We start from the raw sequence: 57,671 nt of genomic DNA on the forward strand, positions 1-57,671 counted from the left end.
ATCAAACCGATACGCCTGGGTCGTAACGACAATCGCCGAAATGAAAGCCCAGATCATCATGAAGGCAAGGACGATATTCCCGGAATAATTTTTCATATCATAACTGAAATTTTCAGTACTACCACCGCCGCCTCCTTCTCCGGCAAGCGAAAACAGAATTCCGATGATTTGCAGGATCATCAGTGAAGTGAACATCCCCCGGTAGGATTTCAGTTTGAATCGGAATTGCTTTTTTACAATATCCCAGAGGTTAATCTTTGTTAAAGACATCATCAATCCCGCCTTTCTCCTGGCTCGTCAAGTATAGACAGAGATCTTCGTTTGAAATCGTCGAGAACTCCAGGTCGTTTTTCATTGCTGCTGTAACCTGGTCATCAGACAAGTCGTTGCGGATGACCGCATAGCTCCTGCCAAAACCAGCACTGCTACGATGGAATATCTCATGTCCGCTAAGCCAGTCGTTCAGCATTTCTTCTTTCCCGCTGACAACGACCGCATACTCCCGCAGGTCCTCAACCGTCATATGCAAAAATTGCTTTCCATCCTTTAGGAGCAGGATGTCTTCAAGGATGTCCTCGACCTCATTGAGATGATGGCTTGAAATGATGATTGTCCGTGGGTTGGCAATATAGTCTTTTAGCAGCGCCCGGTAAAAGTCTTTTCTGACGCCAGCATCCATCCCGTTTGTCGGCTCATCAAAGATTGTCAGCGGACAGCGGGAAGCCAGCCCCAAAATCGCATTGAAGGTATTCTTCATTCCCTTCGACAGCCCGGTATGGTGCTGTTTCAGGTCAAGATGGAAATATTCAACTAGGTTCCTGGCAAATTTCATGTCCCAGTTATCATAAAAACTCGCTGCCGTTTCCAAAAGTTCATCAAGATTCAGCGCGGCTGGCAGATTCATATCGTTATCGACCATGATCATGTTCGCTGACACAGACAGGTTATTGAACGGGTTTTCCCCAAATACCCTTACTACACCTGAACTCTCACGCATGAAACCAGCGGCGATTTTCAGCATCGTCGTCTTGCCGGCTCCGTTCCTGCCAATCAGGCCTGTGATTTTATTCTCCCCGATTGAAAACGTCAGCTCATCCAGTGCTTTTTTCCTTCCATAGGTCTTTGTTACATTTTCGAATTCCAGCACACTCATCATGTATCCCCCTTCAAGTCCCGCTTGGCTTCCTGGATCATCGCGATCAATTCCTCCTCAGTCACCTGGAGATGCTCCGCCTCCCGCACCAACTCTAGCACCAATGACTTCAATGTCTGGTTCCTCCGTTTCGCTGTGATAATCTTTTTCGCATCCTCCGATACAAACATGCCGAGACCGCGTTTTTTATAAAGAATGTTTTCATCCGCTAAAATATTCAACCCTTTTGCCGCTGTCGCCGGATTGATATTCAGCATTTCCGCAAGCTGATATTGTGAATGAACCTTCTCATCCTTCTTGATGCTTTCGCTGAGAATTTCCGTTTCCAGCCACTCAGCAATCTGGACATAAATCGGTTTCATGCTATCTGAATTAAGTATCAACCCCGCACCTCCTCTAACAGGTCATATAGTGCATTACTGTTGTAATGTACTATATTATATATTATGCAATTACTCAAGGGATATTTAACCAATTTTATAAAAATGTTTAAATTAAGGGGATTTCTCTCCATAAAAAAACCCCCTCGCATTACACGAGAGGGCAGCTGCTATAATACATGCGTCTTATCCAGCGGGCTTTCCAGCTTTGATAGGTCCAGCTTCATTTTTTCTGTTTCCAGCAGGTAGTTTTCATGCTTGAGCCGTTCAAGTTCAATTTCGTCTTTAATCATGTTGTGTTTGATTTTGGCAACTCTTTGATAATGGCTTGTTAAGATTGCGACGAGCGGAATCGAAAACACCATTATAATCGTTATGGTTCCGGTCATGGAACGTCACTCCAAACTATCATGATTTTATTTTCATCATAGCAAAATAGGTAAAATAAACCAACCCTAAATAGAAGTTTCGAATTGGACCTTGTGAAGCTTGGCAAAAATGCCGCCTTGCTCGATCAGTTCATCATGAGTACCCTGTTCGGCGATTCCATCCTCGGTGACAACGACGATTCGATCGGCACTTCTGATCGTTGCCAGTCTGTGCGCAATGACCAGCGTTGTCCGGTTCTTTGATAGTTCTGCGAGTGCTTTTTGAATGATCCTTTCCGTCTCGGTATCAAGCGCTGATGTCGCTTCATCGAGAATCAGGATTGGCGGATTTTTCAAGAACATCCTAGCGATGGCAATTCTTTGCTTTTGCCCGCCTGACAATTTTAAGCCCCGTTCCCCAATTTGTGTTTCATAGCCATCTGGCAATGCAGCGATAAAGTCCTCAAGATGTGCCTGTTTTGCGGATCTGACAATATCCTCATGTGTGGCCCCCAATGAACCATATGCAATATTCTCTCGCAGCGTCCCGGTAAAAAGGAACACATCCTGCTGGACGATCCCGATTTGCGAGCGCAATGATTTTTTTGTCATGTCGCGAAGGTCGATGCCATCGATTGTGATGGTGCCACTGTTCACATCGTAAAAACGGGGGATCAACGAGCAAATCGTCGTCTTCCCTGCCCCCGACGGACCAACGAACGCAACTGTCTCGCCATGGTTGATTTCCAAATCAATTCCTTCCAAAACGGGTTTGTTCTGCTCATAGCTGAAGGTGACATTCCTGAATTCGATATCCCCTTTCAAATGCGGGACCACAATCGCGTCCTCACAATCGACGACGTCCGGATTCTGGTCCATCAGCTCGGTAAACCGCTTAAAGCCTGCCATTCCTTTCGGATACAATTCAAGAATCGCACTGATTTTATCAATTGGTTTAAACAGGACATTCACATACAGGACAAACCCGACAAGTTCTCCATAGCTCAGGCTGCCTTGAAAACTCAGCCATGCACCATAAACCAGGACAACAAGGACAATCAGCCTTGTCAGCATATAAATACCGGACGAACTGAACGACATCACCTTATAGGCCGTCAACTTGGCACGGCGGAACTTTCGGTTGTTCTTTGTGAATCTCTCAATCTCATAATCTTCATTTGTAAAAGACTGAACCACCCGAATTCCTGAAACGCTATCTTCGACCCTGGCATTGACGTCGGCAATATCTGTGTACATGTTTTTCCAGGCAGCGTTCATTTTCAAATTTGAATACGTAATCAGCCAAATCAGGAATGGTACGATGATCATCGTGATCAGCGCCAGCTTCACATTGATCGTCAGCATGATCCAAAACGCGCCAACAAATGTCATCACGGCAATGAATAAATCCTCAGGGCCGTGGTGTGCGAGTTCCCCCAGATCAAACAGGTCATTGGTGATCCGGCTCATGATGTGCCCGGTTTTCGTATTATCGAAAAAGCGGAAGGACTGCTTTTGTACGTGCTGGAACAGCTGCTGCCTCATGTCCGTCTCAATATTAATGCCAAGCTTGTGGCCCCAATAATTGACGATGAACTGGAGCAAGGTGCTGATGATGTATAACAGCAGCAATCCGATGCTCACACTGACGATCATGTTCCAGTTGCCGCCTGGGAGCAAGGTATCAATGAACCACTGGACCGCGAGAGGGAATGCCAGCTCCAGCAGGGCAACGATGACGGCACTACTGAAATCAATAACGAAAAGCCTGCGATGCGGCCGGTAATAGGTAAAAAATCTTCGTATCATAACTTGTTCTCCTTTAATATCTTCAAGTGATTATATGTCAAGCAGTGCCACTTTTTCAATAATAATGAAAAATAAACCGAATGAATTTCTTATTTTTATACCTGATTAAAGTTTCTAATTTATGGCTAGTTTATAGAAGGATTAAATGGATTTGAGGTGAAGACATCTGAAGATTACGAAGAGGCATTTCGTTTTTAATCTTGTATTGATTATTGTTCCATGGTTGTCGTTACTGTTCATCGGCAAAAGAAGCTTCAAACGCTACTCTTTTGCAGGCATTTTTATCATTGTTTTTGAAATTTTTAACCATATGTATGGCCACAAGCGGAACTGGTGGAAGTTTTACAATAAACGAAAGTCATTTATGCGGGATGAACTCCCTTTCAGCATTGGACCTTATATGCCGCTGTCGATGTGGCTTCTGAAGATTTCAGAGGGGAACTTCAAAAAATTCATCACACTCAATGCGATTGCCGACGGCGCATTTGCGTTCTTCTTGATTGATGTGCTAAAGAGGCTTAAAATCATCAGGCTGAACAAATTGAGCCATATACAGTTCTTTTTCTATTTGCATTACAAAGCATACTTACTGTATGGGTTCCAGTATCTTTTTGAAAAGTGGCGCGGTTATCGCGTGTATATGTAGAAAGAAAGCTCCCGGAGTAAACTTCCGGGAGCTTTCTCTATATTAAGATGGAACGAGGACGCCTTCGAGTTCTTTATTGATTTCTTTCGACCGGTTTGCCGCATGGCTGACTGCCTGGGAAATTGCCGTACCGCCGTTATATTTTCTCAAGGCGTTCAGTCCGGAGGCTGTCGTTCCATTCGGAGAGGTTACATTTTTCCTTAGTACCTCTGGTGTTTCATCCTTTTCGAAAATCATTTTCGCCGCACCGAGGATGGTCTGGGCAATGATTTCACGGGCCATTTTTTCGTCCAGGCCGTTTTCTTTGCCGACTCGCTCCATGTGCTCCATCAAATAATAAAAATAAGCAGGGCCGCTGCCGGCCAATCCAGTGAAGATATCCATCTGTTCCTCTTCAATCAGGAACACCTTGCCCATGCTGCTTAACAGTTCTTTTGCATCCTCTATATTTTCGTTCGTTGTATGTCTGCCTGGAGACATCGCAGTGGCAGATTCCTGGATCATGCTTGATGTGTTCGGCATGACGCGGATCACCTGCTGGCCACGGTTTAGATTTTCTTCCATAAACCCAGTTGATATACCCGCCAGAACCGAAACAACCACCTGGCCAGGCACTACTTTGCCTTTCAAATCCGCAAGCGCATCCGCTGCTCCTTTTGGCTTCATCGCTAAAATAAATAGATCTATTTCTTCATATGGCAATTCAGCCTGAGGCATCGCAATGATTCCATATCTGGATTCCAGTCGTTCCAGTCTGGCTGCATTGCTTTTGTTCGTAACATAAACTTGTTCTGCACGCATTTTCCCTGACTTGACCACACCAGAAATCATCGCTTCCGCCATTGATCCTGCACCTAAAAACGCTACTTTTTTATGTTTTAACAACCGCATTCACCTCATCACTTTTATTTCCGTTCGCTTTTTATCAAGGCTCTTTTCTCAAACTTTGTTGCTTTTGGCTACAAAATTGGATTGAATGACCTATGTTTCTTCACAAGATTTATGCTAATTATGAGAAAAGAGCCTGCTCACTTCATTCCGAACTTCAAAATGGCTTCTTATCACGTTAAAATCGGCTTTAGGATTTTAACAACAATCTTTACGAAAACAGCCTTTATCAACGTTACTTATGGTAACATCCTGAGTATAAGTTTCAAGGGATACGAGGTGATTCGCGAGCATATGGCCGAGATAGTGAATGAAAGCGGGAACATTCTAAAGAATTACACCTTTATTTGCTTATAAAGAGTCTTAATCACCTATTATGCTAAAATATGAAGATATATAAGGATTCAAAAAATTAGAGATAATTGAGGGGGCGGACATGAATTTAAAAGAAAAGGTCAAAAACCTTCCTTTGACTCCTGGGGTTTACCTTATGAAAGATCAAAAGGGCACAGTGATTTATGTCGGGAAAGCGAAAAGCCTCAAGAAACGGGTCCAAACTTATTTTCAAAACTCTGCAGCCCATCCGCAAAAAATTAAAAAGATGGTTGCTAACATAAATGATTTTCATGTTCTGCATACTGATACGGAATTCGAGGCATTCTTGCTTGAGTGCAAGCTCATCAAAGAATTACAGCCTCTTTTTAACAAGAAAATGAAGAGCCACCTTCCTTACTCTTATATTGCAATTAAGATGGACGGGCCTTACCGGAAAATTTCAATTGCTTCTGAAAAATCCGAAGGTAGCGGCACAATTTATTTTGGACCCTATACCAGCATGATTTATGTGAAAAAAGCAATTGAGAACTTGAAGGAGTATTTTAAAATAAATTGTCTTCAGCCACTCAAGGGTTCCCCTTGCCTGAACTATACCCTGGGGAAGTGTAATGGTCTGTGTTTAGGAGGAACAGAGGTTGAGCAATACAATAGGATCGTGGAAAGGTTCATTACTTTCCTTCAGGGATCTAATGAAGAGATCTTGGACGAATTAGAGCAGAAAATGAATCAGGCCTCCGAAGAAAACCAATTTGAAGAAGCAGCAAAATTCAGGAATTACATGAAATCACTCTCCATCCTTTTGTATAAAGAAAATATGATCCAATTCACTGGAGGAAATAAAAACATTGTTGTGGTTGAAAGGATCAATGACCGCACACTGAAGGTTTTCCTGATCAAAGGGCATAAAGTCATTTTTAGCAAGGAATACCATTCAGAGAAGTTCAGGCAGCTAGCAGTGGAGATCAGGGACAACATCTTTTACTTCTTCCAGCAGAGTAAGAAAAGGAAATCTGTCATCATCGGCAAGGAGGAACTTGATGAAGCTCAAATCATCTATAGTTATTTAAATGGGGGCAACGCCAGATTCATTACCATTCCAGAAGAATGGCTGGATGGCAGTGAATCTGAAAAACTGGATGTATCTATTAATCAATTACTAAACGCTTAAGTGGGCTGCAAAGATAGATGCAGACCTTTTCTTATGTTTCTTTTGGCCACAGTAATGAAAAGGTCGTGCCGCTTGAATTGCTCTCCTTTAAAATCAAGTCTGCCCCGAGCGACCGGGCAAGCATTTTACTGAAAGGAAGCCCCAGTCCAAGTCCCCTGACCTTTAGTTTTTTCGTCTCACCACGGAAGAACCGTTCAAATACTAGCGTCTGCTCTTCCTCTGGTATGCCTGAACCCGTATCTTTTACATCTATTCTTTCTTCAGACAGGATGATGGAGATTGAGCCTGAATCGCCTATAGCCTGATGGGAGTTATTCAACAGGTTGATGAGGATTTGCTGCAGCCGGAGCGGATCAGTCATTCTGTATACCGATGATTCCGGTGTGATCACCCTGAGGTCAACTGGTTCAGTTTGTGTCAGCTGCCATTGTCGGCCAATGTCCTCAACCAGCTTGTTCAGATCGCAATTTTCCGGCCGAATGGTAATGGCGCCGGCAGCCAGGGAATTGAAGTCGAGCAAATCGGAAATCATGCTCTGCAATCTTTGGATTTCTTTCAGCGTGATATCCAGGAATTCCTGGCGCTCCTCCCCTGTGACGATTCCATCCCGAACTGCCTGGACAAGGCCGCTGATCGAAGTAACAGGCGTTTTCAGATCATGCGTCACACCAGCCAGCAGCTCGGCACGCATTTGCTCCAGCTGTGTAAGACGATTGGTCATTTCTTTAAAGGAAGTTACAAGTTGATGTATCTCAAGTTCTTTTGGATTAGAATCCAGTTTGATGTCATAATCTCCTTCCCGTACCTGTGCCGCAGCCTGTGCGACATCCTGGATGGGCTTGAGGATTTTTTTTGTAAGAAGATAAATGACGACCCAGCCAAGCAAACCCAATCCAAGCAATAAAACGATCAACAAACGGTATTCCTGATTGACATCGGCCAATTCGTCCGCACTCTGCATCACAACTACCCAGCCGGTTTGAAGTTCATTCATTAAGATAGGAGATTTAACGGCATAGATTTGCTGACCATTTATACTCTGCTTGTTAATTGTATCTTCATTTTTAAACACGGAGGCAGGAACTTCTCCCGATGTGTGATGAGGACCTCCTCCGCCCTTCATCGGCCCCGAATTAAGGATATTGCCTTCCAAATCAGTAATGAAAAGCTGAGGCTGATTTTCCATTTGAAGGATTCTGGCTCTGTCCTGCAGCCTGCGGTCAAGGCGTCCATAATCATTATTTGCCGTGGATTGCCCGAATCGATCCGCTGTTTCGACCGCCAGATACTCCATTAAATTCAACCGGTTCTCCAGCGTGGTTTGCCTGATCCACCACATTGACCCGGCCCCTAGCAACAGCAGTCCGACAACAAGGGTAAAAAGATACCTGGTTGTCCAATATCTCAGAAGAGTTGTTGGTTTGTTATTTGTCGTAAACACTGAACTGATACCCCAATCCTCTTAATGTCCTGATTTCACCCTGTTCTGCAGGCCAAGCCGCCAATGATTGGCGTATGCGTTTGACGGACAGGTCCACAGCCCGGTCGCTCCCGTCATAATCCATTCCCCAGACACTTTCAATTAAATCTTCCCTCGTAAAGGTCCGGTTTGGCCTCTCAGCCAGGAATAACAGCAAACTGAGGTCCTTTGGCGTCAGCACCACTTTTTCACCATTGACTGTGACAACATGTGAATCCATATTGATTTTCAGGCTGCCAAATTGTTTCTCATTTTCGGTATCGAGGACATTGGAGGAACGGCGCAGCACCGCATTGACTCTGGCAACCACTTCTTCGCCGACGAATGGCTTGGAGATATAGTCGTCCGCCCCCTGATTCAAACCTTTTAGACGATAGTCAATATCTCCGAGGGCTGTCAGCATGATGACCGGACAGGCACTGGTTTTACGGATTTCCTTTAAAATAGACCAGCCGTCCATTCCCGGCAGCATGACATCCAGCAGCACAAGATCAGGCTTACGCTGAGCAAACAATCCCAGCCCTTCGCCGCCATCATAGGCTTGTAGCACCTCATATCCTTCATGCTTCAAGTAAACCGCCAGCACTCTCGAAATCGTTTCTTCGTCTTCTACTATTAAGATCGTCTTCATTGCCGCTCCCCCTGTTATCCTTAAAAGCCTCATTGCCTAAACGTCCCGGCAATCGCTGAAGCTGGAACTACTCGAACTGAATATCTATATTATCATCTTACAAGAAAATCCCCCGTTTTTACCGGGGGACTTTGACAATATTTTTTAAAAAGGGGCTTTTAAAGGCAGCAGGTTATTAAAAGCCCTGACCGGCACCATTATTATGCATGCCGCCACGGCCGCCTTTACCGCCGAACCCGCCATTTTGACCCATTTCACCATGGCCGCTGAATCCGCCTTTTTGTCCCATTCCACCATGGCCGCCGCCGAATCCCTCGCCGTGTCCAAAGCCGCCGCCAATGCCTTTCATACCAAAGCGGCCCATTCCATCTTCAAACAGCTCATCAAGCTTGTCAGCATCCTTGTCCCTAATCTCCTGGATCAGTTCCTGTGAATCCTTATCAGTAGTGGAAATACCAAGTTCCTTCGCCAGATTCACGACTTTCTTTTCCTGGACTTCCTGGGCGATTTCCCCGATCGTCTTGCCATCGATGGTGATGTTCAGTTCCTTTGCATCTGCTTTTACTTTTGCAGTCTGGACTTCTTGCATGATTTCGCGGATATCCTTGCCTTCTACTGTAACTCCATACTTTTTCGCCTGTTGATTGATATAGGCAGTATGGACTTCCTGCTGAAGCGTCTGCAGGTCTTTTCCTTCCGTAGAAACGCCCAGCTCTTTCGCTTTTTTATTCAAGTTCGCTGTACGGATATCTTCCATTAAAGTTTGAACATCCTTGTTATCGGTAGACACCCCAAGTTCCTTCGCTTTACCCTTAAGGTTTGCTAACCGGATGGCATCGCGAAGCTCATCTGCATCCTTCCCATCTGCAGAAATGCCGAGATCCTTCGCTTTTGCCTTCAGATTGGCCAACTGTACTTCCTCGGCAAGTGCTGTGATATCCTTGCCGTCTGTCTTGATTCCCAGATCTTTGGCTTCATTTTTGATTGTTGCTTCCCGGATCTCACTCATCAATGTTTCTGCTGTTTTACCTGAAGTGCTGATTCCAAGTTCTTTAGCCTTTTCAATCAAGGCTTCGGAGTTGCCTCCCATATATCCTTTATGGCCAAACCCTTTTCCAAAGAAGCTTTTAACTGTGCTTGCGGCTGTGCTGGTGGAGCTATCAAAATTCGCTAATGATGTGGTAGCATAGCCTCCCAGCAATAATGCACCCGCGATGGTGAATCCTATGACTGATTTCTTTTTCATTTCTGACATCCTCCTATAAACAATCTTTTTTTCAGATCCGTGATGGACATGGACCTTATACTTATAATTTACAGAGTGAATATGTCAGGAAAATGTCAGGCGAAAAAAAGAAGTAAAAATTTCAGGCAAGTTGACAGTGATCTGGAATAGCGAGTTTCAGCCTGCCTGTTTTGCTATTTAGAGTTTTTTCATGTCCGGAAGATGTCAGAGACAAAATACCCGGCACACCCCGGGTTTTGACTCTATTTCAGCTGCACTTTCTCGCCGCCTACCTCGATGAACCATTTACCTGCAGCAAAGCTTTCCTTTGATACTTCAAATACTTTCGTATCAGTCACAGTGATGCCAGGGTTCAGGTCGCTCGCAATCTTGGCGTTATCAACATTGGTTTCAATCGCGTAATTGGAAGATGCATCAATGTCCGCGTCATACTCTGTTCCTTCTTCATCGACAAGGCTGACAGCAGGGTAGTCGAACATTCCAACCGGTTTTTTTGAAGTGTTCTTGATCTTATATTGGATCGCTACGAAGGTGCCCCCTTCGGATACTGCCTTGTTGACGAACTCATTGCCTACCTGGTCTTTTTCTTCAAATTTAGTGACGGTGATTTCCACTTTATCTGTCTGAACAGCTTCTCCCAACTTATATACTTTTTCTTCTTTTGCCGGGGCTGCCGCGGTTGTTGCTGTAGCACCGTCTGCCTTACCCTCTTCCTCTTCCCCTCCACTAAGTGCTGAACCGACGATTCCAAACAAAATCAATATGCCTATGAAACTCAAAATTTTATGCCTTCCAAAAAAGCTGCGCTGGTCTTTGCCGCAATGAGAACATTTTTTCACACCTTTGGCGATTTCCTTTCCGCAAGTCTTGCAGTTCCCCAATTTATTGTTCATCATGATCCTGCCTCCTGATTTTATTTCATTCTTTTTTCAATGATTGATTCTGAAACCATCTCATACATCATTTCGATGCCTTTTTCAGAGGCTTCAAAGTTAAAAGAGTTATCAAGGTTGATTCCGAGATTTTCAGCTTCATAGGCAACATCGATATTGGCGCCCATGAAGATGAACTCCCAGCTGTACTTTTCCTGTTGGTGCTGGATCAGTTCCTTCACTTTTCCATATGTGAACTCCCGGCTCGCATTCTCCATTCCATCCGTGGTGATGACGAAGATGATTTTGCCAGGCTTGCGGTCTTCCGAGGTCTTTGCCAGCCGGCAGCCGACATCCAGGATGGTTTTCCCGACGGCATCCAGCAGTGCAGTGGTACCGCGGACAAAATACTCGTCTTCTGTCAGCTTTGCATGCCTGGCATCGATTCCATTCCAAAGGACCTCATATTCATCATCAAAGAGTACGGTTGTCAGGACCGTTTCGCCTGCAAGCTCCGACTGTTTTTTCACAAAAGCATTGAAGCCGCCTACCGTGTCGCTCTCAAGCCCTGCCATCGAACCGCTGCGATCGAGCAAAAAAATGATTTCTGTTAAATTCTTGTTCATGTCTATCATCCTCCTAAGCTGAATCTGATATAATCATATCTAGATTCATCCATATATTGGTCGCCTGTTAAGCGACATTTTAAGGAGGCTGGCCACATGCTGGATCACAGGATAATGGAAGAACTGCAGCAGTATATTGAGCGCAATATGATTTATGTTGTATGTGAAAAGTCAATGGCCCCAATCGAGGATTATGTGCTCGAAAGCATTTCCCCGATGGAAATTGAAAGTTTCATCGAGCAAAAACGGAAGCCGACATTGCACAAGGTACTGTTTGGCTTGATTGATAAAAAAGGGGTCACCGACGCTGAGGTTTATAAAAAGGCGGGCATTGACAGAAGACTTTTTTCAAAAATCCGTTCGAACCGTGACTACAGACCGGGCAAGAATACAGTGATCGCCCTTGCGCTGGGACTGGAATTGGACAAAAAAGAAACCGACAAGCTGTTAAGCTCTGCCGGCTACTCTTTATCGGACAGCGAAACCTCCGACCTTGTCATTCAATTTTGCATTGAAAGAAATATTTATGACATCCACCAGGTCAATTACGCATTGGATTATTTCAGCCAGAAGCCTTTGGGCGGAGTCTTATAAGAAGAGTGTGTCATTATCGGCAAACACATAAAAAGAGCCTGGAGAATCTCCAGGCTCTGGCTGTTAATGAATGGCTGTGCCGCGCTCAAAATGATTCATGCAGGTCAATTCTATAATGTAATCATAGTTGGCAATCGCTCTCTGAAGTTCGTTTTTTTCTTCAATAGACAGGTCTGGATGCTGCATCTTATTCGCCAGCTGCATTTGCAATGCTTCTAATTGAGATTTGACTTCTTGATAGTTCATGTCCAACACCCTTCCTTGAAATGAAATCGCTTTCTTTCTTATCATTATTATATATCGATAACCCCTTTGGGTATCAATGGATTTATTGATAATTTGTGAAACTTTTATTAGGACCCAGCCTTTTACACGCAGCCTCAAATTTATTTTCTTCAGCATATTTCATCAGCAGCCTGAGAACGCGGTTTGTTCCCAGGCTTTCCTTTATTAAATAAAAGTCGATTAGTCAGGCGTTTGAAGTATAATGAATACTATTCAGTTTATGCATATGACGATTCGTTGCGAGAATCCTATATATAAATAAGTGGGATAATAAAATAAAAAGAGGTTTTTATATGAGTAGAAGAAGTTTTGACGATTACAACTTAAGCGACGAAATTAAACGCGCCCTGACAGTGTTGAAATATGAATCGCCAACAGAGGTTCAGGAAGAAGTCATTCCGTTAGCATTGGAAAAGCAAGATCTTGTTGTTAAATCCCCGACAGGAAGCGGAAAGACGGCTTCATTCGGAATTCCCATTTGCGATATGGTTGAGTGGGAGGAAAAAAATCCACAAGCGTTGATTCTCACTCCAACCAGGGAGCTGGCTGTTCAGGTTCGTGAAGATATCACGAATATCGGGCGGTTCAAAAGGATCAAGGCTATGGCCGTTTATGGCAAGGAGCCTTTCTCGAAACAGAAAGAGGAATTGAAGCAAAAAACTCATGTCGTCGTCGGAACCCCTGGCCGTGTGATCGACCATATTGAAAGAGAAACACTCGTTTTAGACAAAGTAAAATATCTGATCATCGATGAAGCAGATGAAATGCTGAACATGGGGTTCATTGAAGCTGTTGAATGGATCATCGAAGAACTTCCACAAGACAGGGTAACGATGGTTTTTTCTGCGACTTTACCTAAGGATGTTGAAAATCTCTGCCATAAGTATATGAAGGAACCTGTTAATATTGAAATTGCTTCTACCGGTGTGACAACGAGTACCATTAAACATTCATTGATTGAGGTAAAGGAAGAAGAGAAAATTTCGCTTCTGAAGGACATTACCGTTGTTGAAAACCCTGACAGCTGCATCATTTTTTGCAGGACGAAGGAAAATGTCGATACCGTGTTTGCCGAGCTTGAGGGTGCCAATTATTCCTGTGAAAGACTTCATGGCGGATTAGAGCAGGAAGATCGCTTCGCCGTAATGGATGGCTTCAAAATGGGAAATTTCCGTTATCTAGTGGCTACCGATGTTGCTTCGCGCGGCATTGACGTCGATAATGTTTCGCTTGTCATAAACTATGACGTTCCTATGGAAAAAGAGAGCTATGTGCACCGGACAGGCCGAACGGGGCGCGCAGGAAACAAAGGAAAAGCGATTACGCTTGCTACACCTTATGAAGGAAAATTCATCAGGGCAATCGAACGATACATTGGCTTTGAGATTCCTGTCACAGAAGCTCCGGGCAAGCAGGACGTTGCAAGAAACCAGGCTGATTTCGATGAAAAAATAAGCGGGCGCCGCGTCGTGAAAAACAACAAAACAGCCCGCATCAACCAGGATATCATGAAGCTCCATTTTAGCGGCGGCAAAAAGAAGAAGCTCCGCGCCGTCGACTTCGTGGGTACAATCGCAAAAATCCCTGGAGTAACTGCAGACGATATCGGCATCATCACCATCCACGATACCATGTCCTATGTAGATATCCTGAATGGAAAAGGCTCACTTGTCATTCAGGCGATGGAGAATGGAACAATCAAAGGAAAGAAGCTTAGAGTTAGTAAGGCGATTAAATAGAACAAAAAGCGGAAGCGCCTCGTTCAGCCCCGACAAGCGCTGGAGGGCCTGACAGTGAAGTCGTTCTTTGACTTCATTGGCAGGACCGAAACCGAAAAGTATAGCCGACTGTCCAGAAACGCAGAAACTGGAGACTCCGACAAAGAAGCGCTTTTTGCTTCTGCCGGCGGAGTTGAAGTTTCGGAGTTTCTAGGAGGCGACACTAGACAAGCGTCTCGAGGGGCTAAGCGCTGGAGCTGGATTCCTAAACAAGAAGAAAGGACGATTATGACAAGCATAATCGTCCTTAATTTTTATTATTTTTTACATACAATAATCTCGCGTTCGAAGGTCCCTTTTCTCACGACACAGCGATCAGCAATTTCAAAGCTAGCATCTAGTATGATAGAGTCGATTGGTTCAATCGTGACGATGACTACTTTATCAGCGAATCCGTATGTGCTTTGGAGCATCTCGAGCTGCTCTTCGGGTGTGATGACCGAGCACAGATTGTACGGCATATCAATAATCGCCACATCATAGCTCCCATTGACCCTGCGGATGTCCTTAAAAGTCACTTCCGTTGCATAGCCAAAATGCGCGATATTCTCCCTTGTTCCAGGCAGGATGAGCGGGTTGATATCACTGGCAACGATGTCGATCCCCATCGACAATGCTTCCACCACTACCGTTCCTATTCCGCAGCATGGATCGATCGCTTTAACACCAGCTGGATCAGGAACGGCAATATTGGCGACGGCTCTTGCGATACGGGTGCTTAATGAAGTTGAGTAGCTATGCGGTTTTTGCTGATGGTTCAACCAGACCGCTTCACTGCTGTGGTATTCACCAAAAACCCAACGCTCGTTTACATTCATGATACCAAACAGCACATCTGGATTCACGAGCTCCGGCTCACCGGGAATTTGCAGTCCCACTTTGCGTTCGATTCGGCGCCTCTCTTCAAAATCCACCTTTTCAGGTCCAGACACTTTTACATACATCACTTTAAAAGTAGAGGCATTCAATTCTATCTTCTTCACTTGCTCAATAAGGTCCTCCAATTTCTCACCTTCAAGAATGACATCCATACGTCCCCTCATGAACGGACTTCGGCTTGGATCAATTTTCAAAGTGCTCTCCATGATGCTGGATTCAGTATCCTCTCCAAAAAATGATCGCATTTCCAGTGCGCACAACTCTTTTTCTTCACCAGGATAAGCATAATTATATATAAAAAACTTAGGTTCAAAGTTAGTGAATTCCAATCAATTTCAAATCCTTTCGCTGCACAAAACAGCTTTTATCATTCCACATCATATAACCCGCCTTCTGGAAATCGAAATAAAAATGACTTACCCCTTGGGCAAGTCAAGTGCTTGGTATGCGTGCTGATACTTTCCGCCTTCAGCTACTTCAGAATGATACAAAGCCTTAAGGGCAAAGCTTTTCTCTAAATCATGTTCTTTTATCAAACTGGATAAGCGCGTTTGAAGTTCTGGGTTATCCTTAATCAATTGTTTCATTTGAGATTTTACAAACTTCATCAATTTTTACCTTTACCTTTCGAAATCTAATAGTTCCGCTAAGTATAGCATGAACAAGTCTATAGTCGTTCATAACTTTATTCTTGATCAATCCGGCTCCACATGAACATGGACGTCATAAATGTCGAAGTCTTCCATCAGCTTTTGTTCGACCCTTGTGGAAATATCATGTGCAGTGCTGATATCAATTGACGGATTCACTGTAATCACACAGTCGACGACGATATTATTGCCGTAGTTTCGTGCCTTTAGATCATTAATTCCTTTTACGCCAGGAATATTGCAGATGGTTTGTTTATATTCTTTAATTAGGTCTACATCAAAGCCGTCTGTCAGCTGGTGTGATGCTTCGCGGAAAATGTCCCAGCCTGTTTTCAGGATCAACCCGCCAACGATGACGGCGGTGACAGGGTCAAGCCAGGGCAAGCCGAACTGGGACCCGATGATGCCGACTGCTGTTCCGATACTTACCCACGAATCGGACAGGTTATCTTTAGCAGCAGCCATGACCGAGTGGCTTTTTATTTTGCGCGCGAGGTTTCGATTATAGCGATAGACGGTATACATCACTAATGCAGAGAACAAACCTGTCCAGGCGGCAATCAGATCGGGCGCTTCCCTGGTTCCTTCAAAAACCGAGGTGAATGCACTGATTAAAACCTCGACGCCGACAAGGATCATGATAAAGGACGCAACCATCGAAGCGACCATTTCTGACTTCCAGTGGCCGTACAGATGATCCTCATCTGCCGGCTTTTGCGACAGCCTGAGTCCGATCAGGACAGATACCGAGGCCAAAATATCAGTCGTATTATTCAATCCATCCGCCTTCAATGCCTCTGAACCGCTGATATAGCCAACAAATAATTTTAAAGCGGACAGCAATATGTATGCAGCGATACTTATGATCGCACCACGTTCGCCTTGTTTTAAATTTGAATACCGTTGTTCATTCAATGGACCAGCCTCCAATCAACTGCTAGAACATTTTAACAATCAGAAAGCGAGTGAGTCTATAGAAACCTTTTTACCTTTATGCACGTATATAATATGCGGGCAAAAAAGTTTACTTAATCAAACTAACACATTTTGCCAGGAACGGCAGCGCCAACTCCGCAGTACAATAACTATCGGAAAAGAATGCGACTTTGGTACAGCTACAAATCTACTTATGTTTATGGTAAAATGTAAGCTTCAATAGATTCCTAGGAGGGATTGCATGGGGACAAATAAGAACAAATTGTCCATAAGTTTTGTCTTGATTGCCATTGTTTTATTATGGCTTAAAACCTACGCTGTTTATAAATTTAATTTTGATATAGATATTGAAAATAAAATGCAGGAATTCATTCTGTTCATTAATCCATTAAGCTTCCTGATGTTCGTACTGGGGCTTGGGATATTCATGGCAGGAACGAAACAGAAGATCTTTGTCATTGCGACAAGCTTTATCACTTCCTTCGTTTTGTATGCCAATGTGGTTTATTATCGCGAATTCAGCGATTTCATCACGATACCGCTCCTGACTCAGACAAGCAATATGGGTGATTTGAAGAGCAGTGTCGGAGAGTTGATTGGATGGGGCGACATCGTTTATTTTGCGGATGCGCTGCTGATTCTGGCACTGGCCTTTGTAAAAACGCCAAAGATTACGTATAAAAAATATAAAAACATCTACGCTGCTGCTTTTTACTTCAGTGCGATCGGCCTGGCATTTTTCAATCTTGGCCTTTCTGAATCAGAGCGTCCTGAATTATTGACTCGTACTTTTGACAGGGAAATCCTTGTGAAAAATATCGGGACTTACAATCACCATATTTATGATGCCTATTTACAAACAAAGACGACAGCACAAAGAGCTCTGGCAGATGGCAACCAGCTCACCGAAATCGAGAACTATACTAGAGCTCAATACTCAGAACCATCCAAGGAATTATTTGGAGCCGCTAAAGGCAAGAATATTATTGTGATCTCAATGGAATCTACCCAGAACTTTGTCATCGGCCAGAAGGTGAATGGCCAGGAAATCACGCCATTCCTGAATGATTTCATCAAGGACAGCTATTACTTTGATAACTTTTACCATCAGACAGCTCAGGGTAAAACATCCGATTCAGAGTTCTTGTTGGAAAACTCGTTATATCCGCTCGGCCGTGGTGCAGTATTTTTCACCCACTCCGGGAACGAATATAACTCACTCGCTGAAAAGCTGAAAGAGAATTCGTATTACACAGCGAAGCTTCACGCGAACAACAAGAGCTTCTGGAACCGCGATGTCATGTACAACAACTTCGGCTATGACCGTTTTTACTCATTGCCAGATTATGAAGTGAATGACGAAAATTCAGTAGGCTGGGGCATGAAGGACATGGATTTCTTTGACCAGTCGGTTGAACACTTGAAAGAAATGCCGAAACCGTTCTTCGCAAAGTTCATCACGCTGACAAACCACTTCCCATTCGAATTGGATGAAGAAGATAAGTTCATCGATGAATATGATTCAAACAGCGGTACCTTGAACCGTTACTTCCCGACCGTCCGCTACACGGATGAAGCATTGAAACAATTCATCGAGAAATTGAAGGCAGAAGGACTTTACGAAGATTCAATCATCGTGATTTACGGTGACCACTATGGTATTTCCGAAAACCACAACAAGGCAATGTCACAATATCTTGGAAAAGAAATCACGCCATTTGTTTCAACACAATTGCAGCGTGTTCCGTTGATCATCCACATTCCGGGACAGGAAGGCAAGACAATCTCTACTGTTAGTGGCCAGATTGACCTTCGCCCAACATTGTTGAGCCTTGCCGGTATTGATACGAAGCAGGATATCGAGTTCGGCGGAGACTTGTTCTCCAAAAAGCAGGATAACTTCGTAGTCCTGAGAGACGGAAGCTTCATCACTGAAGACCTCGTTTACACAAAAGGTACTTGCTACGATAAAGCGACAGAAGAGCCTACAGACATGGCAAGCTGTGAACCATATATCGAGACCGCCAAAGATGAATTGAGCTACTCAGACCAGATCATTTACGGCGATTTGCTTCGCTTTTATGGCAAGCAGGAAGAAGAATAACTAAAACTGGCAGCCCCACTGATTTTTCTGGTGGGGCTTTTTTGTGGTTATTGATTAGCATGGTGAGAGGCTTCAGACAATTATTCGCGTGTGTGGCTGCGTTTTGTCCGAACCTGGAGCGACTTCGGACAATTCTGCGAGTTCGTCACCCCATTTTTGTCCGAACTTGGGGTCACTTCGGACATTTTCTCGAGTTAGTGCACTCGTTTTGTCCGAACCTGGAGCGACTTCGGACAATTCTGCTAGTTCGTCACCCCATTTTGTCCGAACTGGGGGTGACTTCGGACAATTCCTCGAGTTCGTCGCCGCGTTTTGTCTGAACTTGGGGTCACTTCGGCCAATTTCTCGAGTTCGTCGCCGCGTTTTGTCTGAACCTGGGGTAACTTCGGACATTTTCTCGAGTTAGTGCACTCGTTTTGTCCGAACCTGGAGCGACTTCGGACAATTCTGCGAGTTCGTCGCCGCATTTTGTCCGACTGGGGGTCACTTCGGACAATTCCTCGAGTTCGCGGCCCCGTTTTGTCCGAACATGGGGTCACTTCGGACAATTTCTCGAGTTCGTCGCCGCGTTTTGTCTGAACTTGGGGTCACTTCGGACATTTTCTCGAGTTAGTGCACTCGTTTTGTCCGAACCTGGAGCGACTTCGGACAATTCTACGAGTTCGTCTCCGTGTTTTGTCCGAACCTGGGGTCACTTCGGACAATTTCTCGTGCTTCTGGCTGCGTTTTGTCCAAACTTGGGATCACTTCGGACAATTTCTCGTGGATATTGACGTGCTATGTCCGAACATGGGATCACTTCAAACAATATCACGAATCCCTGACCTCATTTTGTCCTAACAAACAAAAAAAACGACCCATAAAGGATCGTTTTTCGAATTATACTTCCATGATTATCGGCAAGATCATTGGCCTTCTGCCAGTTTTGCTGTACAGGAATGGGTTTACGACGTCGATGACGGCCTTTTTGATGCTGGACCAGTCTCTTGTGCCGCCTGCCAGTTCTGTTACGATTTTATCGGTAATCAGTTCTTCGACATTTTTCATTAGGTCGCCTGATTCTCTGACGTAGACGAATCCTCTTGTGACAACGGTCGGTTTGTTGACAAGCTGCTTTTTCTCACGGTCGATCATCATCGTGACAATGACCAGTCCGTCCTGAGACAGCACCCTTCTGTCTTTTAACACGATGTGTCCGATATCGCCAATCCCGCTGCCATCAACATATACAGGCTGTGCCGGTACTTTTCCTGCAACCTGTCCGCCGTCAGCAGATAGCTCAAGAACATCGCCATTATCTAAAATAAAGCTGTTTTCCCTTGGGATGCCGCACTGCTCTGCCAATCTCACGTGCTGATCCAGCATGCGGTATTCACCGTGAATCGGAATGAAGAACTTTGGATTCAGCAGCTTGATCATCAGCTTCTGTTCTTCCTGCTTTCCATGTCCAGAAGTATGGACCTCACTGATTTTATGGTGGATGACATCCGCGCCGATACGGTGCAGTTTATCAATTACCCGGTTTACACTGATCGTGTTGCCAGGAATCGGTGATGATGAAAAGACAATCGTGTCTCCAGGTATGACAGCGATTTGCCTGTGCGTGCCGTTGGCGATTCTCGCAAGCGCCGCCATCGGTTCACCCTGGCTTCCCGTACAGATAATCGTCAGCTCGTGGCTTGGAATCTGGTTGATTTCATTGACACTGACGAATGCTTCGTCCGGAGCCGTGATATAGCCTAACCTGCGGCCAATCTCGAATGTTTTTTCCATACTGCGCCCGACAATCGCCATCTTGCGATTATATCGAAGGGAAGATTTCACCACTTGCTGCACCCGGTCAATATTCGATGCAAACGTAGCGAAAATCACACGGCCGTCCACTGTCTGGAAAATATCCTCGATTGCTTCGCCAACACGTTTTTCAGAGACAGAAAAGCCTGGCTGTTCACTGTTGGTACTGTCAGATAACAGGCACAGCACTCCTTCACTGCTGATTTCAGCGATCTTCTGGAAATCAGTGCCCCTTCCAACTGGAGTTAAATCAAATTTGAAGTCGCCAGTGTGGACAATATTCCCCTCGGGAGTTGTCACGACGACACCGAATGAATCGGCGATACTATGCGTTGTCCGGAAAAAGCGAACCTTGATATTCTGGAACTCGACGACCGTATCATTGTCGATCTGGTGGAACTTGACTCCCTTGATTTTGTGTTCTTGAAGTTTTGACTTGATTAGCTCGACTGCAAAATCACCGCCATAAATCGGTGCTTTTACATCCTGCAGCAAGAATGGCAAGCCGCCAATATGGTCTTCATGGCCATGTGTGACGAAAATCCCCACCAACTTGTCCTGGTTTTGCTTCAAATAGGTATAATCAGCGAGCACATAATCAATTCCGAACAATTCGTTATCCGGGAACTTGATTCCGCAATCCACCAATACCATTTCATTTTTGTATTCGATTACATACGTATTTTTTCCGATCTCACCAAGCCCGCCCAACGCGAAAATCTTGAGATCTTTTTTCAATTTCTTTTCCATAGTTCAGCTCCTGTTTCTTTGTGCAAATGTATTTATCAATTCCCATGGGAATCATATTATAAAAAGAATAGTGAAGAAATTGGTTGGAGAAAATAGAGGGTTGAATTCTTAAAATATATCACAAATTAAGCGTTTCAACAAATAATGCTCATCCCTTTTCCTATTGAGACGAGTATTATAGGAGAAAAGTTGCTGAGAGTACTGATTTTTTTTGCTAAAATGCCGGGCAGTACCTCCGCTTATTCCTTCTCCAACAAAAAACACCGCAACCGGATAGGCTGCGGTGCTCAACGTCATTACAATATATCTTTAAATGTTTTGGCCTGCTGATCCAACTCACGGGCGGCACTGCCAATTTCTTTAAATGCAGCAACAGCCTGTTCATTAAGCTTCTGGTTATTGGTAATCCCATTTTGTGAGTGCTTGGTGGCTTCGTTGATCTTGGTGATTTCGCCTGTTATGCCTTCAATATGGTTATTGACTTCCTGGATCGAATCCTGCACCCGGGTCGCGAGCTTCCTGACTTCTCCTGCTACGACATTAAAGCCTCTTCCATGTTCGCCCGCTCTTGCCGCTTCGATGGCTGCGTTCAGGGCAAGGAGATTGGTTTGGGCGGCAATCTCGCGGATGGTCTGGACGATGCTGCCAATCGACTTTGCCTGGGATTTCAGTGACTCGAGAATCTCCTGGTTTTCCTTTGATTCCTCCACAAGCCTTGAGGCTGCAATAGCTGCTTCTTCACTTCTCGTAATACCCATTTCTGCCCGGCCGCTCAGATCTTCCGACATTTGCTGGAGCTGTTCTGCAAGTCTGTTTGCATTCAGTTCACGCTGCGTTATGTCTGTCGCAACCTTAACCACGCCGGCAACCTTGCCTGCAGAATCGTACACTGGCGTATAGGTCGCTTCCAGCCACAACAGCTTCCCGCTTTTCGTTACTCGCTGGATCTTTTCCTGAAAGCTTTTGCCGCTCCGGAGGTTTCTCCACAATTCTGCATATCCCCGGCTGCCCGCAAATTCAGGTGTGCAAAACTGTTTATGTAAAAGTCCTGGCATTTCGTCCACTCGATAGCCCATCGTCTTCGCAAAATTTTCATTAGCCCAGAGAACTTTTCCATTTGGATCGAACTGGATCATCGCCAAAGACCTTTCAATCGCAGCCAGGACAGCGTCTTCCTCAAAAACCTGTGTACTCTTCTTTTGCGTGCTAATCTGCATGTTTTTTCCTCTTATCATTGTGTATTTGTAACTATCGTACTAGTACTGTTGCTATTACACAAATCTGAGTATGCTATTTTGTGTATACAATTTCGCTGACGCATAGAAACTCCCGAAGGTCTCATGTTAAGATAATGGATAATCTATGTTAAGGAAGGGATTCCTTTGAATCAAAAAATCTTGCCAGCGTCTTCAAATATGAAAGAGTTTGAGCAGTTCCTGGAAAGCCCTTTTGAAATTGGCGTCATGCTTGAAGTGCATATCGCCCAATTAAAAAATATTAATGCAATGGCAAAACAATATGGCAAAAAAATGATCTATCATGTCGATATGATCCAGGGGCTGAAAAGTGATGATTATTCCACCGAATATCTTTGCCAGGAATACAAACCGTATGGCCTGATTTCCACGAAATCGAGTGTCATTTTAAAGGCAAAACAAAAAGGCGTGCTTGCTGTGCAAAGGGTATTTCTGATTGATTCCCATGCCCTTGAGAAAAGCTATAAACTTATTGAAAAGACACGCCCGGATTATATTGAGGTTTTACCCGGAGCCATGCCCTGGATGATCCAGGAGGTTAAGGAACGCGTTAATATTCCGATTTTTGCCGGCGGATTGATTAGAACCCCTGAAGAGGTAGAAAATGCATTGGGTGCAGGCGCCGCTGCGATTACTACTTCCAAAAGGGAATTATGGGAAATAACGCACTTTCAAGAATCCGACACATGAAAATCCCAGTTATCTGTGATACAATGATTACAAGTTAATAAATCGGGTAGGAGAAATGGAGAGACCACGATAACATTACGGCTTTTGGTAATGTTGTTTGTGGTCTCTCCTTTTTTCATATTCAAGGAGGCGTATCGTATGAGATTCTCAAATCTCGACCGTAAAAATATAGTGACGAAACTTAAAAATGAGGCATTTGACGTGATTGTCATTGGCGGAGGAATTACTGGTGCCGGAATCGCGCTGGATGCCACAACAAGAGGAATGAATATCGCTCTGCTGGAAATGCAGGATTTTGCGGCAGGCACCTCAAGCCGTTCCACAAAGTTGGTCCACGGCGGCCTCCGTTATTTAAAGCAATTCGAAGTGAAAATGGTCGCCGAAGTCGGTAAGGAACGAGCGATTGTGTATGAAAATGGCCCGCACGTCACGACACCAGAATGGATGCTCCTTCCCTTCCATAAAGGGGGCACTTTCGGCAGCTTCAGTACGTCGATCGGACTAAGGGTGTATGACTTTTTGGCAGGTGTCAAAAAATCAGAGCGCCGGAAAATGTTCGGTGCGGCTGAAACATTATCAAGGGAACCGCTCGTGAAAAAAGACGGTTTGAAAGGCGGCGGTTATTATGTTGAATATCGCACCGATGACGCCCGCCTGACCATCGAGGTTTTGAAGCAGGCTGTTTCGAAAGGTGCGACAGCATTGAACTATTCCAAGGTTAAAAATCTTATATATAAAAATGGAATTGTTGCTGGAGTATTGGTTGAGGACCTTTTAACAGGCGAGGAATACGAAGTGCATGCTAAAAAGGTTGTCAATGCAACGGGCCCTTGGGTCGATGGCATCCGTGAAATGGATGATTCGAAAAAAGGCAAAACTCTGAAGCTGTCAAAAGGAGTTCATATCGTCATCGATCAATCACGTTTCCCGCTCAAGCAGGCGATTTATTTTGACACACCAGACGGCCGGATGGTCTTCGCGATTCCGCGCGAAGGCAAAACCTATGTCGGCACGACCGATACTTTTTACAATGAGGATCCAATTAACCCGGGCATGACGGAAGAAGACAGAAGCTATCTGCTTAAAGCGATTCACTACATGTTCCCGGAAGTGAATGTAACGGAAAAAGATGTGGAATCCAGCTGGGCAGGCATCAGGCCTTTGATTCATGAGGAAGGCAAAGCGCCTTCTGAAATCTCCAGGAAAGATGAAATCTGGGAATCCAATTCAAAACTGATTACGATTGCAGGCGGAAAATTGACTGGCTATCGTAAAATGGCCGAAACAATTGTCGACCTGCTTGCTGAAAAATTCGCAAAAGAAGACGGTCGCAGCTTCCCTGGATGCCAGACGAAGAATCTCCCGATATCAGGTGGAGATGTAGGCGGTTCCGCTAATCTTGACACCTTTGTTGAAAAACAGCTTGATGGTGGCATGAAGGCCGGCTTCACAACTGAAGAAGCTCGCCGTTTGGCCTACCAGTATGGTTCCAACGTTCCGGCTGTGTTCCAGCTTGCCTCAGAACACAAGAAAGAAGCAGATCAATTTGGCCTGCCGTTGGAATTGTTTGCGAAATTGGTTTATGCAATCCAGTATGAAGCAGCCGCAACGCCAATCGACTTCTTCAACAGGCGAACAGGCGCGATTTTGTTCGATATTCATGCCGTGCGTCAACACAAGGGAAATGTCATCCACTACATGCGCGACCAGTTTAAATGGAATGAGCAGCAAACCAAAGCTTATACTTTGCAATTGGAAGATGCCCTGACCGAGGCAGTCACTCCGGTAAAATAAACTATTGAACCCTGATCCACGATTAGGATCAGGGTCCTTTTTGATTGGAAAAAAGTCGTGTTTTTTTCCAGCTCGCCAATAAAATTCAATTATCGCCAATAAAGTTGTGAACTCCGCCAATAAAATCAGATTTTCGCCAAATAAATGGTGAACTCCGCCAATATATTTATATTTTCGCCAATAAGTTTTGTTTACAGGCAAGATCATATGCTGAAAATAGCGGAAAGCAAGACCAGCAGGCATTAATCAGACGTCTTTTCACTTAAAAATCACGCGAGTTGTTGCTTCTCGATTAAAATCATGTCAAAAACTTCGCCAGCACCAAAATAACTCTTGCTAAAGCACCCCAGATAGATGGTGCAAAGTCGTCTTCAATCAGTTCTTGATTAGCCATATCCTTATTATAACGGTCTCTAACACGATAAAATAATCTCCTCAGATAAGGCCATTCATCCATATTTTCTCTGGTGTTCCTTTTTCATCTCTAGATACTCTTGATCCGTTCTGACCTGTTTCCATTTTCCCATGAAAATCGCAGCGGATTCAGCCTTCACTAGGTCGTTCTGCCGATCCTTCACCTTGCCGTCCTCATCATATTTCCTGCCGCCCTTATAGTTTGTATACCGTCGGGCACGTGTATAGCCCATCTGCAGGAATTTCCTCGCCATATCCATGCCGACAAAATCATTATTCGCTTTGTAATCAAGGAACATCTGATAGATTTTTTCTGATGATTCCGTTGCGATGTCCGGAGTTTTGAATCGCCAGTGCGGCAGGATTTCACTTTTATAGGGTTCAACCAGCAAGACGCCCTGCTCTCCCCTGCCCACACGGTACAGTTCTGGCTTCTCACGGAAATCAATGCTGTCAAAATCGAGATCATAATTGAAAGGCATGTTACCATTCCTTTTTAATCGCTGTTTACCCTTTTATACAGCTGATTAACAAGCACCGTTATGGATTGAATGAATAAACTATAGGCATGAGAATGATGAGTGGGTGAGATGATTGGTTAAGTATCAGCCTTTTAGCGGAACAGTAAGTATGATCAATGATTTTTCCATTACGCCATCTGGCGAAAACGCAGGATGTTATCGATTGATGTCCGTACTCGATGGAACTGGGAGACAAGTGAATTTTGTGATCGAACCGAGGACTTACTTCGTCGACCAGGCGATGGTGGGCATCGGTGACCAGGTGACAGGCTATTATGACGCCGATGCACCTGTTCCGATGATTTATCCGCCACAGTACCGGGCGCTTGTCATGGTAAAAGAAACCCCTGGGCAGAATGTGAAAGTTGATTTTTTCAACAGGCAGCTGATCAGCAGTGATAGCATGCTGAAGCTTAATCTGTCTCCCGGGACACCGATTTTACTGGAAAATGGCCAGAGGTTTACAAAGAGTCCGGCAAACAGGAACCTGATCGTGGTTTACGGCCCCTCCACCTTCAGTATCCCGGCGCAAACGACGCCATACAGGATTATCGTTTTATGTTAAAAGAGACAGCCACGTGGCTGCCTCTTTTTTCAGTATCACCAATGGTTTAATCCTATTTAATCAAACGTTTGATTAACTTCCCCATAATGGATTCTTCCTGACATCCTGCCAAATTTCTGATTGCTCCAGTTCTCCTGCCAGCTGGAAAAGCAAATCCTCTCTTCCCCTTGCTGCCATCACCTGCACTCCGACTGGCAGTCCCCCTTTTGTTTGGTGCAATGGCAGTGACATGGCTGGCTGCCCTGTAAGGTTGGCGAGTTGAGTGAATGGGGTGCGTGCCAGATTCTTTTGAGCAATTTGATCGACTATTCCCGCCTTTTTCAAAATGCTTCCAAGTCCCAGTTTGCCAACAGTGCTGATCAGAAATTTTTCCGATGGTGACGGTTCCAGTTCTCCTATTTTTGCCGGCGGGTGTGCAGTTGTCGGTGTGATGTAAAAATCATAGGTTTCATGGAAGGTTTCCATCATTAGAGCCGCCTTGTCCCATTCTCTTAAACTTAAAACAAATTCCTCTGCAGAAGTGGCTTTGCCAAGCAAGCCGAGCAGCCAGGTTGTTGGCTCCACATCAGAAGCAGTCGCTTTTCGCCCAAGCACTTCTTCCAATGAGGTTAAAAGCGCAGCCGTCTCGCCGAAGTACATGGTCAAATAGCTTGTTGCGATTTTATGGCCGTCAACCGGCGCTTCCACCTCTTCAATCTGGTGCCCCATCGACTCGAGCAGCCGGACCGTTTTCAGGACACCCTCCCGGCAATCAGCGTCAACCTTCGTCCCGATTGGCGATTTCACCGAAAAAGCTATCCGCAGCTTTTTCCCGAGAGGTGTGCTTGCCGTTGATAGATAGCTACCTTCAAATGGTTGGGCAGAAAATGCACCGGCTTTTTCATGTCCGTGAAGGGGGTGCGGCCGCGGGTCGGTTTCAATCCGAATAATCCGCAGTAGGCTGCAGGAATCCGAATCGATCCCCCGCCATCATTGGCACCAGCAATCGGAACCATGCCCGAAGCAACAGCTGCTGCTGAACCTCCACTCGACCCGCCAGGAGTGTGATCGAGATTCCACGGATTTCGGGTCGGTCCGTAGTGGGCGGGTTCCGTCACCGCAACCAGCGCGAACTCAGGCACATTTGTCTGGCCAAGGAAAACCACCCCGGCCTGGCGCAGGCGTCTAGCATACTCTGAATCTTCCTTTGCCCGGTATTTTAAAAATGCCTTAGAACCGGCTGTGATTGGTTCTCCTGCTATTTCCTGCGAGATATCCTTCAGAAAAATCGGTACTCCTGCAAAAGGACCTGTCAGTTGCTGCCCCGCGGCGATTCGCGCCTGCCCGTACATCTTATTGATCACCGCATTCATCTTCGGGTTCAGTGAATCCGTTAACCGGATTGCTTCTTCTACCAGTTCAATAGGCTGCACTTCTTTTCTTCTGACTAACTCCGCCAGCCCAAGACCATCATGCTCCTTATAATCGAAACCCTCCAACCCCATCACCACCGTTTATTTTTTATATCTATCATTCTAGAAAAATATTAAATTCCCTCTTTCGTTATACCTGCGGGTAAACTGTTTTCTCCTAATCTTGTGTTTTCGGTTATCAATACGCAACATTGGTGACCTATTTTCTCTGTTTTTGGATTTACACGGCTCTAATACGCTCTATTGGTGACCTGTTTTCCCTGTTTCTGGGTTTCCTGGGCTCCAATGCGCTCCATTGGTGACACGTTTTCCCTGTTTCTGGATTTTCAAGGCTTCAATTTGTAACCGAATAACGATTATTCCCGCCAACCAAACACCAGTTGAACAAAAAAAGAACCTACTCCCTGGGGAATAGGCCCATCGAAATAATCTTACGGCTCTTGCCAGCCATCATGAAGGTTAAGGCTTAGAGAATCAACTTCATTCCCATCAACATAGATTTTCCCTTCAAGTATCGTAAATGGTTGGTCAAAGTTAAACCAGCCAATTTGATGGTCGACTACCTGTGAAACTTTGTATTCGCCATCTGGAAGTCGTCCATTAAAGGATCCGTCATAGACATAGCTATCTGTTACCCAATCTCCATCCAATGTAGTAATTGATACAAGACCCTCGGTTACCGGATCCTGGCCATTGTACAATGTGCCCTTCAGACTGACTGCAGGTACAGTAATATCCAGGCTTTGGGCCGGTTCTCCCTTGATAGATAGCTTCCCAGAAACCACGCTAAATTCCAGACCGGCATTAAAAGAGGTTCCATCTTCAACGCCGATATCTAATACTCTGTATTCGCCATCCGGCATGCGCAGCTGGAACTTTCCACTGTCAATCCAGATCCAAGTATAGAATGGATTTTCCTCATTGTTAATTTCTATAACGGTCATGCTTCCAGATACAGGTGTCCCTTGATCAGTGAGTGTACCTGATACGGAAATCGGAGGAACTTGAATATCCAGTTGATCCCTCTTTTCTCCATTTATATATAGTTCTCCGGATTCTACGGTAAAAACGGCACCTGAATTAAACGTTGTGCCATCAAATAAATAGACACTGCCGACGGAATACTCTCCGTCAGGGAGACGGAATTTGAAAACTCCTTCTTCATTTGTCATGCTCCAGGCTTCTACAGGCATATCTGCTTCATTCATTTGCGTGACATATATTTCGCCCATCAGCGGAGTTCCTGATTCGGAAAGGGTTCCTGTCACAGTGACGGATGGAAGATTGACCTCCAGTACCTCCTGCAGTTCTCCGCCGACATAAAGTTTTCCGTCCTGAATTGAAAATGCAAGATTCATAGGGACGCTTGTACCTTCCAGATAAACTTCTCTAATATGATAACTTCCATCAGGCAAGCGCATCGTGAATGTTCCATCAGAATTGATATTTTTCCAAACATAGACACTGTAATCCTCAGAAGCTACAACTATACCACCATCGACAACCGGATTCTCTCCGTCTTTCACTAATCCATGGAGACTGACAGGAGGAATTTCCAGCTCAAGAAGAGATTGTTCCTGGCCATCGATGTATAATTTGCCGTTTCTGATTTCAAATTCTGCAGCAAATGGAACTCCTTCTCCTTCCTCGAATAAGTAACCATATGTTACCCGGTAGCTGCCATCCTTCAAGCGCATGGAATAAATTCCATTCTCGTTTGTCGTAGCATAATAGGATTCGTAATTGCCGTCCTGAGAAAGAGTTTCTACCGCAACCTCACCCTGCAGAGAAACACCATCCTCGACTAACTTTCCGGAAAAAGTGACCGGCGGCAATTCGATGTTCAACGAAGGTACAACTTGTCCATTCTGAACCATTTTCCCGCCCTTTATTTCAAAAGCAACGTTTACCATGGTGGTTCGGTATGGTTCATCGACCGTATAAATAGTGTATTGCCCATCAGCCAGGCGATATTGGAAATTTCCTTTTGAGTCTACAGGAGGTCCAAATCCGTATTCATTTCCTTCAATAATTAGATAGGCATTGGTTATCGGCTTCTTTCCACCAGTCACTGTCCCTTTAACATTCAGGTCAGGTACTGTGATTTGGAGAGAAGAAACTTCTTCTCCTTCAATGTAAATAACTCCATCCATTACTTCAAAAGTTAACTGGTTCCAGGCAGAATAGGTTGCATGATCAACACTTACCGAATAGATTCCATCTTCCAGTTTTCTTAGAGAGAATTCTCCCTTTTTATTTGCAGCAACATATTCGATGAATTCACTTTCGTAGTCTTCACCCAAAACCTTTTTTTCCAGAGTAATAGATGCTTCAGCTAAAGGCTTCGCTGAATCACTGACTTTACCATTATACGCCTTAACTGGAAGGGTGATTTCAAGGTTCGATTGTGGTTCCCCATCGAGTTGGACCGCTCCATTAACAATGGTAAATTGCTTTGAATAGCGATAGAATCCGCCGGCTTCTTCCACACCATATAAATAGTACATGCCATCAGGCAGGTATGCTGAGAAGCTACCGTTGTTTTTCGAAGAAACCACATATATTTCTTCATCATATTCACCGTATCTGGCCAGGATCAAATCAGCCTTCAATCCTTTGTCGCCTTCTTTAAGTACGCCGCTAAAATTGCTGGCTTCAGATGATGTTTTTTTCTTTTTCTGTTTATCTGAAAGATGAATTTCACCATCTTTATTACCTCTAATTTTCCCTTCTTTTACCGCAAAACTTTCATTTGTACTAAACCACTCGTTCTTGCTCTTGATCGCTTTAACTGCGTATGTTCCATCAGCTAATTTTGCCTTGAATGCACCGGACGCATCAGTCGCTGTGAACATGCGGTCCGATTTCCCCTTTTCCTGCAGGATGACCAGACTGTTTTTCAAAGATTTCCCGTTCTCCTTAACCGAACCCTTGACTGTTGTCTTCATCTCCTCTTTCTTTGGCGCAGCACTGACATTCCCAAGAGCTGCTGACATGACAAAAACCAGCGATAACAGCAAAAACAATACCTTTTTGGCCATTCATCTTCCCCCAATAATTTAATAGAAAAAAATAGAGCTCTCTACTTTTTCCAATTAATTGTATTCGATGTAAAACCTCCTTCACCTCGTCCTTTTTACCCAGGAAAAATAATTTTATTTCGACAAGATTCCCCTTGATTTTGCCTCTGCTTTCTCATCGAAGGAGTTCATAGAAATCAAACAGATTCCCCTCCATTTTTCGTCCTGCCCAAAAAAGCCTGATCCACAATCAAATCAGGCTCCTGCTTATAATCTTGTTTATTCTTCCAGTATTTCTTTCAAGTTAACCCGATGCTTCTCAAAGTCAAATTGGGTATTATTCAGGATATAAGTCGTCAGCTGCAAGTTTTTAAGAATACTGTACTCGAGTTCCTGTCTTGCTTTAAGGACATCAATGGTGCCTTCTAGTCCACTTAATCCGTTAACCAGCCCGTATCCCTGGGACGTATAATAATGGACAAAGCCATTAAACCAGTCATCAGGTCGTTCGGTTACTGCCTTGCGGAAGGATCTCTCTATGTCTTCCTGCTTCACGTAGACAAGCAATGGATTCAGAGATTCAACTGCCTCGGCAAGTTTTTTTACATACTGAATGGTTGCTTCGTCGGAAGCTCCATACTTGACCAGGCCCACAGTCACAGGGTTTTGAATAAAACAGCATTCAAAAACATAGACTTTTTCTTCTGCAGCTGCTTGTTTTGCAAACTCTTCCCAGCTTTCCGAAATGACTGCGATATTTTCTTCCATTGGAAGTTCATATACATCTTTTTTAGAAATAGCGGCTAACAATTCGTCTGGAAAACCACTGCCTAATTCATTTTTGATTTTCATATATGGCAGCAGATGGCGCCCCCTCTTTACGGTTACCCGATCCTGAAAAACCTTGCTGAGACTGCCGCTCTTTTTAAGAAGTTCTTCAAATTCTTCTTCTGTAAAATAAGCAACCCCTTCATAATCTGCCGGATGATCGAGATTCCCTTCCATATAAAGCTCAGCCGGTACTTGATTCTCGGTGAGGAGTTCATGGATCAATTTCGCGGTTGTCGATTTTCCCGATCCTGGAAGCCCCTCTACTAAAATTAATTTAGTCTTCATTTCATACACTCCTAAATATCAGTTCTCCCGATAATTCTCCATCTTTAGCAAGCTTTCCTTTCTAGGCATAAGAAAAAGAGACTAATCCGATTTGGACCAGCCTCTTTTAAAATACCTATTAGTCTTCCTTCTCTTCAAGATCCTTAATCAGTGCCTTCATTTCACCGATTTCTTTGCGCTGAGCTTTGATGATGTCATCTGCTAGTTTTCGTACTCGCGGATCTTCGATATTGGCACGTTCACTTGTCAGAATCGCGATGGAATGGTGCGGAATCATAGCTTTCATCCATGATACATCATCGACGGTGGACTGGCTGCGCACGAGGAACAGCGAAACTGTAATCACCAGCGCGCTGCCTGCGTATATTCCAAGGTTCATTTTCTTATTGGTATACATTTTGCTCATGAATGCGAGCATGACAATGGCCATGACCCCGCCCATGATCAAGGCCATATATAATCTTGTTTCGCTAAAGAATACATGATCAATACTGTATGCATTTAAGTACATCAGAATCAGCATGATGATCGTCGATGTCAGGACCATCAGGCCAAATCTGCCGTAATGATTTTTCATTTTTCTCCTCCTTATTAAATGTGGTTATTGTTTGAATACCCTGATACCTAATAGATATTCATTAAATATTTTGTTTGGAAAGTCTCACAAGAGGGTATATACTTTTTGGCCATGCATGGTATTTTTTTACTAAATTACCTGATTATTGTTGTTTTTCTAACTTATTAGATAATTTCTAATAAACTTTCTTTTAAGAGGAAAAGGAGGATAAATCCTTTTAAATCAACATTTTAAAGGATCACTTCCTAATATTGTTTTTGACAATTCACACATCGAAAAGTATTCTAAAATAGAAAAAACAGGGAGGGGTAATTATGTCAAACCTTAATAGGCAGAAAATTGTGGATAGTGTGCCTCAAACAGGATTCTTCGGACATCCTAAAGGTCTCTTCACACTTTTCTTCACAGAGTTCTGGGAACGTTTCTCTTACTACGGAATGAGAGCGATCCTTGTATTCTACATGTATTACGAAGTATCAAAAGGCGGCTTGGGCCTGGATGAAACATTAGCACTTTCCATCATGTCCATTTACGGCTCACTCGTATATATGTCAGGAATCATCGGCGGATGGCTTGCTGACCGTATGTTCGGTACATCTAAAGCTGTATTCTACGGCGGAATATTGATTATGCTGGGTCACATCGCCCTTGCGATTCCTGGAAACGTAACAATGTTCTTCTTATCAATGGTCCTGATCGTAATCGGTACAGGTTTATTGAAGCCAAACGTTTCAACTGTCGTTGGTGAAATGTACAGTGAAAGTGACGCTCGCCGTGACGCTGGTTTCACAATCTTCTACATGGGGATCAATGCAGGTGCATTCCTTTCTCCACTTATTGTCGGCGCAGTATCTGACGCATACAACTTCCATTATGGCTTTGCCATTGCTGCAATCGGTATGTTCGTTGGACTAGTTGTATTCCTTTTAACAAAGAAAAAGAATTTGGGTCTTGCTGGTACAGCAGTGCCAAATCCCCTTTCTCCATCTGAAAAGAAAAAAACATTTACAATTTTTGCTATCGCAATCGTTGCAATCGGTATTTTAAGTGCTATTTTAATTCCTGCTGGCCTTTTAACATTCGAAAGCTTTATTAACCTTGTAACGATTCTTGGTATCTTAATTCCGACTGCTTACTTCATTGTTATGTACCGCAGCCCTAAAACAACAGAAGTTGAACGTTCACGTGTTCTTGCTTACATTCCGTTATTCTTGGCTGCTGTTATGTTCTGGGCAATCCAGGAGCAGGGTTCAACCATCCTTGCGAACTATGCGGACAAGCGTACACAATTAGAATTCGCTGGAATGACGATTTCTCCAGCATGGTTCCAGTCATTGAACCCATTATTCATCATCATCTTCGCACCGATTTTTGCTGGATTCTGGGTGAAGCTTGGTGATCGCCAGCCATCAATTCCAAAGAAATTCTCTTTCTCATTGATTTTTGCTGGTCTTTCATTCCTTGTCATCCTGATTCCTGGATATTTCACAGGTTCAGATGCACTTGTTAGCCCATTATGGCTTGTGCTAAGTTACCTGATCGTTGTATTCGGTGAATTGTTGATTTCCCCAGTTGGTCTGTCAGCAACAACTAAACTGGCTCCGGCTGCTTTCTCTGCACAAACAATGAGCCTCTGGTTCCTTGCAAGTGCTGCAGCGCAGGCGATCAACGCACAAATTGTTAAATTCTACTCTGCAGATACAGAAATGACTTACTTCGGTACAATCGGTGGAGCATCCATCGTTCTTGGTATCATCCTGTTCATCATGTCACCTAAGATTCAGGCATACATGAAGGGAATTAAGTAATAAGGAAAGCGTAAGTGCCTTGGTCAGCCCCGACAAGCGCTGGAGGGCTGACCGGTGAAGTCGTTCTTTGACTTCATTGGGCAGACCGAAGCGACTCGAGGGGCTAGGCGCTGAAGCTGGACATTTCTCGAAGTGAAAATTAACTTTCTTATCTCAAAAAAGACGGCTTACTCCAATCCATGGAGAGCCGTCTTTTTTATAAACTTTTTATTTTATTCAGGTTTGATTCTTTCCGGTACCGGATAATCGTCATATCATTATTGATTTCTTTGTTTTCACCGGTCCTCATGTACCCCATTTTTTCATATAAATAGCAATTCCGCTGTTCAGTAAGGATGGTGTCCAGCTCCCATGCATCTGCCTCGGGGTGCATCAGCTCGAGACGTTTCATGACCTGCTGGGCAATGCCCCTGTTATGGAACCTTTCTAAAATGTTAATGATTCGAAGCCTCATTAACCCCGGGGATTTTTCATGGACATTGACGCTTCCGGCTAGAGTGCCTTCAAAGAATATTTTGTAGTAATCCCCTTGTTCGAATCTTTCTCTGAATCTCTCCATCGTTTGCGTGACAGGACTTGTCTCATGGTCCTGGTATTTTTTATAGAGAGGCATGAAGACTTCCTTCTGCAGGGCTAAAAGCTCCTCAGCATCCTCAAGGGCAGCTTTTTTCAGGGAGATGTTTGAATTGACCATTTCAAATAACAGGTCGAAATAGTTAAAAGGGATAAACTCACCGTTTTTAACCATTTCCTTTATCTCTTCTTCACTTGCCCATCTTGCATCCGCCACTTCCTCTTCCTGAAGTTGCAGCTCCTCAATGGCGATATTTTGCCGGACCAGCCAGATATCATCAAAACCAGCAGGAAATTTCACGGTGAATAAGCGTTCATCCCTTTCCATGTCCAAGTCGATTCCGATTTCTTCCTTTGCCTCGCGAATGGCAGCCTGCTCGCTATCATCACCCATGATGGCAGAACCAGCAGCCGAACAGTCCCACATATTCGGAAAGCCCATTTTCCATGGCTGCCTCCTTTGAATCAAATACTGGCCATCATCATTCACGATCCAGACATGGACAACCAGATGATGATCCCCCGGCTTCATCTCCTTCCCCCGTTCGTGAATCCTGTCAGTCATATGCCTGTATTTGTCGTATATATTCCATAGTTCCATATATTAATGCTCCCCTGTCCTATCTGTTGTTCTTAAATTATACAGGTTTTTTCTGGAAAAAGAATTCCTTATATAAAAAAGAAGCATGTACTCACCATGCTCCTCCATTCTCTATTTCACGCTTTTCCTTCTCATCCACTGTGTAGCTGCCCATTTGTCGCCGATGACAACTGGGGCTCCGCCGTGAAGGGTCAAGTCGTTCAAGTCTTGATTGTCATAGAAATATTCAAAATACACGGCCATGCCTTTTTGCGGGGATACAGCGAAGTTGAGTTTAGGGAAGTAGGTTTCTCCTCCCTCTTCGACATCATTCAAATACATGACGAGTGTGCTGATCCTTGGGTTGCTTACATTTGACGCAAAAAAGTCAAAATGTGCTTTGTACTCCTGGCCGATTTTATAGTTCAGGATTTGCAGGCCTTCACCGTGTTCATTGGGAATGCCCATGATTTGCGATATTCTTTTTTCAACACGCGCCACCACGTCATTTTCAGTTTCATCGATAAATGTGCTGCTGCTCGTCCTCAGCTCATCTACTTCACGGGTGTTGCCGACTTTTGAGCGCTTCAGCTTGTCCTTTGACAGCTTGATCAGCTCATCGCATTCTTCGTCACTTAGGACATTTCCCAAAATGACAATTAACGGCTCTTCCATCCTGGCAATAATGTTGATTTCACGATCGTCGGTTTTGATTTTGTTTCCGATGTGATTAAAAATCGTAGGTTCTTTAACAGTTACATCAACAGCATCCATTCTCAACTTTCATCAACCTCTTAATTATGAATTTTTCCAAAAATCAGATTGATCTATATACGAAAGTATCATTCATTCTTTAAGTTCCCTTGTTTCCTCCTGTAATTCAAAATGGATGACAAAACCGAATCTATTACTCTATTCAATTTTTCAATTTATTTTACAACGCGGGAAGGTGATTTACTATCTTTTTTTGGAAATGAAGCCATGAATAAAAAAAACGCCGCAAGTTTGCGGCGGCGCATTTCACCCATAAGCCTGTGATGCGATTGTGTATAGTGTATCGTTTCTGTACGGCATTTCCTTCGTATGGATTGCCATTACTGGAGGGTTGCTGACTTTTACAAATCCGCTTTGTTCCAAAAAAGCCATCAGCTTTTCCTGGCCTGAAGGTACGTCTACCCTTAATTTCCCTTGATGTTTGGAAGCAAGGCGGTCGATGATTAATTCTGCAATTCTATGATCGGGCGCAACGACCGGGCCCAAAATCATATTAACAGAGCCCAGTACAGAAAGACCAAAACCAATGATTCTTGAATTCTCATCCTTCACGACGATACATTGATATGACTGTTGAAGCCTATTGCGAAGGAAGATACTTCTTTTCTCCCCGAAAGCTGCTCCATCCAGTTCAAGTATATCTTCCAGTTCCTCGTCCTTAAAAGCTTCTATTGAAATCCCGCTTATTTTTTTCAGATTGGTTGGATTATATTTGTCGCACAGGTATTTATGGACAGAGTCAACCACTGTAAAACCCAATTTCTCGTATAATGGTTGGCCATCAGGAGTAGCAATTAACAGGATGGAGCGGTCACGCCCGCTTTCTATACATTTTTGCATAACTTCTTTTCCCAGACCGAGCCCTCGATAATCGCTATGAACAATCACCATACCAATTGAAGCGAGCCTACGGTCATAATGAATGATCGCCGCACTGGAGACGACCTGGCCTTCGCTATTCTTGTGGCCATAGATTTTAAAGGATGAGGATAATAGTGTTGCAACTTCCGCCTCGTCATAATCCCAGCCGACAGATGCTGACAGCTCAATCAAGCCTCTCGCATCCATCACGTCCAGTTCGAATAATTCAACTGATTTTTTTGATCGCTTCATAAAGACTTCTCCTCTATTTTTCAAAATTCTTCATCGCCTGTTCCATAAATTCAGCCAGGGCAGCCTCATCTCCGGGAAAGGCCGGCCATAGTGGAACGATTAATATAAGATGCAAACAATCCGCTCACCGTCCGGCTGTTAATATGTTTTTCCCCATCCAATATAGCTCTCCTTTCTTCCCTGGTAAAAAACAAAGAGAATCCCAGTATTTCTCAGGATTCTCCCTTAACCTATACCGTTTCATATCTCTCATATAACTTGCCAGCTAGATCGACAATCAATTCTTTTAGCTCTACTTGATTCGCCCATTCTTCAGGCACAGCCTTGAGACCCTGGCAGGCACCGATAATATTTCCGCAGATCGAGCCCGTTGAGTCACTGTCGCCATCATGATTTACTGACAGGATCAACGCCTTCCGGAAGTCTGTTTCCTTCAAAGCACAGTACAACGCAATCGCAAGTGCTTCCTCGGCTACCCAGCCTTCGCCAAGCTGCGATATCGCTTCTCCAGAATCCACGTCACTTTTTGCAAGTTCAACCGCATCCTCAATGGACTTCAATGTCTCTTCATGATGACGGTAGCTTTTCAAAATGGCCATGGCATCCTCGGTGCTTTCGGATAAACTTTTGCCATTGAGCAGTTCTGCAATGAACACAGCGAGTGATCCAGCTGCCAAATATCCAGACGGATGTCCATGGGTAATCGCGGCGATTTCCGCAGCCACTCTGAATGCTTGCTCCGGGTCTTTATGTAAAAATAAGCCGACTGGTGCAACACGCATGACCCCGCCACATCCCTTGCTGTTGTTGATCGGCCTTTCGATCGTTCCCATTTTATTGCTTTCAAGCGCCGACAGGCATGTGTTGCCCGGGGCCCTTGCTGAATACAATTCTTTATATTGTAAAATGCTGCTGCCCGCCTCATGGGGCTGGGGATCAAGCAGCCAGTCATAATGCTCATCCGGCAGGGCTCTTGTCTGGGTATAAAGCCAGCGGAGATAAGATTGATAGGTGCCGCTTCCTGCAAAGCTCCCAATCCCCCGTTCGCTCATGCGGTCATATGCCCAGATCAGGCCATCAGCCGTGAACAGCGTCATCTGGGTATCATCGGAAAACAAGGCCTTTCCTGTGTAACGATCAAGCTCTAAATCGGTTATACCTTCCTCGCCAAATCTCGATTTAATCTCATCAAGCTTCATGAACTCTACCGTGTAACCAAGAGCATCTCCAATCGCACCGCCAAGCAAGGACGCTATGAACAAATCTTTTTTAGACATAGGGACTCCTTTGGATTGAAATTTATTAATAGTATTCTTCGCCAAACAGACCTAAAATCCTCCCTTTTTGTAATTCTTCCGGGAAGAGTAAGATGACAGGCACCATCATGCGTTCTTCGTCCAGAGCTTCGTCAAATCCACATACCCAAAATGCTTAATCTCCACATTCATCAGATTGATAGAAAACGGGATTTGCCGTTTTGTGTAATACAGGGGAACACACAGGGATTCGTCTTTCATATATTGTTCGATCTGCAAATGGAGGCTGTTCCATTGCACAAATGGCGTTGTTGTATAGTCTTCAACGACTTGCTGTAAATATTCACTCTTTTCAATCAAGCAATGAAGCGGTGAGAAGCTGTTTTTCAAAAAGAAAAAGTAGGAGAAATTCTGGTTCATTTCGAAAATTTCTCCGTGGATAAACAAGTCCGCTCCCATTTTTACTTTAGGATCATAAAGAGCGTCCCGGAAGGATACTTCCTCCATTTCGACATCCAGGCCAGCCTCCTCGAGCTTTTCTTTTAACCATAAAGACGTATTCGTCGTGTAATTCACATAAATCATCTTGAGCGGCGCTGATAAGGACGGCTTTGTAAATTCCGGCATGGTGTAGGGCCGGGATAAACCGATCAGGCAGCCTTCATTGTTGCCGGTGATCCTTCCATCAACATCTGGAAGTTCATGACGATGCCGGTCTATGACCATGTGGATGTAGTCACGGACTTCTTTACGAGCCATATCCGAGCTTCTATATGGATTCATGACCACAATGCCAAAGCCTGAATCGCTTTCCACCTTGAAGGTATCGACTTGTTTCGATTCATGGCCGGCATGATAGACAACCTGGAATTCTTTAGGTACCTGGATGAACTCCACACGGTCAAGCAGCGGCCGATACCCGTAGTATTGCTTGAACGCGCTTAAAGCTGTTTTCTCTGCAGATTCCTCTGCCAGATAAAATCCTCCTGTCCCCAGCAGCTTTCCATTCACTTCTTTAAAAATGCTTGCGGTCAAGAGGCCCAAGAGCTGGAGTACATAGGAACAGCCGCCAGGAAACTCAAGCTTCACCACCAGTGGAGATGGAGTTGTGATTGCCGTGATGGGTTTCCACAAGTCTGCAAAATTCTCATCCTGTTTCATTTGCTGCAAACAACCGACGGCATCCTCAGCTTTTAAAATCGAGCCATCATGGAAGGCAACATCCTTCCGTAAATATAATACGAGTTGGTTATCTGTGTATTCCCAGCTGTGGGCCAGTTCCGGGTCAACCGAATCGTCGGCATTCAGAGTGACGAGCCTGTTATAGAGATTGGCGATGATATTTGCGCTATGGGCATCCGCCAATTTTAAAGGATGGAAGGTGACAAAAGGATAAAATCTTGGGATGATTAAGCTGTCCTGTCCTTCCTGGTTGAAGCCAAGCTTTGCCTGGAAAGCAGTCATCAGCCGCTGCTTCGTTTCCACCGACCAATCCAGCAGCAGTAATTTGCTTACAGACTCGATTGGTTCTTTTTCAAGGCTCCTGAAAAATAGATCTTCATATTCCTGCTCAACTTGACGATTCCACTCCAGTGAGGAAGTATTGCCCCTTCCCCTTCCGGACTGGAACGTGAGCCAGCCTTCCTCCTGCCATTGCTGAAGCTTTCGGCGTGTCTGCTTCGTACTGAGCACCAGGACTTCAGCAAGTTCCTCTACTTTTACAGCTCCTGATTTGACCTGATTCCATAACAATAGTAAATGGCGATCCATATGTTCTCCTTAAAAGTGGACATTTTTATTTTAAAAGGGAATTTTTAGTTATACCCGTCTCCTTTAATATACAGATTATAGAAGGAGGCTGGCAATATGAAATGGAAAGAATATCCTCAAAATCTGAAAGTCCGCTTAATTACTTCTTTTTTTAACCGGGCAATTTCAAGCGCAGTCATGCCGTTCATGGCCTTATTTTTCGCGCAGCATAAAGGAGCAGTGTGGGCAGGGATTTTTCTCGGGATAAATGTGTTCATTGCCTTCCTAGGCAATCTTGTTGGCGGATATATATCAGACCGTTTTCACCGCAAAACGATTCTGCTGCTTACGTCTGCAATCAGTGCTGTCACTTTTGGGTTGATGACGGTCAGTTTGCTGCCTGATCAAAAATGGATAACAGCCTTCGCTGGCGGATATATGTTTTTCATGCTATTCAGCAGTTTGGGCCGTCCTTCGATGCAGGCGATTATCATCGATTCAACGACAGCTGAAAACCGCAAAGCGATTTACGCTCTCGACTATTGGTTCACGAATTTGTCTCTGGCAATCGGGGCTGCCCTCGGCGGGTTGTTTTATGCCCATCACCAGTTGGCTTTGTTCACGGCATTGACAATTGCCTCTGCCTGTCTGCCAATAGCCTATGCGATCTGGCTTCAGGACACATCCGTTCCCCTGCTGGCGCAAAAACACAAAAATATCTTTATCGACCTGATTGCCAACTACAAAGTAGCATTGCAGGATAAACCGTTCGTCATGGCGATTGTTGGTAGCATGTTCATTTACGCAGCTGAATTCTCTCTCAACAGCTATATAGGCGTTCGTTTGGCTGAGGAGTTTCGCCCGCTGTTTGTTGGGAACTTTGAAATTTCAGGTGTTCGGATGCTTAGTATCCTCAACATCCAGAACATGCTCCTCGTCGTGATGCTGACTTTTATCGTCACGAAGATGACCGACAAGTTCGATAAGAAAAAGATGCTGCTTGCCGGACTGATCCTTTACAGCATTGGATACACCGTGATTACTTCTGCAAATGTCTGGTACGCATTGCTTTTGTTCAACCTGGTTGCTACCATCGGCGAACTGATTTATTCACCAATCGCCAATGCCGAAAAAGCCAATATGATGCCAGAAGACAAACGAGGATCCTATTCAGCGTTTTCAGGCATCAGCTTCAGCGGAGCAGATTTGATTGCCCGGTCGACAATCATCATGGGTGCCTTTTTGGTGCCGAGCATGATGAGTGTGTATATTGGCTTCATTTTGATGGCAGGAACATCGTTGTTGTATGGCGGTTTGTTTGTGGTTCGCGGGAAGAAACGAAAAGAGTTATATGTGAAAACTGTATAAAAAAGAGGGAAAACCTTACGTGTAGGTTTCCCCTCTTTTCATTTCACGTCTGAAGAGTCGTCGTAATCATAGCGGAAGCCGTCTGTTTGATTAGCAGAGTTTTCGTTCTTTTGGTCTTTCTGCTGCTGTTCAATTGCATTCTCGTCTTGTTGTTTTTTGTCAGGATTCAAGTGGTTTGCCTCCTTTTTATACTCTATTATCCCATGGTAATTCTTCTTATATTCATAAGGCTGATGATCGTGGAAATACTAGGAGTATAAATCCTTACATAACGAGGCAGCCCAATGCAGCGCAATTACGCAATCGACTACATTAAATTTTATGCCATCCTGGCAGTCGTCATCATTCATACCTTCCCGGGCAATGATCAGCCCGGCTATTTTGTCCTTGATAATCTTTCAAGGTTTGCTGTTCCGTTTTTCTTCGCTGCTTCAGGCTATCTTTTCAGTCTTAAGGTGAGCGGCAATCAGCAGTCCTTTGCTTACTTCAGAAAATATGTCACAAAAATACTGAAGATCTATGTTAGCTGGCTTATTTTTTATTTTGTCTATGATGTAGCGAGAATCATGCTGACAAATGAAAACCCTTCGGCTGAACTTTCGAAGTATATGGAGAATATGACGGCCCTTAACCTCCTCTATTATGGCCAGGGGACAAGCGGCTATCAGCTGTGGTTCGTGATTTCACTGGTATGGAGCACCGCGATTCTATACCTCTTTTACAGGCTGAAGAAAGTCAGGCTGCTTTTGGTGATCGCACTTTGCTTCAATCTCCTTGGCCTTTTTGGACAGTCTTATTCCATATTCGATGAGCTGCCGGTCAGTACAACCCGCGCCGCTCTATATGTCAGCCTGTTCTATACGGTTTTAGGATTCTGGCTTGCCACCATTCAAACCTGGCAAAAATATAACGGCAGAATCTATTTCTACTTGTTTTGCCTCTTTACCCTTCTGCAGGTTTCAGAAGGATTCTGGCTGCAAAAGGGATTGGAAGCCAAACATGGAGAGTACTTCTTTTCGACGATTTTCCTAACCTTGTTTCTGTTCCTGTACGCGTTAAGCAATCCCAAACTCGGAAAAGGCCTATTCCTCACCAAAATGGGCGCAAACTCGCTCGGAATATATGCCATTCATGTTTTCTTCATTGATATGGTCGATCTCTTCTTTGAAAAAATCGGCTTGGAACCTAGCACTCATAACTTACTGCAGAATTTAGTGGATGCGTTTCTTGTTTTTGTTGTGTCGTATGCAGCTTATCAATTGCTTCAAAAACTGAAGGCATTTCGCCTAAATCGAAACTAACGAAAAAAGCAATTACGAACATATTCAGTTCGCAATTGCTTCTCTCTTAGTTCACTACAAGGGCACGTTTGCCCATCGCATTATATATGTTGATGAACTTTGCTTTTGGCAATCGGACGTCTTTTTTTACTGCTTCACTGTCGTTGAAATAAACATAGTTTGCGTCTGTTCCGGTAATGACGATATTATGTAATGGCCTTGCAGCATTAATCGTTTTGCCTGCTGTCGTTTTCCATGTCCTCGCAACTGGCATTTCATAATTGATCGTAAACCAGACCAGCACCGGCTTACCTTGTTTCACATAACTTTCAATCTCAGTAAAATTCTTGCCAGTCAGAGCAATTCCTCCCGGCCGGTACTTGTCGAGCACTTTTTTAAGCGGCCCTGGATTGATCGTATAGCCATTGCCAAATGGTGTCCCGACAAAGCCAACATTCGGGTCTCCCCAAATTTTGATCGAACCGTCAGAATTCCGGACTAGTTTGGTTGAATCATATGGCATTTGCTTAGCAAGTGTTGTTTTATCAGCATTCACTCCATAGTAGCGGAGAGCCATGGCAAGTGAGGTAACCTCACAGCCGCTCGGCAATTCTGGACGCTGTGCAATCACAGGAATGTCCATTTTTTTGTTGAAAGATGCATTGCTTGTCGATACATAATCCCCGCTGACAAAACCGATTTTTCCTTTATATGAAATTTTATACCAGCCATTGCTTTCCTGTCGGATTACATCGAGCACTGTACCATTATTGATAAGCCCCATGCTCTTATACTGAGTGCCAGGTCCAGTCCTGAAATGCAATCTTGTAGCCGTAACTCTGTATACTGCAGAACTGTACACATAATCACCGCTGACATAAGCCGTTTTTCCATTGAAGGAAATTTTGTACCATCCATTATTCATCCGTTGAATCACATTTAGCTTGTTGCCCTGGACCAGCCGGCCGACTTTTGCATAGTTCGTACCCGGTCCCGATCTGACATTCAGGACATCTGCTGTTACGGTAAAAGTTGGCCCAGCAGCTTGTGCCACTGTTTCATTGCCAGGAAACAAAGGAATTTCCGGCATCATCAGACTGCTGCTGACTAGGATCGTTGAGGCAACCATGCCTTTCGCAACCCTCTTCTTAAACAATGAGTAGTTGTCCTTTTTCATTCGTCGTTCTCCCCCAGTTTTGCAGAATTTCCTCAAGCTGTGTCGAAAACTATGAATCTACTACAAAACTATCGGGAATGGCATATCAAGTCCACCGAAAACCGCGAAAATCGCGATAATTGAACCCATTGGTTTACATGCACAAAGATTAGCAGGAAAATTGTTTTAGACTTTTTACGGAAAATGAGGATAATATGCCGAGAGACAAGCCGCTAAAGAAAGGTCCCTTTCCCTATTGATTTTTCATACTAAAACCCACTCGATATAGCATCAAGTGGGTTCCCTCATTCTTTTATGATAAATCAGCAGAATCTGAGACCCTCTCAAGCCTCTCCAAAATCCGCCTCTTCTGATAAAGCATCGTCCCTGTCTCGGCAAGGTCGCTGACCATTGAGCGATTGGCGAATGCGCCGAACACAATTCCGGCTACCGGCACCATCTGGAGCAGCTTTTTCCAGCCGAATGATTCGGTGTAGGTCAGCGTCACCTCACGCCAGCCTTGAAGCTCAGAAATGACCTCGCGTGACTTATTATCGCTGTTGAAGCCAGTAAGTTCATTCAGTATTGCCTGTTTTCCGACCACATCTGCGGAGGAGAATTGCAGGCATTTAATGATGAAGACACGCTCCTTCTTATCCTTAGGGTCGTAGCCATGGATGATCGCAATATCCTGGAGTGTTTTCAGCGAGAGTGCCAGGACTGCGGGAATATCGATTGCCAGGGTAAAAATCCCGCCGATTCCTGTGCTCGCACCCTGAATGGTTGCTGCTTTTTTTCGCTGCTCGCCCAGTGCCAATGAGGCTGTCTTCATTTCCCCCACTGGGACGTTCTCCAGATCAGAAAGCTGTCTGACACTCCGGCCAGTCTTCTTCTCGATATGGTTGAATACCGACTTCTCGCTCGATAGATACTGGCCGCCGGTTTGAATGTAGCTGCCGAGTTCATCTAGCAGGAGACCGACCTTCTCCTGGATGAACTTTGGCGTGAAACGGTCAAGCATCTTGAACGGAAGCCTGGTCAGCTTCTCCCAAAACCATAAGCCCTTTTGGTCCTTCTCCCATTTCTCGATTTCCTTCAATTCACTCAGTAGGTATTCTCTTGAATCCATCCTCAACCATCCACCTGTCATTTTTGATACTATATTAACGGTTTACACTATAAGAAGGTTTCATTTTACATCAAGATTATAGTGTTCCTTGGCAAGCTGCTTGAATTTGCTCGAATCTATTTCTTCTTTCGTAACCTGCCCATCCTTCCAGCGGGTGAAACTGGATTCTGTCAGCACCATACTGCCGTTAGCAGTCACCCTGGTCAGCAGCGGCTTCTTGTTAAACGCAGATTGCGGATGTTCAGTGATAATTTTCTTCATTTCTGTTAAATCGCCAATATTCTCCACTGGCTGTCTTGATTCAAAGGCGTAGCCAATTCTCCAGTCAGTGTCCTTATTCTGAAGTTTCATTTCTAAAAAGTAGTCACCGAATTCACTTTCTTCTTTCCTCACCCGGAACTCCCCGGTCGGTGTCATGATTTCTGAGCCATCAAGCGGAACTGGCCTTAGCGGCAAATTGCCTCCAAAACCTGTATCAACCAGGTACCTCTTGCCATCATCGTTCAAAATGATCGCAGCATGCGTCAGTCCAGTTGGACTAAAGCCGTTAAGTTCAGGAACGTATACTGCCCCGCGGATCAGCTGGACATCAAGGCCATTTTCTTTTAAAAACAGGTACAAAACCCCGTTAAGATCATAACAAAGTCCGCCTTCGTTTCGGTGGAGAATTTTATCCACCAGGCTGTCCTCGTTCAATTCACCTGGGTCGCCAGAAAGCGTGCAAAGGTTCTCGAATGGAATCGCTGATGCTGTCAGTTCAAGAATTCCGGCAAGATTTTCGAGTGTAATGGGTTCTTTTGAATTCAAGCCAATTCTTTTGCGGAAAAGAACATTTATATCATTCATCTCTCTATACCTCTTTCCAATAGTAGACATACTTCAAGAATACTTGAAAATACCATTCAAATCCCAATTAACTAATAGTTCTATTTCCTTATTTTTTCTTATTTCCTTAACTATAGAATGGTAACATTCCTGCCGTTTTTTGACGAATCCGTGACATTTATTGAAGAACTAAATCATTATCCCTAGAAAACTCCCGATTTACGCAGGATTTTGGAACTATTTGTTTGCCAGATGAACATTGACATTCCATTGCTGGTTAGGCAATTCTATTGTAAAATGAAAAAGATAGATTATTGCAAACGCTTGCATTTTTCAGGGGATTAAATTTTTTTACCTGCTTGTGCAAACGGTTTCATAAGTTGCGCATTTGAGAAAGGAGGACCTTGAAAAAACTGATTTTGAAGCATCAATCAATCTAGGGAGGAATGGATTCAGATGAGAAGAAGCACCAAACGCAGTTTCTCAATTTTCATGACAGCAATCATGCTGTTGAGCTTGTGGATTCCTTTTGTACCTGCACAGCAGGCTAACGCAGAAGGAACTGCTACAACTTCGGAATCAACCGATCGCAAAGTCCGCTTTACCTATATACGGGAAGATCAAAATTTTGGCGAGTGGAATATTTGGACCTGGAATACTGGTGTACAGGACGGCCAGGTTGATTTTACAACAAAGGAAGGCAGAAAGGCGGTCGCGAACATCCCTGTAGGCGCAAATACGGCCGAAATGGGCTTCGTGCTTCGCAGTACTTATGATTGGAATACTGCACAAAAGGAATTTGGGGACCGTTTTATCAAGGTTAATAAAAATGATTCGATTACTAAAGTGTTCGTTACAAGCGGCGTAGAGCAAATCCGCATTGTGCCTGATGGGTCGGCTCCTGTGATCGCGGATGGAAATGCGACTTTCTTTTACCGGGACAAAGAGTTGTTTGCAAATGATCAGATGAACACAATTGAAAAAGTAGATTTGAAGATTGATGGCAAGACTTTACCAATGACCTATGAGCCTGAGAATGAGAGATTTGCAGTTTCATATGAGAACATTCCAACTGGAACACATGGGTACACATATTTAGTTACAAAGGATGGCGTCACTACCGAAGTAACAGATCCTTACAATCCAGCTTCGGAAATCACCTACGCGAACGCTGACCTGACAGTTTCAGGTTCTGTCAACCCAGCAGAAATTGATTATAGCCAGAACGCTGTGCTGAAAGTTGATGTAGAGGGCCTGACAGATGGAGTTGAAATCAGCAAGATTACGGCTGATGTGTCCGAACTTGGCGGGTCAAAGACTCTTGCAATCGATCCTTCTTTAATGGAAGTTACCATTGCAGTCGATGACAACATAACAGCAGGTGCGAAGACGATTCCTATAACGGTGACCGATTCATTTGGCAACCCGCATACCGGCAATGCCAATGTTACGGTTAAAACAAGACAATCTGTCGGCGATAATGATTTTGACTGGGATGAGTCGATCATTTATTTCATGCTGACAGACAGATTCTTTGATGGGGATTCCTCCAATAATGATCCTTATGGCTTAAACTATGACACTACTGATCGCGGTACGTATCAGGGCGGCGATTTTAAAGGCATTACTGAAAAATTGGATTACCTGGATGAACTGGGTGTCAACACAATCTGGATCAGCCCGATTGTTGAGAATGTTAAGCATAATGTCCGCTACAAAGATGGGGACCCTTCGTACTATGGTTATCACGGATATTGGGCAAGCAATTTTGGCGAATTGAACCCTCACTTCGGTACGATGGAAGATTTCCATAACCTGATTGATTCTGCCCATGAACGCGGAATTAAAATCATGGTTGATGTGGTATTGAACCACTCTGGTTATGGTTTGAAAGATATTGATGGCCAGGTGACGAACCCTCCTGCCGGCTACCCAACAGATGAAGAACGCAGCACTTTCAGCAATCTTCTTCGCCAGGGTTCCAATGTAGGATCGGATGAAGTCGTTGGGGAACTATCAGGCCTTCCTGACTTCAAAACAGAAGACCCTGAAGTCCGCCAGACAATCATCGACTGGCAGACCGACTGGATTGAAAAAGCAACAACGAGCAGCGGAAATACAATTGACTACTTCCGTGTGGATACTGTAAAGCACGTAGAAGATGCGACCTGGATGGCATTCAAGAACGCCATTACAGAAAAAATGCCGAAACACAAGATGATTGGCGAAGCCTGGGGTGCAAGCGCCAACGACGATTATGGCTATCTGGAATCAGGCATGATGGATTCCCTGCTTGATTTTGACTTTAACAAAATTGCGCATTCTTTTGTAAACGGAAACCTGAATGCTGCCAATGATGCGTTGATCAAGCGTAACGCGAAAATTGATAACACCGCTACACTCGGCCAGTTCCTGGGAAGCCATGATGAAAATGGATTCCTGTTTGATGCTGGAAATGATGAAGGCAAGCTTAAGGTTGCCGCTTCCCTTCAGGCAACAGCTAAGGGCCAGCCGGTCATTTACTACGGTGAAGAACTTGGGCAAAGTGGTGAAAATAACTATCCGCAATACGACAACCGTTATGACCTAGCCTGGAATCAGGTGGAAGGCAACGATGTCCTCGAGCACTACAAAAAGATTTTGAACTTCAGGGGCGACCATTCTGAAGTATTCGCAAAAGGCGAACGTACGACAATCGCTGGTTCAGACAGCGACCAGTTCCTCCTTTTTGCACGGAAGCATGGTGATGATGCTGCCTATATCGGATTGAATATTGCTGATGCAGCAAAAGAAGTGACATTGACTGTGGATTCAGCAGATGCCGTTGTGACAGACCACTATTCAGGTGAGACATATACTGCGACAGCTGGAAAAGTAACATTGCCAATCCCTTCTAAAGCAGATGGCGGTACTGTTTTACTAACGGTGGAAAATGGTTCAATCACTCCTGGAGAAGATGGCAATGGAGATGATAATGGCGATGGGAACACTGTTGAACCGATCCCAGCCAATCACATCCGCATCCACTACAAGCGTGACGACAACAATTATGCAAACTATGGAGCATGGCTGTGGAACGATGTAGCCTCCCCTTCTGCCAACTGGCCGACTGGAGCTACAATGTTCGAGAAAACAGACAGCTATGGCGCCTATATCGACGTTAAGCTAAAAGATGGCGCGAAAAACATCGGCTTCCTCGTTATGGACGTGACAAAAGGTGATGCCGGCAAAGACGGCGGAGACAAAGGCTTTACGATTACTTCACCTGAGATGAACGAAATTTTCATCAAGCAAGGCGATGACAAGGTTTATACCTATGAACCAGTCAACCTGCCAGCAAATACCGTCCGCGTTCACTATGTACGTGACAATGCTGACTATGAAAACTGGGGTCTATGGAACTGGGAAGATGTCGCGGCACCTTCTGATGGCTGGCCTACAGGCGCAGCTTCCTTCACTGGAACTGACCGCTATGGTGCCTATGTCGATATCAAGCTGAAAGACAATGCTAAGAAAATTGGCATGATTACCCTGAACAAGGCAACTGGCGACAAGGATGGCGGAGACAAAACCTTCAACCTTCTCGACAGATACAATCACTTATGGGTAAAACAAGGCGATGATAATGTCTATGTATCTCCATATTGGGAGCAGGCAACAGGCCTTATATCTGCAGAAGTCATCTCTGAAGATTCGATTCTATTAGGTTTTACCATGACAGATGGATTGTCGGCCGATGAACTGAAGTCAAAGCTGGAAATCAAGGATGCCAGCGGTGCAGCAGTTTCAATTGAAAGTGTTGAAATCAAAGGCAAATCCGTTACAGTGAAAGCCGCATTCGATTTAGATAAGCTTCCTCTTTCAGTCACATATTCAGGCAGAACAGTGAAGGCTTCTACCAGCTGGAGAATGCTTGACGAGATGTTTGCCTATGAAGGCGATGATCTTGGTGCTGCCTATAAAGACGGGGCAGCAACTTTGAAGCTATGGGCTCCTAAAGCAAGCAAGGTTGTGGCAAACTTCTTCAATAAAGACAATGCAGCTGAGCAAATTGGCAGCATCGAATTAACAAAGGGTGAAAAAGGTGTCTGGTCTGCGGAAATCGCACCTGTTGACCTGAATGTAGCCGATCTTAAGGGTTATTTTTACCAGTATGAAGTGACAAATAACGGAGTCACAAATAAGGTTCTTGATCCTTACGCGAAATCGATGGCAGCGTTCACGGTGAATACAAAAGGTGAACCTGGCCCGGATGGGGATACTGTCGGTAAAGCGGCGATCGTTGACTTGAGCGGCACAAATCCTGAAGACTTCGATCATGCGAAAATCAAAGAGTATGAAAAGCGCGAAGACGCGGTAATCTATGAAGTGCACGTACGCGACTTCACATCGGACCCTTCTATTGAAGGTGATCTGGATGCAAGATGGGGCTCTTATAAAGCCTTCACAGATAAGCTGGATTATATTAAAAAGCTTGGTGTAACCCATGTTCAATTGCTTCCTGTCATGGCATGGTATTATGGCGATGAAACGAAGATGGGCCAAAGGGAACTTAATTACTCTGCCGGCGGAAATGAGTACAACTGGGGCTATGACCCGCACAGTTACTTCTCTCCGGATGGCGCCTATTCAGAGGATGCAACTGACCCTGAATTACGCGTGAAAGAACTGAAACAGATGATTGATGCAATCCACGATGCTGGGATGGGTGTCGTTCTCGACGTGGTCTACACTCATATGGCAAAAGCCAGCCAGCTGAATGACATCGTTCCTAACTATTACGCGTTCCAGGACGCACAAGGGAACTTCCTTGGCGGCTTCGGGAACAACCTGGCAACAAGCCACAAGATGGCTGAAAAGCTGATGGTAGATTCAGTTAAATACTGGTTTGAAGAGTATAAGATTGATGGCATGCGTTTTGATATGATGGGTGACGCCACCTATCCTTCGATCCAGAACGCTTACGATGCTGCGGCATCTGTAAATCCTGATGCGTTATTCATCGGCGAAGGCTGGAGAACATTCGCAGGCCACATTGCTGAGCCGGATTTAGCTGGCATGGGCGCAGATCAGGATTGGATGGATAAAACCGATAATGTCGGCGTTTTCTCTGATGAAATCCGTAACGAGCTGAAATCAGGCTTCGGTTCTGAAGGTGAGCCTCGCTTCATCACAGGCGGTGCCCGCGATATCAACACGATTTTCAACAATATCAAAGCACAGCCAGGCAATACATCTGATGATGATCCAGGAGATATGGTCCAATACATCGCGGCGCATGACAACCTTCCGCTTCACGATGTCATTGCCCAATCGATCAAGAAGGACCCTGCTGTACCTGAAAACGAGCTGGAAATTCACAAACGAATTCGAATTGGGAACTCCTTGATTCTAACGTCACAGGGCACTGCTTTCTTACACGCAGGCCAGGAGTACGGCAGGACCAAGCAATGGAAAGGTGAAGGTGTCCCTGAGCAGAAGTATCACGAATTGACTGATGAACAAGGAAATCCATTCGGCTACTTCATCCACGATTCATATGATTCATCCGATGCCATCAACATGTTTGACTGGCAAAAGGCAACAAATAAAAAGAAATACTCAGTCAACACTACAACACAAGCCTACACGAAAGGCCTGATTGAGCTAAGAAAGTCAACAAATGCTTTCCGCCTCGGCGAAAAGGATCTCGTTGACCAGAATGTAAGATTGCTTGATCTGCCTGAAATCAAGAACACAGACCTTGTCATCGCATACGAAAATGAATCTACAGATAACACTGGAACCTACTACGTATTCGTTAACGCTGACACTCAAGCACGCACATTGACACTAGGCGATCTTGACTTCTCAAAAGGAAAGGTCCTGGTCGATAATGACGAAGCCGGTAAAACTCCGGTATCCAAAAAGTCCGGTTTCAAGCTGTCAAAAGACAAGTTAACACTTGATCCATTGACAACAGTCGTCATCAAAGTAGACCAAAAAGGCAAAAAGAAATAATCATTTACGGCAGGTATCATCCTTACCAGATGGTACCTGCCGTTATTTTTGCCTTAATCGTTTACTGACAGCGCTATCAAGGGTATTATTAATGAACACACCTAGAACGACTAAGGAGAATCTGATGCTGGATTACAAGTTATATAAGGGCCGCGGCTCGGAGTATATTGTGCTGCTGCACGGGATTGGCGGGAACTCGAACATTTTTTACAAACAGTTGAAACCTTTCCTGAAAAAATATCATATTGTTGCGATCCATATGCCTGGCCATGGAAAATCACCAGACATAGACTCGTATAAAGATGGGTTTTCCTTTGACGTTATTGTCCGGGAAATCCTGCGCACCCTTGATCATCTCTCGATTCGAAAAGCGCATTTTGTCGGGATTTCGCTGGGTTCGATCATCGTCCATCATCTTCTGCAGACACGCCCGGATCGAGTCAGGTCCGCCGTTCTGGGAGGCGCCATCACCAGGTTCAACCTGTTCGCAAAATCTTTGATCAAATTGGCAGGGATAATTAAGGACTTCATCCCTTTTATGTGGCTGTACCGCATTCTGGCCCTGGTTTTGATGCCGAAGGACAACCATAAAGATTCGCGCCGTTTTTTCATCCAGGAGGCATATAAGATGAAGCGGAAAAACTTCCTCGCCTGGTACCATCTTGCCGGTGATGTCAAAGCCACCTACAGCAAGGTCCAGGAAAACAGTGAGGATGTCCCAAAGCTCTATATATCAGGGGCCGAGGACCATATGTTTGTCCGCGAATTAACTGAGGACCTACGCGGCGATAAAAGCTCGGAGCTGGTCATCCTTGAACAATGCGGACATGTCTGCAATATCGAGAAAGCCGATGATTTCAATGAGCTATCCCTCGAATTCATGGACAAGCATCAGGTTAAAAAAGCGCATATCAGTTAATGAGAAAAGCTCAAGTCCTCGAAATATAAAAAGGGAGCAGGCCAGGCGGCTTGCTCCCTTTTGGTTGCTTTTTAGTAATAAAATCCAGGCCCACAGCATGGGTACATCGGATATCCGTAACCATAGCCATAACCACCATAAAACGGCCGCGGGTAAAATAAAGCGCCTCCCAATAATCCACCAGCCAAACCACCTAAAAACGGTAATCCAAATCCCCACCTCTGGTCTTGCATTCGATAAGGATGTCTGTATGCGTACATACGGCTTACCTCCCTCTTCTCTATTTTGTATCCACTACCTTTATATGCATTTATCACGGTTTTGGCTTGGGCGAATACCTGTAAGGGAGACTGTTTCTTATCTGTATTCATGAGTTGCCACTCTGAACAAATGCACTTTTTTACTAAAAAAAGAAGAGCATGAGATTCTCCAATCCCATGCTCCTCACTAGACATATTAAACCTTAAATTTTGCTACCATTTCCCTCAAGCTCTCTGCCAGCCTCGCGAGTGAAGCGGAAGATGAGGATACCTCTTCCATGGAGGCAAGCTGCTCTTCCGTGGCCGAAGCGATTTCCGCCGTGCTTGCGACGGAGCCGCGGGCAATTTTTGTTACCTCTTCTATCGAAGCATTCACCTGCATGACGCTTGCCGACATTTCTTCAGAAATCGCGGAGACCTCCTGGATTTCCGAGCTGACATTCTCAATCGATTTTAAAATCTCATCGAATATCCGGCCTGTATCCTCAACCAATGATGTTCCTTCGGAAATTTCAGCTGCCCCTTTATTCATCATCTCGACGACCTGATGGGTTTCTTTTTGGATGACTTCAATCAAGCTGGAAATCTGGCTGGCAGACTGCCTTGAAAGTTCAGCCAGCTTCCTGACTTCATCTGCGACCACAGCAAACCCTTTTCCGTGCTCGCCTGCTCTTGCTGCTTCAATGGCGGCGTTGAGAGCCAGTAAATTCGTCTGGTCAGCGATGCCTGTAATGACCTCGATGATTTTGCCGATTTCAGCCGATTTTCGATCCAAGTCCTTGATGACCGAATTTGTTTCACTCGTTGTATGGTTGATAGTTTTCATCTTTTCAATGACTTTTTCCAGAGAATCATGGCCAAGTGTTGCCTGTTTCGTCGTATCAACCGCAGACTCTGCGACTGTGGAAGTCGTAACCGCGACACGCTGGATGGCACTAGACATCTCTCCTACTGCCTTCGCGCTTTCCTCTGTATTCTTGCTTTGGAGCTCTGCACCGCCGGCGACTTCCTGGATGGCTGTCGCCACCTGGTTCGTGGCAGAATTCGTCTGGTCAGCACTCGCCATCATCTCCTCAGCTGATGCCGCAACCTGCTCGGAAGTGCTGCTCACCTGAAAAATGATATTCCTTAAATTTGTTGCCATCTCATTGAAATCAGTTGCTAATTGCCCGATTTCATCTGTATTCTTCACATTGATTTTTTCAATGGCCAGATTTCCGTCAGCTAATTGCTTTGCTGCCTGAGAGACAAGCTGGACAGGTTTTGAAATCATTCTGCTAATATATGTAGCAATCACAGTCCCAATGACAAATGCCGCCACAGAGAGCGCGATGATGAGCAAGGCTACCTTCTGGACATTTCCGGAAAGGGTTTCACTCGTTGTATTCAGGGCATCTTGCTGGTACTTAATCGCATCTTCGGCTGCTGAATTCAAGCTAAAGATAAGCTTATTTCCTTTTTCCTGCATTAAAAGCCTTACTTTTACCGTTTGTTCATCCCGGATGAGAGTAAAGGCTTCTGAAGCGACATCATAATATTGCGCCTCAGCCGCGACCAGATTCTCTCCCACTTTCTTCTCTTCAGCGGATTTTGCTGAGCTCAAGTACTTCTTTGAGCTCTTAGCAAAATCCTCTACCGCTCCTTCAAATTCGATCAGGCTCTCACCATCACTATTTGCCATGTATTTTTGAAGCGCAAGCTGCTCCCGCATGACGGCATCCTTCATTTCGACAATCAAATTCAGCTTCCCCATCCGGTCTTCAATCGACGTAGAATACTGACTATTCATCTTGTTAAATTCGAAATTCGTGATGATTGCCACGACTGCCAACAAAGCCAAAACCGAAAAAAAGCCCGCCAATAATTTGGCCCGAACACCAAACTTCATCTGTGGTTTTCTCGCAAAACTCTTCCTGAATTTCATTTTCCGCTCTCCCGTCCAGCAATATAGTCAATTACCGTTTCTCTTCATATTAATTATTTCGGTTCGATTTCAGAAAATTTTAGGACTTTAGCCATAAAACTAAAAAGAACGGAACTCCTACTTTCGAATGGAAGCAGAAGAACCGTTCCTATGCTTATGAGAGACTGCGATATTTGATTTCCCCGCCGATGATTGTCATATCGATGTTCATGGATAATAATTCGTCTGGATCGGCCATTTCAAATGGGTTGGATGAATACACAGTCATATCCGCAAATTTCCCTCGGGCGATTGTGCCTTTTACCGTCTCTTCATTTGTTGGATAGGCTCCAAGTTCAGTGAACAGACGGAACGCTTCAACCATGGACAGCTTCTGTTCTGGCACATACCCACCATGTGTTTCACCCGGCTTTTTGCGTGTCACTGCCGCATGGATTCCGAGAATCGGGTCGACCGGTTCTACTGGAGCATCTGAACCTCCAGCGCAAATCACGCCAGCATCCATCAAGGTTTTCCAGGCGTAGGAAAGCTTGATCCGTTTTTCGCCAAGTCGTTCCTGTACCCATGGGAAGTCACTCGCAAGGAAACGCGGCTGGATGTCGGCAATCCTGCTAGGTGCCTTGAGACGTGGAATTAATTCCTCCCTCAGAACCTGTGCGTGGATCAAGCGGTCGCGATAGGCTGCAGCCGGGAACTTGTCCAGCACATCAAGGACATTTTCCAGTGCCTGGTCACCAATCGTATGGACTGCAATCGGCATGTCCAGATCACGCGCCCCTTTTACGATTTCATATAGCTGTTCCTGGTCATACATCGCATCGCCGTAATGGCCCGGTGCGTCACTATATGGTTCTGTGAGGAGCGCTGTTCTCCGGCCAAACGCTCCATCGGCAAAAATCTTCACAGCGCCGATTTGCAGGGTTTCATTGCCATACCCTGTGTACATTCCCGCTTCTTTTAGATTTGGTAAAAATTCATGGTTGATCAGCAGATTGCTTCGCAGGCCAAGCTGCTCTCCATTTAACAGCTCATTGAAAAGATTCCACGTTTTCTCAAGCCCGCCGAGATAGAGCGGATCATTCGTATGCACGCTGGTCAGTCCCTTGCTCATCGCAAACTGCATCGTCTGGCGCATCGCTTTTTTCCAGTCATCGTAGGAACGTTCCGGAATGTACTGTCTGACTAGATTCGCCGCTGATTCCAGGAACAAGCCCGTCGGCTGCTTGGTGATTTCATCCAGTACGATTGTGCCGCCCTCTGGAACACTTATATCCGGATGATAGCCGATCACCTCGAGCGCCCTGCTGTTGACTAACGTCGCATGCAGGCACGTCCTTGTTAAAAATAGCGGGTTTGCCGGCGCGACATAATCCAGCTCTGTAATTGTCGGAATCCCTCCGTCGGTAAAAAGGTTCTCGTCCCAGCTTGAGCCGACAATCCATTCGCCAGGCTTAAGCTGGTTTGCTTTTTCCTGTATTTTTTTTAGCATCCCCTGCTTGGTTGTGATTCCGACAAAATCTAGGTTGATAAAACTATCTGCCATGATCGATAGGTGAAGATGGCTGTCGATCAGGCCAGGGGTGGCTGTTTTCCCTTCGAGGTCGATAATTTGTGCCTGGCTGCCCCAATGCAGCACCATATCCGCAGAAGTTCCCATATCGATGAACCGGCCATTTTCAATGACCACAGCCTGAACAATTGGGTTAAGTGAATTGAATGTATAGATGGTGCCATTTTTGTAGATGGTTCTCAAGATGATTCTCTCCTTTTTGGTAAAATGAAAGCCAGGAGAGGCACATGCCCGGGAGTGGAGTTTAATAGAAGGAATGGAGGAAAAGCTCTTGTCTATAAAAAGCAACGACAGAAATAACCGGTCATTGCTTTTACAATACACGTTATCTCCCATTTCGATCAGTAGTTCTCCATGCGCCAATTCAAGCATGACAGTCTGCTCCTTTTTCAGAAAGCATCCCAGCAGTAACCAGTCTGACCCTGGCCACGCTTCGGCAAACAACCCTTCCAGCCACCATCATTGAATGTCTATCTCCGATGGCCTACTCTTGTTGTTCGCTCCTCTACCTCACCGATCTGATAAGATCATATGAAATTAGCTTAATAGTATCATAAATGCCTCAGAATGTTCACTGATTTTTATTTTGGATTCTTTTAAAATGAAGGAAGAAAGGAAGTGGAAAATGATCGTTAAAGAACGGACCAAA

General features: G+C 44.6%; 49 protein-coding genes and 1 riboswitch (2 of these 50 running past the window's edge). Of the genes, 14 read left to right on the plus strand and 35 right to left on the minus strand.

The window, feature by feature from the left end; genetic code table 11:
* The 5 genes from FS736_RS05155 to FS736_RS05175 all read right to left on the minus strand — a co-directional run.
* Window positions 1-273, minus strand: the 5' end (the start) of a protein-coding gene (locus FS736_RS05155) for a hypothetical protein (RefSeq protein ID WP_144475289.1). The gene continues 477 nt to the left of window position 1, outside the view; the window shows 273 of its 750 coding nt (coding positions 1-273); the start codon lies at window positions 271-273; its stop codon lies off the left edge, out of view.
* The gene (locus FS736_RS05160) at window positions 251-1,156 is read right to left on the minus strand and encodes an ABC transporter ATP-binding protein (protein ID WP_313959702.1); all 906 of its coding nucleotides are present in this window, start codon (window positions 1,154-1,156) and stop codon (window positions 251-253) included. Before FS736_RS05160 ends, FS736_RS05155 begins: the two co-directional genes overlap by 23 nt.
* A complete protein-coding gene (locus FS736_RS05165) occupies window positions 1,153-1,536 on the minus strand; it encodes a GntR family transcriptional regulator (RefSeq protein WP_144475290.1) in 384 nt (127 codons plus the stop codon). The genes FS736_RS05160 and FS736_RS05165 overlap by 4 nt, the downstream gene beginning before the upstream one ends.
* A gap of 167 nt (window positions 1,537-1,703) precedes the next feature.
* Window positions 1,704-1,922: a hypothetical protein gene (locus FS736_RS05170; protein ID WP_144475291.1), complete on the minus strand. Its 219-nt coding sequence runs from the start codon at window positions 1,920-1,922 to the stop codon at window positions 1,704-1,706.
* A gap of 66 nt (window positions 1,923-1,988) precedes the next feature.
* Window positions 1,989-3,710, minus strand: coding sequence for an ABC transporter ATP-binding protein (locus tag FS736_RS05175; RefSeq protein ID WP_144475292.1), 1,722 nt, complete (start codon window positions 3,708-3,710; stop codon window positions 1,989-1,991).
* A gap of 223 nt (window positions 3,711-3,933) precedes the next feature.
* On the opposite strand from FS736_RS05175, the gene FS736_RS05180 reads away from it, so the two are divergent.
* Window positions 3,934-4,356, plus strand: coding sequence for a hypothetical protein (locus tag FS736_RS05180; RefSeq protein ID WP_260983527.1), 423 nt, complete (start codon window positions 3,934-3,936; stop codon window positions 4,354-4,356).
* 42 nt (window positions 4,357-4,398) lie between these two features.
* On the opposite strand, the gene proC is transcribed toward FS736_RS05180, so the two are convergent.
* Window positions 4,399-5,247 carry a pyrroline-5-carboxylate reductase gene (gene proC, locus FS736_RS05185; protein WP_186326671.1) on the minus strand — a complete coding sequence of 283 codons (849 nt, stop codon included), beginning with the start codon at window positions 5,245-5,247 and terminating at the stop codon, window positions 4,399-4,401.
* Between the two features lie 433 nt (window positions 5,248-5,680).
* Here proC and FS736_RS05190 point away from each other — a divergent pair, with 433 nt between their 5' ends.
* Complete coding sequence (locus FS736_RS05190) at window positions 5,681-6,748, plus strand: GIY-YIG nuclease family protein (RefSeq protein WP_144475295.1); 1,068 nt, start codon at window positions 5,681-5,683, stop codon at window positions 6,746-6,748.
* Window positions 6,749-6,779: 31 nt separating this feature from the next.
* Here the strand turns inward: FS736_RS05190 and FS736_RS05195 are convergent, their stop codons facing one another.
* The 5 genes from FS736_RS05195 to FS736_RS05215 form a co-directional block, all read right to left on the minus strand.
* Window positions 6,780-8,189 (minus strand): HAMP domain-containing sensor histidine kinase, encoded by a 1,410-nt coding sequence (locus FS736_RS05195; RefSeq protein ID WP_144475296.1) that lies wholly within the window; start codon window positions 8,187-8,189, stop codon window positions 6,780-6,782.
* On the minus strand, window positions 8,173-8,859 hold the full coding sequence (locus FS736_RS05200; RefSeq protein ID WP_144475297.1) for a response regulator transcription factor: 687 nt from the start codon (window positions 8,857-8,859) through the stop codon (window positions 8,173-8,175). The genes FS736_RS05195 and FS736_RS05200 overlap by 17 nt, the downstream gene beginning before the upstream one ends.
* Before the next feature lie 175 nt (window positions 8,860-9,034).
* Window positions 9,035-10,105: an SPFH domain-containing protein gene (locus tag FS736_RS05205; protein WP_144475298.1), complete on the minus strand. Its 1,071-nt coding sequence runs from the start codon at window positions 10,103-10,105 to the stop codon at window positions 9,035-9,037.
* Window positions 10,106-10,347: 242 nt separating this feature from the next.
* The gene (locus FS736_RS05210) at window positions 10,348-10,998 is read right to left on the minus strand and encodes a DUF4352 domain-containing protein (RefSeq protein WP_144475552.1); all 651 of its coding nucleotides are present in this window, start codon (window positions 10,996-10,998) and stop codon (window positions 10,348-10,350) included.
* A gap of 20 nt (window positions 10,999-11,018) precedes the next feature.
* Window positions 11,019-11,603 (minus strand): vWA domain-containing protein, encoded by a 585-nt coding sequence (locus tag FS736_RS05215; protein ID WP_144475299.1) that lies wholly within the window; start codon window positions 11,601-11,603, stop codon window positions 11,019-11,021.
* Window positions 11,604-11,699: 96 nt separating this feature from the next.
* Here FS736_RS05215 and FS736_RS05220 point away from each other — a divergent pair, with 96 nt between their 5' ends.
* Window positions 11,700-12,197, plus strand: coding sequence for a hypothetical protein (locus FS736_RS05220; protein ID WP_144475300.1), 498 nt, complete (start codon window positions 11,700-11,702; stop codon window positions 12,195-12,197).
* Window positions 12,198-12,260: 63 nt separating this feature from the next.
* On the opposite strand, the gene FS736_RS05225 is transcribed toward FS736_RS05220, so the two are convergent.
* Window positions 12,261-12,443 (minus strand): DUF3896 family protein, encoded by a 183-nt coding sequence (locus FS736_RS05225; protein WP_144475301.1) that lies wholly within the window; start codon window positions 12,441-12,443, stop codon window positions 12,261-12,263.
* Between the two features lie 332 nt (window positions 12,444-12,775).
* Here FS736_RS05225 and FS736_RS05230 point away from each other — a divergent pair, with 332 nt between their 5' ends.
* Window positions 12,776-14,221, plus strand: coding sequence for a DEAD/DEAH box helicase (locus FS736_RS05230; protein ID WP_144475302.1), 1,446 nt, complete (start codon window positions 12,776-12,778; stop codon window positions 14,219-14,221).
* 296 nt (window positions 14,222-14,517) lie between these two features.
* Here the strand turns inward: FS736_RS05230 and FS736_RS05235 are convergent, their stop codons facing one another.
* From FS736_RS05235 to FS736_RS05245, 3 genes are all read right to left on the minus strand, one after another.
* The gene (locus FS736_RS05235) at window positions 14,518-15,333 is read right to left on the minus strand and encodes a TRM11 family SAM-dependent methyltransferase (RefSeq protein ID WP_260983528.1); all 816 of its coding nucleotides are present in this window, start codon (window positions 15,331-15,333) and stop codon (window positions 14,518-14,520) included.
* Window positions 15,334-15,555: 222 nt separating this feature from the next.
* A complete protein-coding gene (locus tag FS736_RS05240; protein ID WP_144475303.1) occupies window positions 15,556-15,747 on the minus strand; it encodes a hypothetical protein in 192 nt (63 codons plus the stop codon).
* Window positions 15,748-15,834: 87 nt separating this feature from the next.
* Complete coding sequence (locus tag FS736_RS05245; RefSeq protein WP_144475304.1) at window positions 15,835-16,704, minus strand: cation diffusion facilitator family transporter; 870 nt, start codon at window positions 16,702-16,704, stop codon at window positions 15,835-15,837.
* A 262-nt stretch (window positions 16,705-16,966) separates the two neighbouring features.
* Here FS736_RS05245 and FS736_RS05250 point away from each other — a divergent pair, with 262 nt between their 5' ends.
* Window positions 16,967-18,829, plus strand: a complete 1,863-nt coding sequence (locus tag FS736_RS05250; RefSeq protein WP_144475305.1) for an LTA synthase family protein — start codon at window positions 16,967-16,969, stop codon at window positions 18,827-18,829.
* Window positions 18,830-19,708: 879 nt separating this feature from the next.
* On the opposite strand, the gene rnjA is transcribed toward FS736_RS05250, so the two are convergent.
* Both rnjA and FS736_RS25390 read right to left on the minus strand, forming a co-directional pair.
* On the minus strand, window positions 19,709-21,373 hold the full coding sequence (gene rnjA / locus FS736_RS05255; RefSeq protein ID WP_144475306.1) for a ribonuclease J1: 1,665 nt from the start codon (window positions 21,371-21,373) through the stop codon (window positions 19,709-19,711).
* Window positions 21,374-21,669: 296 nt separating this feature from the next.
* Window positions 21,670-22,590, minus strand: coding sequence for a methyl-accepting chemotaxis protein (locus FS736_RS25390; protein ID WP_144475307.1), 921 nt, complete (start codon window positions 22,588-22,590; stop codon window positions 21,670-21,672).
* Window positions 22,591-22,749: 159 nt separating this feature from the next.
* On the opposite strand from FS736_RS25390, the gene FS736_RS05265 reads away from it, so the two are divergent.
* Both FS736_RS05265 and FS736_RS05270 read left to right on the plus strand, forming a co-directional pair.
* Entirely contained in the window at window positions 22,750-23,319 is a 570-nt protein-coding gene (locus tag FS736_RS05265) for a glycerol-3-phosphate responsive antiterminator (protein ID WP_144475308.1), read from the plus strand.
* Between the two features lie 138 nt (window positions 23,320-23,457).
* Window positions 23,458-25,113 (plus strand): glycerol-3-phosphate dehydrogenase/oxidase, encoded by a 1,656-nt coding sequence (locus FS736_RS05270; protein ID WP_144475309.1) that lies wholly within the window; start codon window positions 23,458-23,460, stop codon window positions 25,111-25,113.
* 449 nt (window positions 25,114-25,562) lie between these two features.
* Here the strand turns inward: FS736_RS05270 and FS736_RS05275 are convergent, their stop codons facing one another.
* Window positions 25,563-26,009 carry a DUF4385 domain-containing protein gene (locus FS736_RS05275; protein ID WP_144475310.1) on the minus strand — a complete coding sequence of 149 codons (447 nt, stop codon included), beginning with the start codon at window positions 26,007-26,009 and terminating at the stop codon, window positions 25,563-25,565.
* Between the two features lie 148 nt (window positions 26,010-26,157).
* On the opposite strand from FS736_RS05275, the gene FS736_RS05280 reads away from it, so the two are divergent.
* The gene (locus FS736_RS05280; protein WP_395883503.1) at window positions 26,158-26,613 is read left to right on the plus strand and encodes a hypothetical protein; all 456 of its coding nucleotides are present in this window, start codon (window positions 26,158-26,160) and stop codon (window positions 26,611-26,613) included.
* A gap of 72 nt (window positions 26,614-26,685) precedes the next feature.
* Here the strand turns inward: FS736_RS05280 and FS736_RS25395 are convergent, their stop codons facing one another.
* From FS736_RS25395 to FS736_RS05300, 5 genes are all read right to left on the minus strand, one after another.
* A complete protein-coding gene (locus FS736_RS25395) occupies window positions 26,686-27,399 on the minus strand; it encodes an amidase family protein (protein WP_313959703.1) in 714 nt (237 codons plus the stop codon).
* 8 nt (window positions 27,400-27,407) lie between these two features.
* Entirely contained in the window at window positions 27,408-28,091 is a 684-nt protein-coding gene (locus FS736_RS25400; RefSeq protein WP_313959704.1) for an amidase, read from the minus strand.
* 365 nt (window positions 28,092-28,456) lie between these two features.
* Window positions 28,457-31,066 carry a carboxypeptidase-like regulatory domain-containing protein gene (locus tag FS736_RS05290; RefSeq protein WP_144475312.1) on the minus strand — a complete coding sequence of 870 codons (2,610 nt, stop codon included), beginning with the start codon at window positions 31,064-31,066 and terminating at the stop codon, window positions 28,457-28,459.
* Between the two features lie 258 nt (window positions 31,067-31,324).
* Window positions 31,325-32,161 carry a P-loop NTPase family protein gene (locus tag FS736_RS05295; protein WP_144475313.1) on the minus strand — a complete coding sequence of 279 codons (837 nt, stop codon included), beginning with the start codon at window positions 32,159-32,161 and terminating at the stop codon, window positions 31,325-31,327.
* A gap of 118 nt (window positions 32,162-32,279) precedes the next feature.
* Window positions 32,280-32,738 (minus strand): DUF305 domain-containing protein, encoded by a 459-nt coding sequence (locus FS736_RS05300; RefSeq protein ID WP_144475314.1) that lies wholly within the window; start codon window positions 32,736-32,738, stop codon window positions 32,280-32,282.
* A gap of 314 nt (window positions 32,739-33,052) precedes the next feature.
* Between FS736_RS05300 and FS736_RS05305 the strand changes: the two genes are divergently transcribed.
* Window positions 33,053-34,546, plus strand: a complete 1,494-nt coding sequence (locus tag FS736_RS05305) for a peptide MFS transporter (RefSeq protein WP_144475315.1) — start codon at window positions 33,053-33,055, stop codon at window positions 34,544-34,546.
* A 196-nt stretch (window positions 34,547-34,742) separates the two neighbouring features.
* Here the strand turns inward: FS736_RS05305 and FS736_RS05310 are convergent, their stop codons facing one another.
* The 5 genes from FS736_RS05310 to FS736_RS05330 form a co-directional block, all read right to left on the minus strand.
* Window positions 34,743-35,720 carry a bifunctional NUDIX hydrolase family protein/GNAT family N-acetyltransferase gene (locus tag FS736_RS05310; protein ID WP_144475316.1) on the minus strand — a complete coding sequence of 326 codons (978 nt, stop codon included), beginning with the start codon at window positions 35,718-35,720 and terminating at the stop codon, window positions 34,743-34,745.
* A 111-nt stretch (window positions 35,721-35,831) separates the two neighbouring features.
* Window positions 35,832-36,473 (minus strand): 2OG-Fe(II) oxygenase, encoded by a 642-nt coding sequence (locus FS736_RS05315; RefSeq protein ID WP_144475554.1) that lies wholly within the window; start codon window positions 36,471-36,473, stop codon window positions 35,832-35,834.
* 246 nt (window positions 36,474-36,719) lie between these two features.
* Window positions 36,720-37,586, minus strand: coding sequence for a GNAT family N-acetyltransferase (locus tag FS736_RS05320; protein WP_144475317.1), 867 nt, complete (start codon window positions 37,584-37,586; stop codon window positions 36,720-36,722).
* Between the two features lie 230 nt (window positions 37,587-37,816).
* On the minus strand, window positions 37,817-38,863 hold the full coding sequence (locus FS736_RS05325; protein WP_144475318.1) for an ADP-ribosylglycohydrolase family protein: 1,047 nt from the start codon (window positions 38,861-38,863) through the stop codon (window positions 37,817-37,819).
* A 105-nt stretch (window positions 38,864-38,968) separates the two neighbouring features.
* Window positions 38,969-40,612, minus strand: a complete 1,644-nt coding sequence (locus FS736_RS05330; protein ID WP_144475319.1) for an ABC transporter substrate-binding protein — start codon at window positions 40,610-40,612, stop codon at window positions 38,969-38,971.
* A 96-nt stretch (window positions 40,613-40,708) separates the two neighbouring features.
* Here FS736_RS05330 and FS736_RS05335 point away from each other — a divergent pair, with 96 nt between their 5' ends.
* A complete protein-coding gene (locus FS736_RS05335; RefSeq protein ID WP_144475320.1) occupies window positions 40,709-41,959 on the plus strand; it encodes an MDR family MFS transporter in 1,251 nt (416 codons plus the stop codon).
* 38 nt (window positions 41,960-41,997) lie between these two features.
* Here FS736_RS05335 and FS736_RS25085 read toward each other — a convergent pair whose 3' ends face one another.
* Window positions 41,998-42,129 carry a hypothetical protein gene (locus tag FS736_RS25085; RefSeq protein WP_260983529.1) on the minus strand — a complete coding sequence of 44 codons (132 nt, stop codon included), beginning with the start codon at window positions 42,127-42,129 and terminating at the stop codon, window positions 41,998-42,000.
* A 114-nt stretch (window positions 42,130-42,243) separates the two neighbouring features.
* Here FS736_RS25085 and FS736_RS05340 point away from each other — a divergent pair, with 114 nt between their 5' ends.
* Window positions 42,244-43,260 carry an acyltransferase gene (locus FS736_RS05340; protein ID WP_144475321.1) on the plus strand — a complete coding sequence of 339 codons (1,017 nt, stop codon included), beginning with the start codon at window positions 42,244-42,246 and terminating at the stop codon, window positions 43,258-43,260.
* A gap of 46 nt (window positions 43,261-43,306) precedes the next feature.
* Here the strand turns inward: FS736_RS05340 and FS736_RS05345 are convergent, their stop codons facing one another.
* From FS736_RS05345 to FS736_RS05355, 3 genes are all read right to left on the minus strand, one after another.
* Entirely contained in the window at window positions 43,307-44,416 is a 1,110-nt protein-coding gene (locus FS736_RS05345; RefSeq protein ID WP_144475322.1) for an SH3 domain-containing protein, read from the minus strand.
* A gap of 292 nt (window positions 44,417-44,708) precedes the next feature.
* Window positions 44,709-45,524, minus strand: coding sequence for an EcsC family protein (locus tag FS736_RS05350; protein WP_144475323.1), 816 nt, complete (start codon window positions 45,522-45,524; stop codon window positions 44,709-44,711).
* Between the two features lie 60 nt (window positions 45,525-45,584).
* Window positions 45,585-46,370: an arylamine N-acetyltransferase family protein gene (locus FS736_RS05355; protein ID WP_144475324.1), complete on the minus strand. Its 786-nt coding sequence runs from the start codon at window positions 46,368-46,370 to the stop codon at window positions 45,585-45,587.
* 435 nt (window positions 46,371-46,805) lie between these two features.
* Between FS736_RS05355 and FS736_RS05360 the strand changes: the two genes are divergently transcribed.
* Together FS736_RS05360 and FS736_RS05365 are read left to right on the plus strand one after the other, a co-directional pair.
* The gene (locus tag FS736_RS05360; protein WP_144475325.1) at window positions 46,806-52,349 is read left to right on the plus strand and encodes a pullulanase; all 5,544 of its coding nucleotides are present in this window, start codon (window positions 46,806-46,808) and stop codon (window positions 52,347-52,349) included.
* A 91-nt stretch (window positions 52,350-52,440) separates the two neighbouring features.
* Entirely contained in the window at window positions 52,441-53,268 is an 828-nt protein-coding gene (locus FS736_RS05365) for an alpha/beta fold hydrolase (RefSeq protein WP_144475326.1), read from the plus strand.
* Window positions 53,269-53,278: 10 nt separating this feature from the next.
* Here the strand turns inward: FS736_RS05365 and FS736_RS25445 are convergent, their stop codons facing one another.
* The 3 genes from FS736_RS25445 to FS736_RS05380 all read right to left on the minus strand — a co-directional run bounded on the left by FS736_RS25445 (window position 53,279) and on the right by FS736_RS05380 (window position 57,208).
* On the minus strand, window positions 53,279-53,449 hold the full coding sequence (locus FS736_RS25445) for a hypothetical protein (protein WP_186326672.1): 171 nt from the start codon (window positions 53,447-53,449) through the stop codon (window positions 53,279-53,281).
* Between the two features lie 275 nt (window positions 53,450-53,724).
* Entirely contained in the window at window positions 53,725-55,452 is a 1,728-nt protein-coding gene (locus FS736_RS05375; protein WP_144475328.1) for a methyl-accepting chemotaxis protein, read from the minus strand.
* Between the two features lie 154 nt (window positions 55,453-55,606).
* Complete coding sequence (locus tag FS736_RS05380) at window positions 55,607-57,208, minus strand: amidohydrolase (RefSeq protein WP_186326694.1); 1,602 nt, start codon at window positions 57,206-57,208, stop codon at window positions 55,607-55,609.
* 151 nt (window positions 57,209-57,359) lie between these two features.
* Window positions 57,360-57,538, minus strand: a riboswitch (Lysine riboswitch).
* 109 nt (window positions 57,539-57,647) lie between these two features.
* Here FS736_RS05380 and FS736_RS05385 point away from each other — a divergent pair.
* Window positions 57,648-57,671, plus strand: the 5' end (the start) of a protein-coding gene (locus FS736_RS05385; protein ID WP_144475329.1) for a nuclease-related domain-containing protein. The gene runs 882 nt beyond the window's last position; 24 of the gene's 906 nt are visible here — the first part of the coding sequence; its start codon is at window positions 57,648-57,650; its stop codon lies beyond the right edge, outside the window.

Source organism: Cytobacillus oceanisediminis 2691 (genome assembly GCF_007678455.1).
Taxonomy (GTDB): Bacteria; Bacillota; Bacilli; order Bacillales; family Cytobacillaceae; genus Mesobacillus; species Mesobacillus oceanisediminis_A.

Coding starts and splice junctions, on each gene's coding strand:
- FS736_RS05160 (WP_313959702.1), bottom strand. CDS start 1,156: ATGATGAGTGTGCTGGAATTCGAAAATGTAACAAAGACCTATGGAAGG.
- FS736_RS05170 (WP_144475291.1), bottom strand. CDS start 1,922: ATGACCGGAACCATAACGATTATAATGGTGTTTTCGATTCCGCTCGTC.
- FS736_RS05175 (WP_144475292.1), bottom strand. CDS start 3,710: ATGATACGAAGATTTTTTACCTATTACCGGCCGCATCGCAGGCTTTTC.
- proC (WP_186326671.1), bottom strand. CDS start 5,247: ATGCGGTTGTTAAAACATAAAAAAGTAGCGTTTTTAGGTGCAGGATCA.
- FS736_RS05190 (WP_144475295.1), top strand. CDS start 5,681: ATGAATTTAAAAGAAAAGGTCAAAAACCTTCCTTTGACTCCTGGGGTT.
- FS736_RS05200 (WP_144475297.1), bottom strand. CDS start 8,859: ATGAAGACGATCTTAATAGTAGAAGACGAAGAAACGATTTCGAGAGTG.
- FS736_RS05205 (WP_144475298.1), bottom strand. CDS start 10,105: ATGAAAAAGAAATCAGTCATAGGATTCACCATCGCGGGTGCATTATTG.
- FS736_RS05210 (WP_144475552.1), bottom strand. CDS start 10,998: ATGAACAATAAATTGGGGAACTGCAAGACTTGCGGAAAGGAAATCGCC.
- FS736_RS05215 (WP_144475299.1), bottom strand. CDS start 11,603: ATGAACAAGAATTTAACAGAAATCATTTTTTTGCTCGATCGCAGCGGT.
- FS736_RS05220 (WP_144475300.1), top strand. CDS start 11,700: ATGCTGGATCACAGGATAATGGAAGAACTGCAGCAGTATATTGAGCGC.
- FS736_RS05225 (WP_144475301.1), bottom strand. CDS start 12,443: ATGAACTATCAAGAAGTCAAATCTCAATTAGAAGCATTGCAAATGCAG.
- FS736_RS05230 (WP_144475302.1), top strand. CDS start 12,776: ATGAGTAGAAGAAGTTTTGACGATTACAACTTAAGCGACGAAATTAAA.
- FS736_RS05240 (WP_144475303.1), bottom strand. CDS start 15,747: ATGAAGTTTGTAAAATCTCAAATGAAACAATTGATTAAGGATAACCCA.
- FS736_RS05250 (WP_144475305.1), top strand. CDS start 16,967: ATGGGGACAAATAAGAACAAATTGTCCATAAGTTTTGTCTTGATTGCC.
- rnjA (WP_144475306.1), bottom strand. CDS start 21,373: ATGGAAAAGAAATTGAAAAAAGATCTCAAGATTTTCGCGTTGGGCGGG.
- FS736_RS25390 (WP_144475307.1), bottom strand. CDS start 22,590: ATGCAGATTAGCACGCAAAAGAAGAGTACACAGGTTTTTGAGGAAGAC.
- FS736_RS05270 (WP_144475309.1), top strand. CDS start 23,458: ATGAGATTCTCAAATCTCGACCGTAAAAATATAGTGACGAAACTTAAA.
- FS736_RS05275 (WP_144475310.1), bottom strand. CDS start 26,009: ATGCCTTTCAATTATGATCTCGATTTTGACAGCATTGATTTCCGTGAG.
- FS736_RS05280 (WP_395883503.1), top strand. CDS start 26,158: ATGATCAATGATTTTTCCATTACGCCATCTGGCGAAAACGCAGGATGT.
- FS736_RS05290 (WP_144475312.1), bottom strand. CDS start 31,066: ATGGCCAAAAAGGTATTGTTTTTGCTGTTATCGCTGGTTTTTGTCATG.
- FS736_RS05295 (WP_144475313.1), bottom strand. CDS start 32,161: ATGAAGACTAAATTAATTTTAGTAGAGGGGCTTCCAGGATCGGGAAAA.
- FS736_RS05300 (WP_144475314.1), bottom strand. CDS start 32,738: ATGAAAAATCATTACGGCAGATTTGGCCTGATGGTCCTGACATCGACG.
- FS736_RS05305 (WP_144475315.1), top strand. CDS start 33,053: ATGTCAAACCTTAATAGGCAGAAAATTGTGGATAGTGTGCCTCAAACA.
- FS736_RS05310 (WP_144475316.1), bottom strand. CDS start 35,720: ATGGAACTATGGAATATATACGACAAATACAGGCATATGACTGACAGG.
- FS736_RS05315 (WP_144475554.1), bottom strand. CDS start 36,473: ATGGATGCTGTTGATGTAACTGTTAAAGAACCTACGATTTTTAATCAC.
- FS736_RS05320 (WP_144475317.1), bottom strand. CDS start 37,586: ATGAAGCGATCAAAAAAATCAGTTGAATTATTCGAACTGGACGTGATG.
- FS736_RS05325 (WP_144475318.1), bottom strand. CDS start 38,863: ATGTCTAAAAAAGATTTGTTCATAGCGTCCTTGCTTGGCGGTGCGATT.
- FS736_RS05330 (WP_144475319.1), bottom strand. CDS start 40,612: ATGGATCGCCATTTACTATTGTTATGGAATCAGGTCAAATCAGGAGCT.
- FS736_RS05335 (WP_144475320.1), top strand. CDS start 40,709: ATGAAATGGAAAGAATATCCTCAAAATCTGAAAGTCCGCTTAATTACT.
- FS736_RS05340 (WP_144475321.1), top strand. CDS start 42,244: ATGCAGCGCAATTACGCAATCGACTACATTAAATTTTATGCCATCCTG.
- FS736_RS05345 (WP_144475322.1), bottom strand. CDS start 44,416: ATGAAAAAGGACAACTACTCATTGTTTAAGAAGAGGGTTGCGAAAGGC.
- FS736_RS05350 (WP_144475323.1), bottom strand. CDS start 45,524: ATGGATTCAAGAGAATACCTACTGAGTGAATTGAAGGAAATCGAGAAA.
- FS736_RS05355 (WP_144475324.1), bottom strand. CDS start 46,370: ATGAATGATATAAATGTTCTTTTCCGCAAAAGAATTGGCTTGAATTCA.
- FS736_RS05360 (WP_144475325.1), top strand. CDS start 46,806: ATGAGAAGAAGCACCAAACGCAGTTTCTCAATTTTCATGACAGCAATC.
- FS736_RS05365 (WP_144475326.1), top strand. CDS start 52,441: ATGAACACACCTAGAACGACTAAGGAGAATCTGATGCTGGATTACAAG.
- FS736_RS05375 (WP_144475328.1), bottom strand. CDS start 55,452: ATGAAATTCAGGAAGAGTTTTGCGAGAAAACCACAGATGAAGTTTGGT.